A 57671-nucleotide genomic window follows, 5' to 3' on the forward strand; every position below is an offset into this window, starting at 1 on the left:
TTGTCGTTAGACGCGTACGTCATACTTGAGACAGTAAAAATCCCTGCCCCCATTACAAGTGCTAAACCAAGCTTTCCAATCTTTTGCGTTGATTTCTTCATAAAATCCCTCTTTTCTGTTATTTTTTGGTGCTTATTTACCATAACACGGTCAAGAATTGCTATAATCGTACACTAATCGTATGTAATCCACTTAATCTCGTACAAATCTTCAAGATCCTGACCTTTCCTTGCCTAATTATAATTTTAGGAATATTTTGTATTTCTAAAGGGTTAGGGGCTCAGAGGACGCCATAAACCAAAAAATCCCTTACAGGATGTCAGTGAAATGGATGACATCCTGTAAGGGATTTAGAACGATTGATAAATGACAATTAATAGACTTTTATTTCTTTGACTTACGATGGAATAGGATTAGAAAATCTCCATACCCTTCTTCTTCAAGCCTTTCTTTCGGAATAAACCGCAACGAAGCGGAGTTGATACAGTAGCGAAGCCCTTTGGGACCCGGGCCGTCCGTGAATACATGGCCAAGATGAGAATCTGCTTCCCTGCTCCTGACTTCCATCCGGGTCGAACGATGAGAGAGATCGTATCGTTCGTTGACGCTTGCATCCATGACCGGCTTTGTAAAACTCGGCCAGCCACAGCCACTGTCATACTGATCTTTTGAAGTGAATAGCGGTTCCCCTGACACGATATCCACATATAACCCTTCTTCCTTGTTATCCCAGTACTCATTTTCGTAAGGTGGTTCGGTTCCATCTTCCTGTGTCACGAAATATTGCAGGTCCGTCAGCTGTCCTTTTAGATAAGACCGGTCTTTGGGCCAATACTTCTTTAAAAAATCTTCTCTGCTGCGCTTATACAAAGCATACCGAAAAGCGTTTTTCTTGTGGAATTCCTGGTGATATTCTTCCGCTCGATAAAACGCGCTGGCAGGCAGGATTTCTGTCACAATGGGATCACCAAATAATCCACTTCTCTCTAATTCTTCCTTAGATATTTCCGCCAGCCTTTTTTGAGTGTCATTATGATAAAAAATGGCCGTACGATATGAACTTCCCCGATCTTTAAACTGCCCGTCGGGATCGGTGGGATCAATTTGTTTCCAGTAAAGATCAAGGAGTTTCTCATATAAAAATAAAACAGGATCAAACGTAATCTGCACCGCTTCATAATGCCCTGTGGAGCCTGATGTCACCTCTTTATAGGAGGGATCTTCTGAATTCCCTCCCGTATACCCGGAAACGATCGCCTCAATACCTTCTTGATTCTCAAAGGGTTCCACCATACACCAAAAGCAGCCACCGGCAAACGTTGCTTTCTCCATTTCATCATTCCTTTCGTTTCACGTGAAACATACCCTTCTCTCGATTGTCACTGAACAATCTCACCCTTGAAAATACAGGTGATAATGACTTTGACACCCAGGGTTGAAGGAAGAGTTGCAATGAGGGCAGACTGATTGACAATTCATATATTGTAAAATGGTTAACTCATTCTTGCATTCTCCGCAAAGAACCGCTTTCGTATTCCATTCCTCCGGGGACCATAGAACGGGATGATGATCAGCGATTTCTTCATGGCATGTATGACAAGGATAATAGGTATTACAGCATTTAAATTTAATGGCGATAATATCCTTCTGCGTTCTATAATGCTTACATTTTGTTTTAGAATCTACATCTACGCCAGATACCGGAATCAACTTTTCAGTCATGTTCTTCCTCCCTAATGAGTATGTAGTAGTTTTCGATATTCATTGTTCACATTCCTACAAAAATCTAAAATGAATAACTAGTCTAATGATCTAACTGTACTATACAATGAATAATAACAGAAAGGGAGGGGAAGATTCTTGAAGATAATCGTATTCGGAGCAACCGGCGGCACAGGCAAAGAGGTCATCAAGCAAGCATTGACAGAGGGACATGACGTCACAGCTTTTGTAAGAGATCCATCTAAACTACATGCTGACGATCCACTATTAACCATTATTCAGGGGGATGCTTTAAACGCAAAACAAGTAGAAGGAGCATTAGCGGGACAGGAAGCCGTCATATCCTGTCTCGGTTCGGATGGATTGAAGGAAACAGCCGTCCTTACCGAAATGACAAAAAATATCCTGACCGCCATGAATACCCATCACACTGAGCGAATTGCATACGTAGCATCTGCAGGGATTCACAAAGAAATACCCGGTCTCCAGGGAAAGCTTGCCCAGTTTATCCTGCGGAATGTGTTAAAGGATCATAGAAATGCGGTGGAGGAAATAAAGAAGCATCACGTTCGTTATACCATTGCAAGACCTATGCAGCTGACAACCGAACCCCTGTCAAAGAACTACCGTCAAGATGCCGCCTCTGTCCCGGCTAAGGGACGAAAAATCGGCAGGGCCGACGTCGCTCATTTCCTACTGGAAAGCATCGTTCAAGAGAAAAACGTAGACAAATCGGTTGGTCTGGCCTATTAAAAATGAGAGGGATCAGTCCCTTTCAGTTAGCTCTTATGTTCCAGTATTCCGTTTAGGTCCTCATAAACAAAATCAGGCTTTACGCCAAGTTCGTCCATCACCTTATCCTGGCGGTTGATCCAAGCCGTATTGAACCCAAAGTTGGCGGCTCCAGCAATATCCCATGGGTTTGAAGACATAAACAAGACTTCCTCCCTTTTGACGCCAAGCTTCTTAAGGACAAGCTGATAAGCCATCGGGGTCGGCTTAAACTGCTTGACTTCATCCACTGTCAACACCTCATCCAACAGGTGACTGAATGAAGACTGCTCTACCAGTGGTGAAAGCATATCAAGGGAACCATTTGAGAAGATGGCTGTTTGATAAGATTTCAGTTCCCCGAGTACACTCTCTACTTCCTCATAATGAGTTAATTCCAGGTAAGCATCCATCAATTCCTTCTCTTTGGAATCGGAAAGGTCGACTCCCACATGGACACATGCGTAATGCAGGGCATCCCTGGTGATAGAGTAAAATGTCGTATACGTTCCCATCAGCTGACGGAGAAAGCTATATTCCAATTGTTTCTGACGCCACACCTGACTGATTTCCTCCCCTTTATCGGGAAAGAGTTCATTACATTTTTCTATGACGGAATGGACATCGAATAACGTGCCATACGCATCGAACACGAAAGCTTTTATTGTATGATTTGACATACTTATCCCCCTAACAGATTCTCCTTATATAATAGACCATTTCCGTGATCTTAAACCTCTACAAACCCACTCGAACGAAGGCACATTCATTTTCAGTACGTCTTTGTTTATGGTATAGTACTTCGGGCATCAATATCTATCATGGAGGTGGTCAAAAATGACTGGTGAACAACATGCTCAAGCATCTCCTTCACATACAAAGACGATTCTTTATCTGAGTTTGACGATTTGGCTCGTGGTCATGAATACGACCATGTTCAATGTAGCCCTTCCGAATGTACTGAACGATTTTTCGTTAGCTCCTTCTGAAGGGGCGTGGATCGTATCGGGGTATTCCATCGTCCTTGCCATTTGTACCATTACGTACACCCGCTTGGCTGACTACATCCCGATCAAGCGGTTGCTCATCATTGGGATCACCATCTTCGGCACAGCCTCATTAACGGGCTTCTTTGCCAATACGTTCCCATGGTTATTGCTTTCCCGTTTGTTTCAAGCGGCTGGGGCAGCAGCCATTCCAGGTCTATCCATGGTGTTTGCCGGACGTTTTGTCCCGTTAGAAAGGCGTGGCCGTGCTCTTGCGATGATTGCTTCTGCATCTTCTCTTGGATTTGGGTTGGGGCCCGTTGTGGGAGGCGTCATCACGGATTACCTGAGTTGGAATTATTTATTTCTGATTACATTATGCGTACTTGGGATGATCCCCGTATTGTACCGCTTTCTACCAAATGAGACGACGAGAAAGGGATACTTCGATGTATGGGGAGGTTTCCTGACAGGAATCGGAATCACCTTCTTCCTGCTATTCATCTCGACGTTTCATTGGTACTATTTCGCAGGTGCCGCGGTTTTCTTCGGTGGCTTGTGGATTCGGATCCATAAGATTGAGATCCCCTTTATTCAACCGAGCTTGATTCGGGATAAAGGCTACCGTCAGATTCTCTATATGAGCTTCCTTGGCTTTGTCACCCATTTCGCCATCTTGATCGTCATGCCCCTCATGCTTCAGCATGTATTCGGCAAGAATCCGACGGCTGTCGGATTCATCATCTTCCCTGGTGCGATGCTGTCTGCCGTCGCAGCCATATTTGTAGGAAGACTGATCGACCGATACGGGAATATCAGAGTGTTGTTTCTCGCTCATATTCTTCTTATCGTTTCAACTGTCCTTTTTTATCTCTTATCACCGCACAGTGAATATATGATCATGTTAGCCTATATGTTTACAAGCTTCGGATTTTCCAGTCTTTCTTCAAGCTCGACAAACGAAGTGTCCCGCGTCATGAGCAAGGAATTGACTGCCTCGGGGATTGGGATGAAGCAGCTGATCCACTATGTCGGGAGCGCATCCGGTTCTGTCCTTGGCGGAATCATCGTGGAGATGGGAGGAGCGGATTTCCCGGTGAGCTCATTCCAGAACACTTTCCTGGTTCTGATCGGACTCATGACGGTGTCTCTCTTACTCTTACTTTTATATCGCAGACATGTTCGTCAATCGTAGGTTAGGGGTCCAGGCAGATTTTTCTGCCTGGATTTTTTTTTGACTTTCACACCAGATCTCCATCTATGTGGATTCCCCTCATGCCATTAAGGGTATAGTAAGAAAAAACAGTAGAACAGGGGAATTCATTTGAAGACAAAGAAGAAGTGGTATAAGAAGAAAGGCTGGTTGATCGGTGGGGCCATCATTTTAATCCTGACGGCTGTCATGATATACAACCGCATAAAGCCCCTGCCACCAGGGATATCTTATGCCGGCGACACCTATACCATACCTGACAAGGACGTAGAATTCTTATACGACCTGACCTATCAGAAGGATGGGAAAGAACAATATGATCAATCGATCTTTGATGAAGTCTATCAAACCATTGAAGAAGCAGATGACTTCCTTATTTTGGACTTATTCTTAGTAAATGGATATACAAAAGGGGATCGTGATTATCCTAAAATCAGTGAAACCTTATCCAGGAAGATTAAAGAACAAATGAAAAAGAAGCCCGATTTGAAAGTGGTGTTTATAAGTGATGTCGTCAATAGGACATACGGTTCGCACGAAGCGAAGCAAATCGAGCCATTGGAAAAGCTTGGAGCTGAAGTCGTCTTTACCGATTTGAATCGTCTAAGAGATCCAAATCTCTTATATTCCGGCGTATGGAGAACCGCTTTAGGATGGTTTGGACAGGACGGCTATGGCTGGCTGCCCAACCCGATGGCCCCTTCCGCACCAAAGGTCACGATGAGATCCTATTTAAAACTATTAAATGTGAAAGCCAATCATCGAAAAGTCGTCATCACGGAAGACGCAGGGCTCGTCCTGTCGGCCAACCCCCATGATGCGAGCGGATTTCACTCCAATATCGCGTTCAAGGTAAAAGGGGCTATCCTCCGCGATATGGTCAAAGCCGAAAAGGCAGTGGCGGCTTTTTCAGGTGGAAATCCTGATGCATTCCCTACTGAAGAAGAGGTCAATGATTCCATCAAAGACCTTCCGCCAAGTAAATCGTCTGTAAAGGCTCAGCTCCTGACGGAAAGGGAAATACAAAAAGGCGTGGTAAAGGCTCTAGATGATGCCAAAAAAGGCGACGAAGTCTGGATCGGTATGTTCTACCTCGCCGATCGGGACATTATCGATGCGATAGAAGACGCGGCTGAGCGGAAAGTAGACATACGATTGGTGTTGGACCCGAATCAAAATGCCTTCGGACAAGAGAAAATCGGACTTCCGAATCTCCCCATTGCCGCCGAGCTTCATAAACTGGAGAACGAACATATTACCATCCGGTGGTATAACACGAATAAAGAGCAATATCATACGAAATTCATTTATGTAAAAGGGAAAGATCAAAGCACCGTCATCGGGGGATCTGGTAACTATACGTCCCGGAATATGGATGATTATAATCTTGAGGAAAACCTGAAACTGACGGCCCCTTCAGACAGCGAAACCATGAAGGAAATCGACGACTATTTCGACCGGATATGGAATAACAAGAACGGGACATACACCCTTGACTATGAAAAATATCAGGATAAATTGCCGGCTTTTAAATATGCGATGTATATCCTGCAGAAAATTTTTCAAGTGACAACATATTAGGTTTTGACTTTTGAAAAAAGGGGAAATTAACTTATAACATCATAAAAAAACACTAAATGGAGGTAAGAAAAAATGGGTATCATCTTGTACTTAATTGTTGGTGGAATCATCGGTTGGTTAGCAGGTCTTATATTAGGTAAAAACGTTCCTGGTGGAATCATCGGAAACATCATCGCCGGTATCATCGGTGCCTGGATCGGCGGGGAACTTCTTGGAAGCTTCGGTCCGGACCTTGCAGGAATCGCTATCATCCCGGCATTGATTGGAGCGATCATCTTCGTATTCCTATTAAGCTTACTACTAAGAGGGATGAGAAGAACATCTCATTAAGAATACTAAAAACCCCTGGATTCCAGGGGTTTTTCATTTTGTTCTAAGATGACATAAAAAAACAGCCAATGCTGGCTGTCCTCTTAATACGTCATGGATTTCTTCTGTCTCCTCTTATTCCGATACTTCTTATAAAACGGGTAAATGATAGGTCCCCATTTGATCAGTCTTCCGATTAATCGTTTCATAAAGGTAACCTCCTTTGTATAGTAAACTATACCCGTACAGGCAGAAAGAAAACATATGCTAGAATGAAGGCATATCAGGAGATTTGCTTGATGAATAAATAATACATTTCACATAAGGAGCCACTATGAATATTCTGATTGCCCCCGATTCATATAAAGGAAGTTTAAGTTCACTCGAGGTCGGAGCCATCATGAACAAGGCCTTTCTGGATGAATCCTCAAATTTTCAAACAACTGTCATCACCATGGCAGATGGTGGCGAAGGAACGCTTGACACCTTAATTTACGCTACGGGAGGAAAGAAAGTAAAAACGATTGCAACCGGTCCTTTAGGAGAAAAAGTCCCTACAGAGTACGGTGTGTTAGGGGATCAAAAAACAGCTGTTATTGAAATAGCTTCCATTGCCGGGTTACCAATGGTGCCGATAGAAAGACGGAATCCCTTCTACACAACGTCGTATGGAATCGGAGAAGTCATCACCAGCGCCATTCATGACGGATTCAGAAACTTCATTATTGCTCTCGGCGGGAGCTCGACAAATGATGGGGGATTCGGAATGCTTCAAGCTCTCGGCGTAACCTTCTATAACGAAAAAGGACTCTCTCCTGGGTACTTCGGGAAGGATATGGGGCTTGTTTCCAACGTGGACTGGGGTACACTTCATCCCCTTGTAAACGAGTGTACCTTCGACATCGCCTCAGATGTTGAAAATCCTTTATGCGGGGAAACAGGGGCCTCTTCAGTATTTGGTCCCCAAAAAGGAGCCACCAAGGAACAGGTGAAGGTGCTTGATCACCAGCTATTTCACTTTAGCGAATTGCTTCAAGAGGAAAAAGGAATCAATTTTCGGGATATACCGGGGGCCGGAGCAGCAGGAGGACTTGGGTTTGCCTTTCTTCATTTGAATGGAACAATCGAATCGGGAGCAAAGCTTGTTGCTGAGGCTTCCAATCTTCCCTCTGCCATTCGGAAGGCTGATTGGATTCTCACTGGAGAAGGACAGAGCGATGATCAAACATTGTTTGGTAAACTCCCTTCCTATGTAGCAGCCATGGCAAATCAGCATCACACTCCCGTATCACTTATCTCAGGGAGCTTGGGAAAAGGATGTGAACAATTATACAAAGATTTCACAAGCTGTCATTCCATCGCCACCGGACCCATGACTCTCCAAGATAGCCTCAATCGGGTGGAAGAACTTCTTTACCATGAGACAAGAAATCTTGCTCGGATTTTAAAAAGGACTAGAGGTAAGAACCCTCTGACTGGTAAATAGTAGCATTAACATCTTGTAATCTATAATCCACATGGCCTTTACATACAGCTGATACTCTTGAGTCAGAAAAGGAGGCAGGCAAAATGAATTGGCTTAAAAAAGGATTTGTAATGTTGTTGGCATTTTCTCTTCTTCCACTTTCAGCCCAGGCGCTGGACAGCCCTTTTAGCGCTTCTGGCGATCGGGATGGAGGGATCGGGAACAGTACTCATTACTTAGATGAATTCCCAAATATCTCACTCGATGAAAAGGTTAATCAGATCATTTACCCTCTCTTTGCCACACCGGCTATTAAGAAGAAAGGTGAACAACTTACCTTAAAGATTGATACTCAAGGAAAAGAAGCCGGATCTTGGAACGTGAAATTAAAGCAAACGAATCACTCTTCCCTGACGAGTGATTACGAATTACCTGTCCAATCTGTTCAGCAGGGACAATCTCATTGGAAAGACAGCTCTTCCATTGTCGAGGTCACAGTCCTCATTCCTGAAGGGACCCCGCAGAAATTATATGATTTAGAAGTTTCCTATACCGGTAATGGACAAAGGATCACGGATGAACAACCTCTTTCTGTGAAAGTAGTAGACGAATATAAGAAAGACTTTACTTTCCTACATTTAACGGATACTCACATAGGGTCTCCCCGGAATCTTGGTAGTCCAGATGATCCGTCTTCTTTCACCACCGGCCGGGCACGGGAAACCGGAATGTGGAATCCGAACCCTGAGAAAAGATGGTTATATTTGCAGAAAGCCATTAAAGAAGTCAATTTAAAGAATCCTGATTTTGTGGTCGTGACAGGAGATTTAATGTTCGGTCAACTGAATCCACTCGAATATATTTATGAATACGAAGAAACCTATAAAATGCTTCAAAAGCTGAACGTACCTGTCTATATCGTCCCTGGCAACCATGATTATTACGCCCAGGATGCAACCCTTACGGATGGAGCAAAGTATTGGGAAAAATATTTCGGTCCCCAATATTTCTCCTTTGACTACGGTCCATATGCCCATTTCATCGGGTATAACTCATTTGATTGGCACAAGATTGACCGAAGCGGCACCGGTACGATTTCCGTTCCGACCTGGGGCGGCCAAATCCGTGAAACACAGCTTAATTGGGTCAAACAAGATTTACAAAAGAATGCTCAAACGGCAAAACCCGGGCAAATACGAGGTCTCTTCTCCCATCACAATCCTTTATGGCGGGACAGGGAAATCTGGCCACAAGACGATCCTGACGTACAAGAATACTGGAAGGAATATGATGAACAACATGATCCACAGCGATTGAGCACATTGATTCTCGGGGAAAAACTCGGGATTAAATATGACCAGCAATGGCACGGGGAGAACGCCCGTGAACTAATTGATATCATGAAGGCGAATAATGTGACGGTCAGTCTCCACGGACACACTCACATAGATGATGTCACAAAGAAAGATGGCATATTATATGCAACCACCACGGCCATTGAGCTATCCGGTAAGCCTTGGGTAGGATTCAGGAACTTTTCTGTTCAAAATGGTCAGATCGCATCCTACAATTACGAAGAACCCGGTCATTCCATCCCTGTTTATCAAAACGGAGATACGGAAGGTGGCATCATGTCCTTTGACGCTGCGTATCAGACTGAGAACGATGGGAGTGCCGCTTCTCAGCAGGTAGAGATAATTAATCGTTTAAACAAGCCTTTGGATGTCACGATCCCTTTATATATGAAAGAGGGAGACTATACCGTTTCGAAAGGAAGCATGACACAAAACTACTCTTCAGATGGCAAGCAATATATAGAAGTACACATCACCATTCCGGCGAACCATACTGAGATCACGAATGTTCAAAAGAAATAAGAATGCAAAGATCCCCTTGTCAATAGAGGTTGTAAAGGGGGATCTTTGAATCAAAAAACTGATTCCTGCCCGGGAAATATTGCTTTTCCGGGTTCTTTTCAACATTTAAAAGCGACTGAAAGAATTCAGTCGCTTATTTTTTGCTTATTTACTACTCTTCGATTCCGCAATCTTTCCCAAGAAGAACCCATCGACCTCGCTTATCTTCCCACGCCACATGATCTTCCCTTTTGAAGGGGTAGGTTTGCTGTCCCCACAATACACCTTTGCGTTTTTCAAATGAATAAAATGGGCTTCAGCACTTTGGTTTCCTTCTACAGATTCCCCGGCTTTGGCGAGCTCCTCACTCAGCTTCTGAGCTACATCACTGCCATCCTCAAAGGTTTCACTCAATGAATCGAAGTATTCCTTTGCGGAGACGAGGGTACCTGTTACGACAGCTCCCTTGACGTTTAAGGTGATGTCTAATGAAAAATCATGCTTGTTTGATGCCTGTACAAAAAATTCTAAGATGCTATCCTTCCCTGTACCTGATTCTACACTCATTTTCACATCTCCTTTATCGTTAAGCTACAGTATCATCCTCGGTTGAAAGTGTTGTATCTTCGTCTTGATCTTCGGCTTTATCATCATCTTTTTTTGCCGATTTTTTACTTTTAGCTGAAGACTTGCGAGTAGAACGCTTCTTTCCCTTTGAACCAGATTTACCGTTTGATTTCTTCTTGCCTGAAGCTTCTTCCTCGTCTTCGCTATCTTCTTCGTCGTCTGCGTTTTCATCTTCATCAGTATCTTCGTCTTCTTCATCCTCTTCCTCTTCATCAGATGCTTCTTCCTTAGACTTTTTAGAAGATTTCTTACTTGAAGATGTTTCTTCTTTGTCTTCTTCATCTTCGTCTTCCTCATCATCGCTTTCATCTTCACGTGCTGCGGCAATTTGATTCATTTTTTCTTCTAATTGCTGCAAGCGGTTCTGAAGCTCTTCATTTTCCTGTTTAAGAGCTTCATAGTCCTGGTTCGACTCTTCCTCCTGGCTGTTCGTATCTGTTGAATTTACGGCCGTTTCCGAGTCTTCAGAAGCCTCTCCCTCTTTATCACGCTTAAACAGGTTGGCTGTTGACGATTTCAACGTGACAGCGGCTTTTCTTGATCTTTCTTTTGCCGCTTTCCCGAAGTCCAGGCTTTTGCTCTTGATCTTCTCCTGATCTATACGATCCAGAAGTTTCTTTCCATTTTCAGGTGTTGCCAAATATCCTACAGTTGCTCCCAACAGACTTCCAGCTACAGTTCTCTTAATAGGTCCACTTCTTCTTGTCTTGTTCTCATTCGTTGCATTCTTTTCCTGTCCTTGATTCTCAATTGTTGTGTTTTGCGTATTATTTTTTTCTGCCATCGGTAAAACCTCCAATTAGTTTGTTGTTTCCGCCGAATTAAGACGGTTTGTATCCAGTTTCTTTTCCAGTGATTCCAGTCGTCCCTGTAATTTCTTATTTTCCTCTTCCAGTACCCTCGTGTTGTTATCTGCGGCTTTGGAACTTAAGTAAGGGTCATTTTCCCACCAGTCCATGCCTATTTCTTTTGCTTTATCTACAGAAGCAACAATTAAGCGGATCTTTATCGTAAGCAACTCGACATCGGCGATTCCCACCGTAATATCTCCTGCCACGACAACTCCTTTATCTAAAATCTTTTCTAATACATCCACGATTGTGTTGGATTGTACCGGATGCTCCATACCCATCATGTAACCTCCCTAATCGCCATTACATTAAACTCCCTAAAGGACCAAGATCTATATTCAAGTCTTCTGCATCAAGACCAAATACGTCTTTCAACTCTTCCATTTTTTCTTCTAAGTTCATTAGGGCAATGCCCAGATTCTCCACTTGTTCATCCGTTAACGTACCGCCTTCTACACGCCGCATGGCATGTCTCTCGACGATTTGCCTTAATAGTTCTACAACGGTCAATACAAGCTGCGCCAATCCTTGTTCTGCTTTTTCCGGGTCGAAATTAATTCGCCCATTTGTCCCGCTGGCCTGTTGCATGAATCAATCCCTCCCTTTCTTGATCAAATTGATCGGACGTTATCGTTTTGCGCGTTCCCTGTTTATGTTGAACCAATGTTTCCACTGAGGAAATCAGCACTCGCAAATCCAGATACACGAGGTCAACCCCGGCAATGGATATAATCAAATCTCCCTTAATTGCCACACCTTTATCGAGAATGACATCTAAAATATCAATTAGGGCTATATCTTTGTTCTCGATCGATTCTCTGACTGTCATATTTCTCATTCCTTATTTTGTGATTAAGAAAAACTAGAAAAATGATAAGGTGGCCAAGGGCCGGATGCTTCAATTTTCCAACCTGCGTGTCCCAGTTCTTCTTCGTATTGCTTTATTTCTTCGACAAATTCATCTACTTTGGATGCAGGAAGGAGAAATACACTATTCCAAGTCATATGTTCCTGTCGGCCTGTTACATCCTTACTCCAATTTTTTTTGATATTCCCATGCAGGGAATGTTCTTTCAGCTTTTCATGAACTTCTTCACAAAGTCGGTTCTTCTCGTTTTCTAGTTCTCGATCAATCAGCTGATCGATTTTTTTCTTTTCGAAGAACTGCCTGCCCTTTGGTAATTCGCTGATTTCTTTCCTTTTGGCTTCGATGGATGGATGGTTTTCACTAACCTGCTCTTTCAGCAGCTTATCGTCACAGTAGATTTTGACGTTCCACTCTTCGTTGCCATCCAGCTGTTCAAAGGTCGTTTCCAGCTTGTTTCGATTACCTTCTATTGTGGATTTAAGGCTATCCTCGTTTTTGTATAATGTACAAAACTTCAAGGGGACGATGGTGTACAACTTTGAAACCATCAATACCGTTTCGTGATGATGAAACGCCTTTTCCTGAAGCCAGTCCATGTCGTTATCAACTTTGTCCTTAATCATCTCTTCAGAGTATTCATTTGATGGTAAATCACAAACAATGGCTGTCACTTCTCCAATTTCAACCGTGTACAGTTCACTTTCTCCATCGAATCCTTTCATGGAGGGCAGGTTTTCGTTCGTCGCTTCTTTTGTCGGAATCAATCCGTATAAATAAAGTAAATCGTTCATTTGATCACCCTTGTTTCTTTTTCGTTAGTTCTTCCCACTGCTCCATTTCTAACTGCTTCGCTATTTCATACCTTGTGAGCAGTTCATCTTCTTTTTCCTGGTAAGCTTCCTCAGGAATTTCTCCTAATTCATACATCATTTGAAGCTGAATCAATTTTTGTTGAATGGTAGGAAGGTCGTACAATTCTTTGTCTGCTTCTTCTTTGATCTTTTCTGCGACTTTTTTGACTAAATTAATTGGTGCACTCACCAATTTATGAATCATCAGCCTTCCTCAACCTTCAAGCGAATGTTGACAAAATTGTAAGCCGGCCAAGGACCGCTGTAATTAAATTCGACCTTATCCTTCCATTTTTCATGTGCTTCATTGACCTTTTGATCGAACAACTCTTCCTGATCCCGCTCAATTAAGAAAGAAGCGTTAAGAAGCATTTTCTCACTTGAAGGTTCGTTGGCCTTTGCGGATACTGCCGCTTCCTCAAGGGGTGCGTATACTTCTTCCTTCATCTCACTTTGCAGGGAAGCAAATAACTTCTGAGCCATTCCGCCAAGCTGAATGCGGTCATAATACGCAGCCGATTCTGATTTCCCTTTAACGGCTGTGGCCATTTTTTCTACCTGAGGATTATCTTTTACCATGGCTTCAAGCCATTCCTTCTTACCGATAACCTTTAAACCCAGCTCGATTTTCCCTTTAATTGCCGGGAAAAGAGTTTCAAATTGCGGATAAAGATTTTCAAGTAAGGCTTCTACATCGTCCCTTGTTTTAAAAACATTTCCGAAGCTGATCGGGATCACTGTATCTTTTTGTTCCATCACCCGGGATACAGCATCCTGGTGCATCAGTAAATTCTGCTTCTTAGGATGATAAATTTTCATCGGTACTTCTGCCGCTACCATAGCTGCGTCCTTATGTTTGATCGTGAACGTCTCTCGTTCTTCGCCTTCTATTTCAATCGAACCGAATTGATCGTCTTCATTGGTTTGTATGGCACAAAATAGATAGATTCCCATTTCTTCCTGACTCATTATAAAACTCTCCTTTAATCCTCAGATACTTTCATTCTCTTACATGCCTCTATAATGAATTGTTCTGCTTTTTCTTGTGAGTTTTCTCCGTCGATACATCGACTTATACTATGTGCTGCTATATCAATACATAGACGTTGAAAATCTGTATCCTTACCGTCTATGGGAATGTCTGATTCAATGGCGAGTCTTGCAATCATTAAGGAAGCGCGCAAGCTCGGTCCGTTCATTTCATTTGTACATTGATCGCGTAATGTTGAGATGAGTGTAGTAATGGCTCTTGCTTCACTCATAACCAGGTTCGCTTTTTCTGATACTATCTTCGCCTCTTGTTCTGCTCCCTTGTAATCTACGTTGATCGTGATTAACCTGTCGAGTAGAGCATCCTGTGTTTGATAGACCCCTGCATACTCTGCAGGATTACTAGTAAATATGATGGCAAATTCCGGATGTACTCTAATAAAAGGCTCTGTCAATTTTGAACCGTACAAAGGAATGATTCCTTCTTCCAAAATGGATAGGAAGATATTATTCGTCGTCGGCTGTGATCGTGTAAATTCATCGTATACAAGGGTATAACCATTCTTGACGGCTTCCAGTAAACGTCCGTCTCTCCATGTCTCTGTGACGCTTTCGTCCTTTTTATAAACGGATCGTACATATTGATCAACAACCTTTTTACTTGTATAACCCGTAAAATCACCGATTAGGTCTTTATTATTCAGTTCATGATTACCGTGCGTGAGCATCACCGGTCTTTTTCTCTTTTTCGCAAGGGCGAGTGCAAGAGATGTTTTCCCGGCCCCGGAAGGACCCGTGAAATGCACAGGATATCCAGCTTTAAGGTATTGCAATGAACGCGAAAGCAATTCCTTCGTTTCATCATCTTGTATTAATGCCCTGCTATCCTTTTTGATCCGTTTAGTTAAGACCGTCACGTACCATTCCCTCCTACTCGCTCATCCACTACATTTCCTGTCCAATAGCACTTCTGTAACGGATATCCCGTCTTTTAAATGACGTGACTTCTTTTTCTTTATTCAGAAGTACATCATATGTTCCAAGCATTTCGTCTTTCGCATATTTCTTCATATATTCTTTTTCTTCAATGACTTCCACCTGCAGTTTCCAGCCTTCATCCTCTGTCAGTTCAACTGACGTAATTTTATGGACGGGAGCTACATGTTCATTGAAGAAATTCGTCACACTATTCATGATTTCTTTGATTACCATAGTTGCCTCCTACTGTAGATGAAGGGGAGGGTGCCGATAACGGCCCCCTTCAACTCCTGATTCCTTTGCTGTCATTCCTATTAAATGCTGAACTGTGAACTTCTTTCATTCTGCTGCGTGGCAAGACCGTTTTCTTCGACGTCATCCCGTAAGAGACCTACTGCTTCTGCGTAACGCAACCATGTATCTACGCTGGCAATGACGACCCTTGCTTCAACGGTCAATATTTCAATTCCAACGACAGATACTCTTGCAAATGCGTCAATGACGATTCCCTTGTCCAGAATACGGTCGATGACTTCTGCTAAACTTGAACTGTTATTACTTTTTTGTATAGCCAATTGGTATTCTCCTTCCGGTGTTTAAGAACAGATTGTCTTAATGTCTTTTGAAGATTTAATATTTTCTGAACTCTTTATTTCGGTGGAGCTCTTAATGTTAAAGGAACTCTTGATGTCACTTGATCCCTTAATATTTCCCACGCCTTTGATTTTTGTTTGTTTATCATTTGAGGAAGAAATTTTCTCTTGAAATTCTTCTCCTGCTTCTTTTGCATTTCCTAGCTTTTCCCGTACGGAAAGCAGGACATCCTGTACTTTTTCCTTTGCTTCTTCTGCTTTTGTGTGAACTTTGTCGGCATTTTTCTCTTTTGCGTTCTCTAACTCCTCTGATGCTTCGTTAGCTTTGGATTGAAGGCCGTCTTCCACACTGTTCACAAATGTTTCTTTCGCTTTCTCTTTCAACTTGTCTTTCACAGGCTCTGGAGCATGGTCGTATGCTTTTTTAGCCATCTTGCCAACTGCTTTTTTCACAGGTTTACTCATGTAATGCCCCCTTCAGGGATGCGATTATTTCTTAGACTCCACCAGGCTGTTCAGCATTTCTTCGATACGTTCTAAACGGTCATTCAAATTCTTGTTTTCTTCTTTGATTTCTTCTAATTCTTCTGATTGCCTGGAAGAATTTTCACTGCTTTCAGCCTTGGCATCCGACGCCTCATCTTTTATCTTCTTAGGTGACAGCAAGCCACCTTCAAGCCTGCTCATATAACCGGTGGCGGATTGTCTAAGGGTGATGATCGCTTGCTCAGTCAGGAATTCCTGGGCTGACCTCCGCAATTCTTTACTTGCCGCTTTCATCACATCTGATTTTCCTAAGCTGTCCACTACTTTTTTTCCTGTACCCGGATTTGAAAGTAATCCGAGACCGGCTCCGACTACTCCACCGATGATTGCGTAATTCATGGATTGTCTGTTTTCAGCTGATTGTTCTTCGTTTCCTTCTGTATTCTTCGTTTCCTCGACTTGTTGACTGCTTTTCACTTCCGCCATATTCATCCTCTTTTCTATTAAAATAGTAAAACTATATTTCATTTACTTGTTTAAATGCTGAATGCTGTTCCTCTTTCATTTTCCTGCTTGGCAAGACCTTCTTCCTGAACTTCGTCTCTTAGAAGCCCAACTGCTTCTGCATATCGTAACCATGTATCCACACTCGCAATGACAACCCGTGCTTCTATTGTCAGAATCTCGATACCTACTAAGGAAACTCTTGCAAAGGCATCAATGACGATCCCTTTATCCAGGATTCTATCGATTACTTCCGCGAGACTTGAGCTATCATTACTTTTTTGAATACTCATCGAATCTCTCCTCTTTAGTGGTTTAACCAATGACGTGCTTCTATTCTGTTTAATCGGTGTTTACCTCGATTGGGGTTATGCATAAACCAGGTCATGGGAATCATTTGAAATAAACTGCCATTTTTTATACATGTTTTAATTAACGGAAGGTACCCTGTAACATTTTTTTCTTAGAGACATATAAGATTGTGAGGTTGGAGTAGAAAATATAATTCAAATAAGACAAATTGGTTACAGTTCTAACTTTAATAGCTGGTTGAATTCAGAAGGGAAGTGTGCTTTGAAATAGAGGGGACACTGTGGACTTTTTTCTGTATCCTGAGGTCGCTTAAACTCAAAAGAACCCGAAGCTGCATACGCTTCGGGTTCTTCTTTATTTATTCATCTGAGCAAGGAAATCACCCAATAGATCGTCCATTGATTCTTCTTTGGGCTCTTCGTGGGCGGATTGCTGGGGTTTCATGGCATTGTCCCAGTCAAAGTTGTCCAATTCTTCATCTGTAGAGTGTGAGCGCTCGTCCTCTACTTCTTCAGGTGAATCATCTATCACTTGATCAAGGGACCATTCCCGTGAGGTATCGTGACTTGCTGCCGATTCTTCCTGAAGATAGAGAGCTTCATTGATATCCAATGAGTTACTGCTTATGGAAGCAAGCAGGGAGGCCGTACGCACCGGATTGGAAAGAAGCTGGTACACGATGCTCCCTAAGAGCGCTTCTGAATGTTCATGCTTTAACCAATCACGTTGGGACTTGTCCAGGCCCTTCGGAAGGGGGATCGTAATCGCTTCCCGCTGTTTGGAAATTGTATCATTCACACCGTTCAATACAAGCTCTGCAATTTTACTGGAGAAATTTCGTTTCTCCGTCTCCTTCAGCTTTTGCAGATGCTTTAATACATGGTCAGGTGTATCAGAAGGAAGCCGAAACGTAATCGGCTGACCCCTCGACATCCCTTTTTCTTTCATACCATCACCCTATTTGGTTTTCGCTAATTTTTGTTCGTCTTTCTGGACTTGTTGCTGTTTTTCATTCTTCCTTGAAAAGTCAGCAATCAGCTTGTAGTAGGCATTGGCCATCATCCAAATGCTTTCCTTCTCATCTTCAAAGAAGTCGATATTATACCCATCAAGATTATTATTAAGCGTTTTGATATATTCTTTCAGGACGCTTGATCCACCACCGATGAAGTAGCAGATTTCCGTTTGGGAATTCTTTTGCCACATATTGCGAAGGTGACGGTATTGCTTTTTAGCCAATTCAAGCATAATGCGGTCCACAATGTCATGGACGCTTGTACGACTTCCTTTGACCATGATATGATTACGATCATTCTTCTTCGTGATGATTTCCACCACATCACGACGGCTGTCAAGCTCAATGCCGTGTCTTGAACGGATTTCCTCACGGATCAATTCAAGGGATTCAGATACTCCCAGGTTAAAACCTTGAGCTTTATCATCATCTACTTTGCGATCTTTGATGACCGCGATATCCGTTGATAATCCACCAATATCCTGAATCAGGATGCGCTTATCAATCAAATCTTTATTGATGATATTTGCATTGTTATCCATTACAAGGTTGATAAATGCAGCAAACCCTTCAGGATACACCTTCACTTCATCAAATTTGATATTCACTTTGATGCCTTGATAGCGGGGAGTGACAAGAAACTCGACCTGGTGTACGGATCCTAACAATCTTGAACGGTACCCAACATCTTTACCTTCCTTCACTTCGCGGAGGGGAAGACCTGTTCCAAGCGTATAGTTTGCTTCTATTACATTATTATTCTTTTTAAAAAGATCGTTGCGCGCTGCATCTAAAGCGATCGAAGCAAATAGCATGACCAGTGTTTGATCTTCTTCTGATTTGCTGCTGCCCGGATCAAGTTCCGTTGAGTTATTGCTCTTCGTCGCAAGATTACCGACACGATAAATCGCATTATTGTCTTTCAAAGCAGGGGAGTGGACACGGATATGTATGCCATCTAGTGGGTCTTGTGTATCCAGCTCCTCGATTCCGATGATCGGACGATCTTCAATATCCCGAGCGATGACATTCGGAATATTCACCTCAGCGTCCATTTTTCCAAAAATACCTTTTAAAGAATCATTACCAACATCAATGGCTGCAATTCGAGAATTCATCATTAAAATCATCCTTTCATTCATGAGTAAGAATTTATCAAAAAATTTCAACTCTTACTTTCAGATTATACAATTTCTCGTCTCCGGTCAATCCTACTTTTCTATCGAAAATCAAAGAGTGAGTTCAGGAAGTTGTATACATTTTTGTATCGTTGTACACGTATTTTGTACACATCCCTTTAAATCAACATGTGTACTATTTTGTTTACATGTATACATTTTTGTCTACAATTGTGTACGTTATTGTTTACATGTATACATTTTTGTAAACTTTACGATTTTTACATAATCTTACTTCAATTGGTGCTCATTCTACTACTATATAAAACCAGCGAACTACCATATTTTTGAAAATTAAAAGGGAAAAATGGTGATGACAAAAAACCGAAATGATAAATAATGAAGAGTAGACCGACGGGTTGAAAAGAGGGAGAAGATTGTCGATTAAAGAAGAAATGTGAAAGAAAGGCACAGCTCTTTAGGGGGAGAAGCTAGTAAAAGATATAAAAAGGCTTCGACACTCCACAGTGCCGAATCCTTCCCCATTCATTTCATTATTGAGCTGTATATCCTCCGTCTATGACAACGGCCTGCCCTGTGACACTACCAGCTTTATCACTGGACAGGAACATGGCATAATCCGCAATCTCACTGACATCCAGCAAACGTTTTTGAGGGACTAAAGGATAGATGACTTCTTCCAGAACTTTCTCTAACGGTACATTGCGTGTAGTGGCGATGTCCTTTAGCTGTCCTCTGACGAGTGGCGTATCCACATAACCAGGGCAAATGGAATTCACTGTAATACCAAATGGAGCCGACTCCAGGGCTGCCACTTTCGTTAAGCCGATTACACCGTGTTTTGCACTGTTGTAAGCAGCTTTTCCAGCAAAACCAACTAAACCGTTAATGGAAGATACATTGATAATCCGTCCAAATGCTTGATCCTTCATGATAGGAAGGACGTGCTTGATGGCGACGAAAGGTGCTGTAAGCATGATCTTAATCATAAGTTCGAATTTTGCCGTCGGGAACTCCTCGATTGGTGACACATGCTGTAATCCTGCATTATTCACCAGGACATCAATGCGTCCATACTGTTTGTAAGCTGTGTCAATCATGTTCTTGATATCTTCTTCCCTCGTTACATCTGCTTTAAGCCCAATCGCTTCATACCCCATATCTCTAAGGTTGTTTGCCGCTGCCTGAACGCCTTCTTCATTGAGATCCGTCAGTACTACTTTACTTCCGTTTTCTGCATAGGATTTTCCTAATTCAAAGCCAATTCCGCTTGCTGAACCTGTAATTAACACTACTTTATTTTCTACCATTTCCAAACACTCCTTTAAAATTATATTAGACCGATGCTTGCCATAATGATTCCTGCGATCACTGCAATCGTAGGGATGACCAGCCCGACCATGAATACATCCTTATAACAGTCTTTATGGGTTACATTCGTCACTGCCAAAAGCGTCAGTAATGCTCCATTATGAGGCAGGATCGATGCACCTGAAGCAATCGATGCCATACGGTGAAATGCTTCGGGACTGATGCCCGTCGTCTGTGACAATTGGTAATAGGTATCGCCCAGTGCCTGCATGGCAATTCCCATTCCACCTGAAGCAGAACCGGTGATCATGGCAAGGATCTGTACGATCAATGACTCAGAAATCAAGGGATTTGACGAGATTCCCAAGACTAGATCCGTGATGCGGTCAAAGTCAGGTACACTCGTCACGACTGCACCGAATCCTACTGCTGCACTGGTATTGATGATGGCCATGACAGAGCCTTTTGCTCCTTCATTAATGGAAGGGATGAATATCTTGTATCGACTCACATTTATAATGAGAATCAGCATGATCCCTGCCAGCAAAGATGGGATGGCATCTACTTTCATTCCGTTTAATAACACAACAACCAGCAGCAGTGGCAGAAGAGAAATGATCCAATTGGGTAATTCTTGTTTTTCACTTTTCTCCTGAGATCCTGAACGATTGTTTTCTTTGAACGTTTGGCCTTTGGCTGCCATCTTCTTCTGCCGGCCTACAAGCCAGAAGTATCCACCTACAGCCATGATGAGGGATGCGACTACCCCCATCCACGAACCTGCCATGGGTGAAGTGTGAAACGTTTTCATGGGGATCAAGTTTTGGATTTGCGGTGTTCCGGGAACAGCCGTCATAGTGAACGTGAATGCACCAAGTACAATGGTCGGTGCAATAAGATTTCTGGATATATCCGCGTTCCTGAATAAAGCCAAAGCGATGGGATAAATCGCAAACACAACGACAAAGAGACTCACGCCACCATAGGTCAGAACAGCCGAAGCGACGAGTACACCAAGAATCGCACGCTTCTCCCCAATCATTTTAGTGATTTGGTAAGCAACCGATTTGGCAGCACCCGTATCTTCCATCAGCTTTCCAAATACGGCTCCCAATAAGAAAATCGGAAACCATTGCTTGGCAAAATCCACGAATCCCGACATATACGTGTTGGTATACGCATCCATCAGATCCATACCGCTCATCAGCGCGACTATGCCTGCGACGATCGGTGCAATCCATATGATGGACCACCCCAGATAGGCAAAGACCATCAACAGGGTCAAACCTATTAAAATACTAAACAACTTCTTTCCACCCTTCTAAAGAAAACAGAAAGAGAGTACACGATTCCGCTCCCCTCTTCCAACGTTTAAACAATTAAAATTTTTGACGTAAGAAAGTTTACTCCTCTCCTATTAATAAGTAAAATGAATTAAAACTATATTTGTCATACAAAAAAGTTATAGATTGAAAAGGAGAGATACCACTTGGATATACGCCAGCTTACCTACTTTAATGAAGTGGCCAAATATAAAAGTTTCACGAAGGCTTCAAATGTACTTCATCTATCACAGCCTACCCTCAGCAAAATGGTCCGGAGCCTTGAAGATGAATTGGATATGGAACTGATTGACCGGTCAGCACGGCAAATCGAATTGACGGAGGCAGGGGAAATCGTTTATGAGCAGGGGCAGGTGATCCTTGAATCTCTGGATCACCTGTCCACACATCTTTATGATTTGATGAATTTAAAAAAGGGGAAAATCAAAATCGGGATTCCTCCGTTGATCGGATTTTTGTTTTTTCCAAGCATCATAAAAAAATTCAAGACGTTGTATCCAGATGTTCAGATACAGCTAAACGAGTTTGGGGCAAATAAAGTTGAAGAAGAGGTGGGAGACGGAAAGCTCGACCTTGGGGTAGTCGTGTTGCCGATGGATGAGGATGAATTCGATGTCGTCCCATTCGTTTCCGAAAAGCATATGTTATTTGTCCATCACTCTCATCCATTGGCAGGAAAAGAGTCGGTGGAGATGCAGGAATTACATGATGAAGACTTCATCCTCTTCAGTGAAGATTTCGCGCTTCACGACAAGATCATTGATGAATGCAGAAAAGCGGGCTTCCATCCTAAGATCGCTTATGAGAGCTCACAGTGGGACTTCATAGGGGAAATGATCGGACAGAACCTAGGGATTTCGATCTTTCCTCAATCGATTTCCAAGAAGGTGGATCAAAATGTAGTGAAATCTATTCCCATCGTCAATCCAACCGTTCCGTGGAATTTAGGAATCATCACAAAAAAGGGAAGATACGAATCCTATGCTGTACGGGAATTTAAAAAAATGCTGGATCTCCGATAAAATATAACTTTATTGCATACATTTAATAAATAATATGAATTTTACGCATAGATTATCCAGCGATATAGTATACCTGTAGAACATAATCAGGAGGTATACAAAATGAATGAAAGCAGATATCAACACGGATTAGACAAACTGATGGAATACACACTGAAAGATAATGAGGATATTTCAACTCATCTGAAAATTTCAGAAGCGCTGGAGGATATCGCTCCCGATGTAGGAAAATACATCATTGAATTTGCGTACGGTGATATCTATTCCCGTTCTGGATTGACGAACAAGCAACGAGCCATCGTAACGATTTCATCCCTCGTGACACAAGGGACGGAGCCTCAGCTTGAACTTCATATCAATACGGGACTGACTGCGGGGCTAACAGAGGAAGAAATCGTCGAGAGCATTACACATTTGATTCCTTACACAGGCTTTCCACGCGTTCTTAATGCCCTTACGGTTGCAAAGAAGGTTTTCGCTATGCGTCGTGAGGAAAAACACTGATGAAGAAAGGCCTGACGATATCGTCAGGCCTTTCTTCATTATAAGGGTTACAAGGGCTTTTTCACCTCTAACACTACCTTACCCTTAGCTCTGCCTGTTTCGACGTAATGAATGGCTTCCTGAGCCTCCTCAAGGCGGTAAACCCTATCCACCACAGGTCGTATTCTCCCTTGTTCCACAAGATCTTTGATTTTACTAAGCTGTTTTCCGCTCGGTTTCATAAACAGGAAGTGATAGTCTACGTTATATTTTTGCTCGAGAGCCGTTATTTGCCTGCTCACGATAGAGAATACAATGCGCTTTAGTAAACCCAACTTGTTTTCTACAGCGAATCTACCGTTTGGCACTGCTGATACCGACACGATTCTTCCATGCGGTTTTACTACCCGGAACGAACGGTTCAGGGATTCCCCTCCGAGCGTATCGAATACCGCATCGAATTCTTCTAGAACTTCCTCAAATGGTTGTTCCCTATAATTGATCACCCGATCCGCTCCAAGGGACGAAACCATATCGTGCCCTTTTTCACTTGCCGTAGTCGCTACATACGCTCCCATTTCCTTCGCAAGCTGAATGGCAAAAGTCCCGACTCCCCCTGCTCCTGCATGAATAAGGATTTTCTGATTCGGTTTAAGTTCGAGGACATCATGGAATGCCTGCCACGTAGTCAGGCCAACAAGCGGAAGGGAAGCTGCCTCTACGAACGTCAGGTTGTCAGGTTTCAACGACACGTCGTCTTCATGAACAGAAAGATATTCGGCGAACGTGCCGATCCTGTTCTTCCTAGGCCTGCCGTATACTTCATCCCCCACCTGAAACTTACGAACCTTTTCACCGGTTTGAATCACTGTTCCGGAGAAATCATTCCCCAGTACGAGTGGCATGTTATAATTCAACAGCATTTTCACCTTGCCGTCCCTGATCTTGAAGTCGATCGGATTCAGGCTCGCAGCGTAAACCTCGACTAAAACATCATGTTCTCCCACTTCAGGAACAGAAAGCTCCGTCACCTCTAAAGGAGTGTCCTTACCATACTTCTTTATGGCCATAGCTTTCATATACTTCCTCCTCATACTTAAAGTTTAAATGTTTAATCATATAAACATATTATGTAGAAATGGACTTCATCCGTCAATAAAATTGCATAGATAACGGTTTATACTATTTTGTATATTGGTAGAAACGCCCTCACTGATAATCTATATTTCTCTAAATTAAACAGCTTCTTTATACGTCATATGGCAAAACTATTGGATTTCCTATACAATTTATGTAAACAGCAAGATTGTGTGGTGACTTTATTGAAACTATTACTCATTGAAGATGATACTTCCCTATTTAACGAAATCAAGGAACGGCTTTCCCAATGGTCCTACGAAGTGTATGGAATCACGGACTTCCATCATGTGATGCAGGAGTTTGCAGATGTAAAGCCTGATCTTGTGATTATTGATATTCAATTGCCTAAGTTTGACGGCTTCCATTGGTGCAGGATGATCCGATCCCATTCAAACGTACCGATCCTGTTCCTGTCCTCCCGGGATCATCCGACGGATATGGTCATGTCCATGCAGCTTGGAGCGGATGACTTCATCCAGAAGCCTTTCCATTTCGATGTGATGATCGCCAAGATCCAGGCGACTCTCAGGAGGGTGTATAACTATAACACTGAACAGGTCAGCATCAAGACATGGTGTGGGGCGACTGTTGACTTTGAACGAAATACGGTAACGAATGAACAGGGATCCGTTGAATTGACGAAGAATGAAATGTATATTTTGAAGCTACTCATTGACCAGAAGAATAAAATTGTGATGAGGGACGACCTCATCAACAGACTGTGGGACGACAAGCGATTTATCAGTGACAACACGTTGACCGTCAATGTGAACCGCCTCAGGAAGACTCTTGAAGAGATCGGACTTGGCCGCTTTATTGAAACGAAGGTCGGCCAGGGGTATATGGCCATTGAAGAGGATTCTCCATGATCCGGACGTATATATGGGAACGAATAAGCTGGATATCGTTCGTAATTGTTCTTCATCTGTTCTGGCTTTTTATCGCTTATATTGATTCGGCCATCCCTTTGCAGCCGATCTTGTATATGGTGTTCCTTTCCCTGTTCTTTTTCATGGTATTTGTTTTCATCCGATACCAGAAGGAAACCCGTTTCTTCAAACGACTGAAAGAATGGGATCATAACCTCCATATGACTGGGGTGGATGCCCCGGATTCCCCATTTGAAGAAATCATCTCAGATAGTTTGTCTGAGCAGGCAGCCCTCCTAAGACAGGCTGCTTCCGAGAATCGAGTGATGCTCGAACAGGAAAAGGATGACCTGCTGTCCTGGATTCATGAAGTGAAAACCCCTCTGACGGCATTGCACTTAATGATAGAACGTGTGCAGGAAGAGTCTTTGAGGGCACCGTTAAAATACGAATGGCTACGGATCCACCTATTATTGGATCAGCAGCTTCACCAGAAGCGGATGACGTTCATGGAGAATGATTTGTACATAGAAGATACGGATCTGGAACCCGTTATTTTTCAGGAAATAAAAACGCTGCAATCCTGGTGTATCCAGAAAGGAATTGGGTTTGATCTTCAACTGGGAGTCACGAACGTACTAAGCGATGCGAAATGGCTTGCATTTATGATCAGGCAGCTTTTAACCAATGCCGTTAAATACAGCAAGGAGTCGGACATTGTCATAGCAAGTGAACGGAGGGAAGGAAAAGTGACACTCACCCTTCAGGACTCCGGCAGGGGGATCGACCCCAGAGACATGCCGAGGATCTTTGACAAGGGCTTCACCTCCACTCTCGACCACCATGATCACGCTTCTACCGGAATGGGGTTATATTTAACCAAAAGAGTGGCGGAACCCTTACTTATTTCTGTCGGAATCGAGTCCAAAAGAGGGGAAGGGACCACGGTCACCCTCACCTTCCCTGAGAAAAATGATTTCGTTCAACTTACTGGCGTGTGACAAAAATGTCACATGCTTTTCTATTTTGTTCGAACAATAAAAGGAAAAGAATCTTCCTGCTTTTTATAATGAAGGTATCAAATCAAAGGAGTTTTTCGGTATGACCATATTAGAAGCAAACAAACTTCATAAAAGCTATGGAAATAAATTTAATAAGCAGGAAGTATTGAAAGGGATCGACCTCTCGATCCAAAAAGGGGAATTCGTCAGTATCATGGGTGCATCGGGATCAGGTAAGACCACCCTCCTGAATGTCCTTTCCTCCATCGATAAAGTAAGTGAAGGGTCTATTAAAATTGAGAGTAATGAAATGACGGCGATGAAAGAAAAACAGCTCGCACAGTTCAGAAAGAATCACTTGGGCTTTATTTTCCAAGACTATAATCTATTGGACACCTTAACGGTGAAAGAAAATATCCTTCTGCCTTTATCCATTACTAAGACTCCGAAGAAGGAAGCCGACCAGAAGTTCAATGACCTTGCTTCAGAACTCGGGATCCTTGAACTGAAAGATAAATACCCGAATGAAATATCAGGCGGACAGAAACAGCGGACATCCGCTGCACGTGCCTTCATCCATGAACCAAGCATCATTTTCGCAGATGAACCGACGGGTGCCCTGGACTCGAAATCAGCTTCTGATCTCCTGAACAAACTGAGCGACCTCAACCAAAAGCTGAAGGCGACAATCGTCATGGTGACGCATGATCCCGTTGCGGCCAGCTACTGCAGCCGGGTCGTCTTCATCAAAGACGGGCAGATCTATACTCAATTAACAAAAGGCGACCAGGAAAGACAGCATTTCTTCCGTGACATCATGAAAACCCAAGGCGTACTCGGTGGTGTTCAGAATGAATCTTAATACCCTGATCATCAGGAATCTGAAGAAGAACCTGAAGAACTATTACCTGTATGTATTTGCCTTGATTTTCAGCGTCGCCCTTTATTTCGCCTTTGTCACCCTTCAGTATGATCCATCCATGGATGCAACAAAGGGAACCATTAAGGGAGGGGCTGCGGTAAAGGCCGCATCTGTCCTGCTGGTCGCCATTGTCTCGATCTTTCTTTTATACGCCAATACCCTTTTCATCAAAAGACGAAGTAAAGAAATCGGTTTATTTCAGTTAATCGGTATGACAAAGAATAAAATCTTCCGCATATTAAGTGTGGAGAATTTCATCCTTTATTTCGGTTCTTTGATACTTGGTATTCTGATCGGGTTTTCTTTCTCTAAGCTCATCATCATGATTTTATTTAATATAACCGGAGTTGATGCGATTGCCACGCTGCATTTCTCGACCAAGGCACTTCTCCAGACCATCATCGTTTTCTGTGCGATTTACTTGCTGATCATGCTGATGAACTTTGTATTCATCAAAAGACAAAGCATCTTATCACTCTTCAGGGTCCGTTCTTCAACGGAGACCAAGGTGAAAAAGATGTCCACGTTCGAGATCGTCATTGGGATTTTCGGCATCCTATTGATTGCTTCCGGGTATTATGTCTCTTCCAAATTGTTTGGCGGCGACTTCTCGACCATGCCAGAACTTTATGGAGCGATGCTCTTTATCCTCGGCTCGGTGATTCTTGGTACCTATTTATTTTATAAAGGGTCCGTCAGCTTTATTTTCAATGTGATCCGTAAGAAGAAGGACGGTTATCTGAACATTAACCAGGTTCTGTCCCTTTCATCCATTATGTTCCGGATGAAGTCGAATGCATTGCTTTTGACGATTATCACTACCGTATCGGCCCTGGCTATAGCACTATTGTCTTTGAGTTATATTGGGTATTATTCTGCTGAGAAAACGGCTGAGAACAGTGTGCCGGCGGATTTTTCGTTTACCAGTACTCAAGATTTTGACACTTTTAAGGATGCCCTCCTTGATAAGGGTATTGAATACAACAGAGAAGAGATTGAGGTCATTGAGGTGCTTGTCAACCTGAAAGGCATTACGGACTCTGATTTCGGAGAACTGAACGGTTCACTCGACGCCATGCAGAATTCAGTTATCAGCGAGAAAAGCGTTGAAGGGGTAAATGTAAAAGAAGATGAGACTGTCTTTACAGGTTACAGCGACCTACTTCAAAAGGTCATTCCGCTGAACAATTCTGGGATGACGGAGCTAAAGGGCAAAACAGAGATCACGAAGCTCAAATACTTAGGAATGAGGGAAGAGTATCCGATTTCGTGGTATTTTACAGCAGGAGGATCCCCTGTTGTAATCGTGGATGATCACGTATTTCAGGAGTTGAAAAAGGACTTGGATCCTGAAATCCAAAAAGAAAATTCACTGTATATCGGTGTATCGATACAAGAAGAAGACCTGGCAGAAGCCAACGATCTCTTTCATACGTTAAAACTTGATGAAGGATGGGCAAACGATTCCCAACTCGATGTGAAGGCCGAACAAAAACAAAACATCGGTCTCATCATGTTCATCGTCGGATTCCTCGGCCTCACCTTCCTGGTCACATCGGGATGCATCCTGTACTTCAAGCAGATGGACGAAAGTGAAGATGAGAAGCCGAACTATACGATTCTACGAAAGTTAGGCTTTACTCAAGGCGATTTATTGAGAGGCATTCAAGCCAAGCAGCTCTTCAGCTTCGGGATCCCTCTCCTCATCGGACTTCTCCACAGTTACTTCGCGGTCCAATCCGGATGGTTCCTGTTCGGAGCCGAAGTATGGACGCCGATGATCATTGTCATGGTTTTATATACGGTACTGTATCCCATCTTCGGTGTATTATCGATTCTGTATTATAAAAAGGTGATCAAATCGTCGTTATAATGGAAAGTGCCATCCCTGGATCGGGGATGGCTTTTTTGCAGATACAACACCCTTTTAGCACCTCTCCTAATCGGTTCCCGTTCTTTTTTCCTATTCACCAAAATATATATATGAAAGGAAACAACCTGAATGAGGAGGGGAAATATGGAACGGTTTGACAGCCATCTAAAAAAGAATTTGTTGCATATTCACAAGAATGTCTACCTATCTAAAAGCGATGAACAATATCATGAAAAGATCCTTCGCTATCATGATGCGTCCTCTCCGGAAGCCCATTATCTTCTTGGACAAAAAATGGAACAAAAAGGGCTCTTGGTCAAGGCATATAAACATTATCAGGCCGCATCCGGGGTGTATTCCCCTTATTACTTTAAAGCCAAACAGGCATGCAGGCTCCTTGAGGATCAAATGAGCGGGGATATGGGACAAGTTCAGAAACCGGAAAAGGCCGTTCTTCCCTTTTATGTAAAGGTCATCTTATGCATGCTTGTTTTCATCAACGTGTGTTTATTGATTCTGCTATTTTTATTTCCTTCATTGAGTAGTACCATCTCATCCAGCCTGAAGGTGTGGAGCACCGGAACAAATGTCGTATATGAAACGGAAGAATTTCCTTACGTCATGTACTTCCCGACAGACACTCCAAAGGATGAAATCGAACAAACCCTCCATGACGAATCGATCCGTCTCGGCAAGGATGTTAAGAACAAGACCATCCTCATTTATGGTGTGACAACGACTGATCCGAAGCTTTCCTTAACAGTCCTTCCGTTAAAAAGCGAATCGGTCAGGGAAAGTTCCTTCGTAAAGGCAGAATACAATTCAACGTTGAACGAACCCGTGAAGATCCGTTTTTTTGATCAAAGCAAGGCAGCATCAGCAATCGATCCTTATCCCCTTCAATTGATCGGTGCCAATTTAGTCCGAACTGCCTTGCAGTCTTATATGGAGGACAAGGGGTCTCCTCCAGAAAGCCTCGATCAACTGGTCTCAGATTACCCGGACAATTATCTGAGCTTCATCCCAAACGAGTTCATGACTGGTTCAAACGTTATTTCCAATCGTTTTTCAGGTGAGGGTGGATGGGTGTACAATCAGGAAGCAGAAACCCTTGCCGATATGTTCTATCCAAATATCACTGACCCTTCACCGATTCCCTTCAGCCCCGTGAAAGTAGACATCAACAAACGAACATTTTCCCTCGTTGTCAAAGTCCCGCCGTACGTTGTCTCGTCATACTCAATCGGGATTGGAAAGCACGACTCCACTCCCACAGGTCATTTCCCAATACGAAATCGTGTCCTGAAGCCATCAGGAGAACATCCCGGAATGTTCGGTTCCGCTGCTCTTGGTATGGGGGACATCGCCATCCACGGGACCCTTGACGAAACGTCCATCGGAAATTCCTTGTCACACGGATGTATCCGCCTGGTGAATCCAGACATGGAAGGAATCTTTGACTTTGTTCCTAAAGGAACGGTTGTGACAATAGATAACAAAGCGCAGGCTGGTGATTTGAAACCTATGACGAACAGCCTGGATCCGCTATACCCTGTTGAACGTCCGGAAAATAAACAATCTACGACGACCATATTTGATTGGGCGGGGTAAGGGGAAACAGTCGAGAGACAGAAGCCAAAGACCAAACTCTATTGATTTGGTCTTTTTCGCATTGAAGGCAGACTCTATTCACTCTCCTGGATCAGGAGATAAAATTACCAGGAAAGAGGTTTTACGTTTTAAAGTATGAGAATTCATGTAGAAATTCTCGTATTGAGATTACTAGACTGATAGAAATTTTTTCATCCGGACTAAGATATAGGTTACATTGAAAAACTTTGCACCTTGGTAACCAAACCTTGTGGTCACGAAAAAGGACATACAGTCAGTACATTAATTGGGATATAACATCAATTTTCCTTAATCCCATCTTTGAAGCTTTTTAAAGAAGATCAACAGGGAGCGGTTCCAGCGTGTCCTGTTTGTTTTTACCTTTTTTAAGGAGGACATACTGTTTGAAAATATTTTATGGTATGATGATTAAATTGTTTGCCCATTCATTCCAATTGGTATTCATCTAAGAAAAGAGGTAAGTATGAAAGAAACGGCATTATCCAAACAACATTGGTTTCTCATCTTTACACTTACATTATTAACATTTGTTCTCGGGACAAGCGAATTTGTCATCGTCGGGATTTTAACGGAGATTTCTTCCAGTCTCCATATAACGAATGCAAAAGCAGGAACCCTCGTTTCCGCCTTTGCCATTACATTTGCCATCGCCACCCCCATCGTGATGTCTGCAACAAGTCATTTTCCTAAACGGAAATGGATGTTATTCCTGATCGGGTCATTCATCGTTTTGAATGCTCTATGTGTGATTTCCACAAGCTACGTCATGCTCATGGCTCTACGAATGCTTACAGCCATTGTGACAGGAGTATTGATCTCCCTTGCCATGACCATTGCCAGTGAAGCCATTCCCGTCACGAAACGGGGAGTCGCCATCTCATTCGTTTTCGGCGGATTCACCATGGCCAACGTGGTTGGAGTACCGATCGGCACGGTCATTGCCGAATGGTACAGCTGGCACGGCACATTTCTATTAACAACGTTACTTGGTGTAGTGGCCTTTGTGGCATCTTTCTTGAATTTACCGAGTAAGCTGAGTCAATACCGCAGCTCCATGCGCGATCAATTCTCGTTATTGACCCACCCGCGCATACTGATGGCCTTCTTCATTCCATCCCTTGGGTTCGGTGCAACCTATGCGGTATTTACGTATCTTGTTCCCATCCTGAATATGATGGAAGCCCCGGGCAGCTCCATCAGCTTAATCTTATTCGCCTACGGTTTCATCTCGATCTTCAGTAACATCCTTGCAGGGAAGATCGCGAGTCACAATCCCATAGGAAGGCTTCGATTCGTATTCCTGATCCAGGCGTTGGTCCTGTTCGCCCTGTACTTTACGACGGATCATTTCATTATCGGTTTAGTCAATATCGGTTTGATGTCCCTGATGGCCATCCTCCTGACGACATCAACCCAGCTCTACTTGATTGATCTTGCCGGGGTGTATCAGCCAAAAGCGACGGGACTTGCCGCTTCCCTGATGCCCGTTGCAAGCAATGTCGGGATTGCCATGGGATCCGCACTCGGCGGTATCGTCTATCATCAAGGACCCTTGATGAATGTGACGCTGGTGGGTGGAGTTGTGGCCATATGTGCGAGTCTGCTGACGTTCTTGAGTTATAGGCTGGATCAGAAGCAGGGAACTGTGGCACAATGAGCATAAAAAAGGTTCTGATCCGTTGATCAGAACCTTTTTGTCATTTATACGCTTTTTTAAATCCTTCGTAGCTGTTGATGACCGCAGATACCAACAGGGCAACCGAGATGGTGAGGTATAGCCACTGGAAGTTGAGGGATTCGTTTAAGCTTGCCTGTATCCTATCCATAAATTCAGGATTCAACAGATCCATATTCCTGAACATAAACATAAAAGCAGCAACTGGAATGAGCTGAAATACTGCATTGACGACAGCAAGCTTTCTTGTCCAGACACCCGCTTTCCATTTCCTAAGAAGCAGGAAGATTTCCAGGACAACCAAGAACGCCACCAACGGCCAGTATCCATTAAGGACATCCTGATCAAGGATGGGGGTGAACGCTCTACCATTGTCACCCTTTTCATATATTCCCAGTATAGTCGAAGCTTTCACATAACAGGTTGACCAAATAACCGTCCAAATCAACCCTCCGAAAATCTCCTTTTTGGAAATACGTTTTTCTTTAGGGATATATGGGATGTCTTTTAAATCATCAGGACCCCACTCCTTGCCTTTGATGGTGAGCGGTGCTTGGCTGTCAGTGATAACGGTCCGTTCGATGACTGCAAACGTAACGGTGAGCCAAAAGAAGACCTGTATTCCCGTACTGATGACCTCCACAACCCCATTTCCTGCTATGGATAGGAAGATCTCAATGGGACTGGACTTCCCTGAGTAGTCCAAAACGGATGAAGCGGCTAATACGATAAACGTAATGGCTGCAGAAATCGGAAGGATGATTTTCAACAGCGTGATATAAAGGTCATAATATCTCGGTCCGATCAGATGCATCGGCTTTTCTTGATAATTCGAAGCCAAAACAGCAGGGTCCCCAAGTGAAACCAGCACCTCTCTCACATCATCTTCTGTATAATCCTCCGGCAGCATATCTTCAATCGAGGATTTCAATTCCAGGGCTATATCCTCCCGATTCTTCTCGGGCAGCCTTCGCATCACTTCTTGAATATAAAGATCAACAAGCTTCATCATTCCTCTTCCTCCCTAAATAATATCGCCAATTCCCCGTACATCTTTTCCCACTCCGCTTTTAACTGTGCCAGGATCTCGGCTCCATATGCACTCAATACGTAATACCTTCTCGGCCGGCTTTCGGTCCTGTCCCAGCTGCTTGTGACCAATTCTTGTTTCTCCAAACGCCTCAGAAGCGGATAAAGTGTACTCTGCTCCATTGATATCCCGCTTTTCTCCAGTAATTGCACAAGGGAGTACCCATACTGCGGAGTCCGCAATTGACTCAACACGGCCAGGGTCAATGTTCCCCTCCGCAGTTCCGTCGTCAAAGATGACAATAGTGACTTATTCATTTGTTCACCTCTTAGAATGTTTATACTGTGTGTCGTACACTATATGCTTTATACTATGTATCATACACTATGGACGTGTATGTAAGAAAGATAAATTTTGTTAAAATCTAGGAATGTTTAGTGCTTAGGTATTCGAATTGCTCGCATTATGTTAACTGAATGAGGAAAAGGTGGCCTGCCTGGTTCTATTTTACCTTTTTATTCCATTTCAGCTGAAAACAGGCTTGGATTGCGTCATTTTCCGGGTATATTGCGTCATTTCTAAAATATTTGCGTCATTTCGCCCCGTGATTGCGTCATTATTTCGCTTATTGCTTATTTTTACATATATTGGATATTTATCCCTATCTATGCAATGTCAAATGTAAATAGGACTCCATAAGAGTCCCTTTTCAACTATTATCTCAGGCCCTGAGGAAACCGGAACACGTGAAACGGATCGTATTTCCGATTCACACGCTCCAGCCTCTTCACATTGTCCCCAAAATTCTCCGTTTCATAGTTTCTCAGCTTACTGATTGGAAAGTTCACCCCTGAACCTTCCGTTATGCTTTTGATATAGCCAAAGCGCTTCCGCAACAGAATCTTCTGTCCGTACTGACTGAATACCCATGATGTACCTGGCATCCCTGTAATAGAAAGATCATTGAGTGAAGAGAGGTTTGGGTTCCGAAAAGAAACTAAAACGACTAAGGGCAGTACTGCAAGCAGTACCGACCCTCATGATCAATCTTTATCCCTGGCCACCTGTGTATCACGGATATTTTTCTGAATCGTGATGGCAGCAAATAGACTAAGAACAAATGACATGGCATAAAACCCTTTTTCACTCAAAATGATGCTTCCTGCATTATAAAGACCTATGGCCATCAAGGAAATTGAGACAATGACGGCGAACCAGCTGAGTCCGTAATAGATACCGGAAACAGGAACATCCTCTTCCTTATCTCTCACCGCTTTTTGCAAAGATACAGCTGCGTAAAGACCGAATACCAATACGGCAAAGTAATACCCTTTTTCATTCAGCTCCATTCCCGCATTGAACAAACCGATCAGATAAGCAGAAGCACCTACTACCAAGGCCGCCCAGCTTGCCCCTTTAAAAGCCCCCGTCGGTTCCCCTTCTTTTCTCTCTACCTTAATCTTCGGTTTCTTATCCTCGTTCTTCATTAACGGATTTTCATTGTAATCAGACATTGACCGCTCCCCTTTACTGTCGTAAATTGCATTCCTCTACAAAAAATATTATAACAATTTTTTACAGAATATACTTACATTTATTTTAAAGACTCTGGTTTATCCATATTCTTCAAGATTATAGGAATGATATACTTCAAATATTTCCCTTACATCAAAACGTCCCGTTCCCTTGCACTTTTTTCTTATTACCATTAAAGTATATACTGGTTGGAATCCATCTTGAATGGATAAAACTGAAGTAGATTACTTTTTAATTTTGGGAACGGGTTTCCCTGAAGGAAAGGGTTTAAATAGAGTATGAAAGATAATTTTTGGCATGAGTTACCTCGGCCGTTCTTTATTCTGGCACCGATGGAAGCCGTGACCGATGTGGTTTTCCGTCATGTTGTCAGTGAAGCGGCGAGACCTGACGTGTTTTTCACAGAGTTTACAAATACAGAAAGCTACTGTCATCCGAAAGGAAAGGACAGCGTACGCGGGCGTCTGACGTTCACGGATGACGAACAGCCGCTTGTCGCCCATATATGGGGGGATAAGCCAGAGTACTTCCGACAAATGAGTATCGGGATGGCCGAAATGGGCTTCCGGGGTATCGATATCAATATGGGCTGCCCTGTGCATAATGTCGCAGCCAACGGGAAAGGCTCCGGCCTGATCCGCCGTCCGGATACGGCAGCGGAACTCATCCAGGCAGCGAAAGCGGGTGGCCTTCCCGTCAGTGTAAAGACTCGCCTCGGCTATACCAAGGTGGAGGAATGGCACGACTGGCTGAAACACCTGTTGGAACAGGACATCGTCAATCTCTCCATTCATCTCCGGACGAAAAAGGAAATGAGCGACGTTGATGCTCACTGGGAGCTGATACCTGAAATCAAGAAGCTTCGTGACGAAATTGCTCCACATACCCTTCTGACCATTAACGGGGACATCCCTGACCGTCAGAAAGGACTGGAACTCACAGAAAAATACGGAGTGGACGGCATCATGATCGGACGTGGAATCTTCCACAATCCGTTCGCTTTCGAAAAAGAGAAGAAAGAGCACACAAGCGGAGAGCTTCTCGATCTTCTGCGTCTGCAGCTGGATCTTCATGATCAGTACTCCGAAGAACTTGAGCCGCGTCAGTTCAAACCGCTTCGACGCTTCTTTAAGATCTACGTACGTGGATTCCGTGGAGCCAGTGAACTGAGAAACCGTCTGATGGAATCAGAAACAACGGATGAAGTCCGGTCCCTGCTTGATGAGTATGCAGATCGAGTGAAAGAAGATGAAGGTTTTTCAGTAACGAAGTAAAGACTATACAAGGTAGAGAGGGGAGCCTCAATGCTTTTCTCTCTATCTTTCATTAGCATCATATTCAACGTTTCACAAACCCCATTAAAAAAAGAGCATGTCCTGTACCACATAAAACAGCAAGAAACATGCACTCTTAACGTTCTCTACTTCCCTACAATCCTATCCATCACCCAGTTCGTCCGCGCCCCGGAATCTCCCCTACCCGAACATTCCCCGCCATCGCCGGTTAACTCTTTCACGATCGTTTCTACTAAAGGCTGATGTACATGCATGGGACGTTCAAAACTCCACTCTTCTTTTCCTTCCGATGTCGTCAGCGTGACCGGATCATCCCCAAAAGTAGAAAAGCTGATCTTCCCTTTGCTTCCGACAATTTCATTCCGATCCACATCTTCAAAAGCCGTGAAACACCACTTTCCGACTCCTTGAACGCCGGAGGTAAATCGATACGTTCCCGTCACAATATCTTCAGCCTCATAATAGCCCGCCTGATTCGAAGCAAAACCCTTCGCTTCCTGAATGGGACCGAGGAGAAAATCCAGGATGTCAAGGGTATGACTGGCCAAATCAAAAAATAACCCGCCTCCGGCAACATGGGGCTGAACCCGCCAAGGTAGTTGTTCAGAATCTTTAACATCGTCTCCCGCTTTTTGATATTGGGTTGAGGAGACAAATCGAACGTCACCAATTCTGTTTTGATCCAGGATTTCTTTTATTTTCAAAAAGCGCTCCTGGCCTCGTCGGTAGTAAGCTACATATAAAGGAACTCCGGCACTCTTACAAGCTGCCACCATGTTTATACATTCCTGATAATTTCGGGCCATCGGTTTCTCTACATAAACCGGCTTACCGGCAGCCGCTACCTTGAGGGTATACTCCATATGGAAGCCTGGAGGCGTGGCGATATAAACCGCATCCACCTCCGGATCGTTAATCAGAGCATCGGCATCATCGTACCACTTCGGAACCCCATGCCTTTTTGCATAATCCTTTGCAAGTTCCCCTGTCCTGCGCATGACCGCCACCAGTTCAGAGTGTTCAACCTTTTGAAAAGCCGGTCCACTTTTTCTTTCGGTCACATCTCCGCAGCCGATGATTCCCCAACGGACTATTTTGTGTGTCATGACCTGGTTCCCCCTATTGGTTTCATTCTCTTTCCATTGTAACAATGATTTCTAACTCTTTCTCCTCACTCCATACAAAATAAATAAGAGAAGAAACCACATAGGAGTCAACAGTAAGGCTGGCCGAGTAGCCTCAGAAATCAGCATAATCACCAGAATCCCTGCAAACAACGTTAGCACAACGTAATTTATCAAAGGCGTGAACGGTGCTTTAAACGACGATTTTACGTGTAAGTACGGACGGGTTTTCTTATACTTTATATGACAGATCAGTATGATGCTCCATACCCAAATAAAACAAATGGCACTTATGGTCGTCACGATGCCAAAGGCCTGTTCCGGTATCAGCTTACTTAATAGAGCCCCTGAAGATATGACCAGCGTGGATAGGAACAATCCGTTACTTGGTACATGGTTTTGATTCAGTTTAGAGAAAGAAGACGATGCCTGGTGATCTTTACTTAAATGATACAGGATCCTGCTCGTGGAAAACATTCCGCTGTTACAAGCGGAGGCAGCTGATGTCAACACGACAAAATTAACGACCCCTGCCGCCAGCGGAATCCCCACCAGGCTAAATGTTTTCACAAACGGACTTTCTGCAGCATTCAATTCCATCCATGGATTGATAAACAAGAGGACGGTCAGAGCTCCCACGTAGAAAAATAAGATCCTCAAGGGAATTTTATTGATGGCAGACGGAATATTTTTCTCCGGATTGGACGTTTCCGCTGCCGACACAGCGACTAATTCCACACCGACATAGGCAAAAATGACCATTTGGAACGAGAGTAAGAATCCCGATATTCCATTCGGAAACAATCCTCCATGATCCCATAAGTTTTGAACCGTAACCGCTCCCGCATCTGTCTTAAACCCGATTACCAGCAAAATGATACCAAGGGCAATTAACCCAAGAATGGTGATGACTTTGATTAAAGCAAACCAAAATTCCAATTCCCCAAACAGCTTGACCGTTAATAGATTGAGTCCCAACAAAATGATGACACAGATAAGGGCAGGGACCCACTGCGGAATGTCAAACCAATAGTTCACATAGACCCCAACAGCGATCACATCGGCCATCGCCGTCATGATCCAGCAAAACCAGTACGTCCACCCAGTAACAAAGGAGAACCGGTGTCCAAGATACTCCTCCGCAATGTCCGGCAGAGATTGAAACCCGGCTTTCGATAACAATAGCTCCCCAAGTGCTCTCATCACGAAAAAAAGAGCAATACCCACGATTAAATATGCAAAGATGATAGAGGGACCTGCAAGCTGTATCGCCTTACCCGAACCTAAGAACAGCCCCGTACCGATCGTACCCCCAATCGCGATCAGCTGAACGTGCCGGTTTGATAGATCCCTCTTTAATTTTCGTTGTTCCAACCTTAACTCCTCCTTATAACCATTAAAAATAAGCATAAAAAAAGAGATTGGAAGGACTCCAATCTCGTGGTCATAAGAATACCAAATATCATTTGGTATGAGCACACACCAAAGAAATATCCGATACTCTTCTGTCCTTTTGCCTGAGATAATGAACCCTTCGGCGCCGCGGATTTCCGCGGTCTCTCCAGAAGCTGCTCCTGCTATGGGATGATCCATAGCAATCATAGCTTTCTATTAATTATATTTTTCGCTTACCGTTTCACTGTCGAATAGTTGATAATTTTAAGGGGTGATGGGGATTTTGTCAACAGGGAAAGATTTTGATAATGAATTATCCTATTGTTTATCCACCTTCCCCACTTGAAATCTAGTGACTATTCGTCAACCACTTTACATTTTATTATCGCAAACAAAATTTGGGACAAGTCTTAACAATCTTTATTTTTTCTTATTAGTCATGAAATTTTATATTAATAACGTTTCCCTATAATAATAGAAGAATTGATCATGTGAAAAAAATCCAACCACTTTAGAAGGGAGCATCAGTATAGATGAAAGTATTGAATAATAACTTGGTTCTGAATGGTATGTTTATTCTATTAAGCAGTGGAGGCGGTTATTTGCTTTCCTTAACAGGCATGCCTATTGCATGGATGGTTGGAACGCTTGCAGTGGCAGGAGTCCTGTCCTACAGGAAGCACTCAAAATGGAACAGAATTTTACTCCCCAAAAATCCGATTCAATCCTATTGGAGATATATCGGACAAGGGATTATAGGAATTCAATTAGGCCACCAAATAAACTTATCCGTAATCAATATGTTTAAACATCATTATGTATTGATCACTGTGGTGCTGCTTTTCTCCATCCTCGTTGCTCTGCTCTGCGGGGTACTCCTTTGGAGGTTTAGCCAAACAGATTTGCTTACGGGTTTATTTAGTACAACCCCAGGGGGGATAACCGCCATGCCAAGTATTGCAGAAGAGGTAGGGGCGAACACATTAACGGTGAGTCTGGTCCAGTTGATTCGTATATTTCTTGTAGTTGGAACGGTCCCGATCTTTGCGAGTTTTTCATCAAACACAGATGCACAGTCATCAAGTATTGATAGTACAGGTCTATCTCCTGTAACTTCAGTCCTTCATCCTAGTGCTTTCATTTGGACGGGGATTCTTATTTTGGGTTGTATTTGTGGATATATATTAGGTAAAAGAATGAAGCTTCCTGCTCCATGGCTGGTTGGTGGAATGATTGGAGTTGCATGTTTTCAAATGGTTGGAACATCTATACAAAGGGTACCCTTTACGATGTGGTGGCCACATTGGGTGACCATAATAGCACAAATTCTCATCGGAGCAAGCATTGGTTCACGTTTGAGCAGACAAATGTTTGCAGGAACCAAAAATATATTGGTACTAGCCATTTTCACATCTTCTTTAATGATTGCTGCAATGGGTCTATGTGCATACGGAGTGACAGAAATCACTCATATTCCATTCGCCACTACATTACTTGCCTTCGCTCCCGGTGGTGTAGCTGAGATGGCGACAACTTCTGTTGCTCTTCATGCAGATTCAGCCTTTGTTGTAAGCGTTCAAGTGTTACGATTAATAAGCATTTTTATCATTATACCCCCGTTTTTAAAATTGTTAAGTAAGCAGACAAGCTCGAAGCCATATGTAAACGAAATGTAAGTCTTAATCCCTTCTTTTGACCGAACAAACAGAGATTGAACCATTTGGGATGCAGAAAAAAACAGCTCTTGTCCATTAACCTGGACAGTGCTGTTTTTTTCAGAAGTGTTATTTATTTATGATACGGTTCATCCAAATTCATTGGTAATATATATGAACATACTAAAATTCCATTATTATGTATAATAATACTATGGAAAAATAAGTTATCTATTATGGAGATTGTATTATGATAAAAAATGATTCTACAAATTTCGTGTTGCATGCAAAAAGTGAACAGTTTTACTGGGAAGGAAATGGTCAACTGTCCATTAAAACATTCTTTAATGGTAAAGCCCATTATAAGACTAACAAAGGTTTTTTTGCTGTTGAAGAGAGTAGATACCTACTACTCAATGAAGGTGCATACACAATATCAATTGATGAACCTAAAGTTGTCGAATCCTTTTGTCTTTTCTTTAAAGATGGATTTGCTGAAGAAGTCTTTCATTCCTTAAAAGGAACAAATGATTGTCTTCTAAGCGATCCGTTTAAGGATACAAGTTCTATTGGTTTTTTTGAAAAAACCTATCATAAAAATAATATTCTATCTTCTCAACTGGAAAATTTCATGCGGATTTTACCTAGTCTTGATATTGATTCCGTTGGTTATGAGGAACAATTCCATAAGATAATGTATTCTATTTTAAATGAACACATAAATACATATACAGAAATCGAATCATTACATGCAATTCGTAATTCTACACGTGAAGAATTATATAGAAGGGTAAGTATTGCACACGATTATATTAGATCGTATTTTAATCAACCAATAAAACTAGAAGAAGTTGCTAAGGTTGCTTGTTTATCACCTAACCATTTATTAAGAACTTACTCTCAAATTTACGGTAGAACGCCCCATCAGCATATTTCGGTATTTAGAATACAAAAGGCTAAACAATTACTAGCAGACTTAGACCATAATATGACCGATATAACCTTTGAACTTGGATTTCAAAACCCTGTATCCTTTAGTAAAATGTTTAAGCAACATGTTGGTTTATCTCCTAAAGATTATCGAAAAAAAGTGATATTGGATAAGAAAAATTAGAGGGAGTTATTTATGCTTATCTTGAATAGATATTTGAAAGGAGAAATGTATTATGGAAACAACAATGGTTCAAAAGGTTGGACAGATTGGTGTACCTGTCAAAGACTTGAATAGAGCATTAGATTTTTACAAAGAGAAATTAGGTCTCTCCCTTTTATTTAACACTGATAGTATGGCTTTCTTTGAATGTGATGGGTTGCGACTAATGTTATCACTACCAGAAAAAGATGAATTCGCTCATTCAAGTTCAGTTATTTATTTTCAAGTAACTAATATTAAAGATACTTATAAGCACTTAGTAGGTAAAGAAGTTATCTTTATTGATGAACCACATGTTGTAGCGAAAATGGGACAAACAGAAACATGGATGGTATTTTTTAAAGATACAGAAGATAATACTCATGCATTTATGAGTGAAGTACAAGTATAAGAAAACCAAAAGGAGACCGTTTAAATAACCAACGGTCTCCTTCAATTTAAATTAGCCTTTTTAAGAAATCTTTATCCAGAGTTACTTCCACTCTCTGCTTTACCACTATTTGTGATACGGTTCCCCCCGATTAATCCGAAACGCCCGGTAAATCTGCTCCACCAATATCAATCTCATCAGCTGATGGGGAAAAGTCATTTTTGAAAAAGAAAGGGTTTCATTGGATCTTTTGATGACGTCATCACTGAGTCCCAACGACCCGCCAATCACAAATGCCACTTTGCTTTTCCCGTAGGTAGCAAGCTTGTCCAGGTTATCGGCTAACTCTTCTGAAGATTGCATTTTCCCCTGGATGGCCAGGGCAATGACGTGGTGATCGGGGGAAATTTTGGACAAAATCCGCTCTCCTTCTTTATTCTTCACCTGCTCCATTTCAGAATCGCTTAACACTTCAGGGGCCTTTTCGTCCGCTAGCTCGACAATATCGATCTTTGCATATGCACCAAGACGCTTCACATATTCGCTGATGCCCTGCTTTAAATATTTTTCTTTCAACTTCCCAACCGTTACTATTGTGATATTCACACATCCACACTCGCTTTACAAACAATTTACAAACACGTTATCCACAGAAACTATCCACATATCCACAATCCACTTCTTTATATGGTATGGGAATATTAGTTCGCCACTATATATACGGCGTTATTCCCACAATATTCACAGGTTGTGGATAACTTCTTTTCTTCAGAAATCTCTGTTAGTTGAGGCGCTACCTCATGCTCATCGACGATAATATCCATGGCTAATTCCACGTGTTCTAAGCAGCAATAAATCATCTCGTTTCCTCCTCCTCATACTAATAATCATCTATATATACTTATCCACAATCATCATATCATGTAAAGAAAAAGCAGGAAAGGGCGTGTCCCCTTCCTGCTTTTCGTTTTATCCACATGTTATAATCTGGATTCATCCGTTAATTTCATCGTGACTTCTTTCTTCTTACCATTACGATAGATGGTGACTTTCATTTGATCATTCACTTCTTTTTTATTATATAGATGCTTTCTGAGATCAATGACATTCTGAATCTTCTCACCGTCAAGTTCCGTGATGACATCAAGCTCTTGCAAGCCGGCTTGTGCAGCAGGTGAATTCGGAACGGTTTGTCTGACCATGACACCGTAATTGATATCCTTCGGCAGCTTTAATGTTTCCTGCTGATGGTAAGCAGAGATCTGGTTGACGTCTTCAAGGGTGACACCCATTGCGGGACGCTTCACTTCACCGTATTGCTCTAGATCTTCAATGATGGGTTTGGCTGAATTGATTGGAATGGCAAGTCCAATACCTTCTACCGCTTCCTGGGCAATTTTCATGGAGTTGATTCCGACCAGCTGACCGGAAATATTGATAAGGGCGCCTCCACTGTTACCCGGGTTGATGGCTGCATCGGTCTGCAGAACCTCTGCATTCCAATCTTCCATGCCATCCTGGTTGATATCGACGGGTATCGTTCTCTCCACACCTGAGACGACTCCCTGTGTCACAGAACCTGAGAATTGCAGACCAAGGGGATTACCGATGGCGATGACGGGCTCTCCTGCTTTCAACTCGTCGGAATTCCCAAACTCGGCAATATCGTCCTTCTTAATCTTGCTTCCATCGATTTCAATGACGGCAAGGTCTGTCCAAACATCAGTACCGCGAAGCTTTGCCGGAACCTTCGTCCCGTCAGCTAAGGTGACCTCTAACTGATCTGCCCCTTCGACAACATGATTATTGGTGACGATATAAACGGTCTTTCCTTCTTTTTTATACATGACTCCGGATCCTGTCCCTGCCTGTTGATCCTGGGTCTGTCCACCACCCTGCCCCCAGAAGCTTTGGGATTGGATATTACTGATTCCTACTACAGAATCTCCTGTCTTTTCTACTGCTTTCGTCACATCCGTTGTCACATCGACTGAAACACTCTGAGTGGTCCCATTATGGTAATTCTGATCGGTTTCTTTCAAATTCTGATCCGGTTGGACCGAATAAGGTAATATATCCAAGTTCGTCAGCTGCGGAATGGCTACGACTACGAGAATTGCACCGAGGATAACTCCCAATAATCCGGCAAGAAACATCCCACCCCGGTTTCCCTTTTGTCTGCCTGTCCTGCCTTCAGAATGATTACCGTCATAATATCCCATGTATCTTCATCCTTTCTACCAGCTATTCCTTTTGTTATTTTATCTTTCCAAGCCCGATTATAGTCAGGTTAAATTAAAAAATGATGAAAAAAAGGTAAGAATTTCATAATCAAACCCAAGAGTGGGGGAGAGGTTGATTGCGGGAGATAGGGATGACCCACAAATAAGGACGCCCAGTCAGACCTATGTGACTCTATGTAAAGATAAAAAGGTGAAGACAATAGTCCTCACCTTTTTCATACCTTCATAAGAGACATCATAAACATTTGAACCGGCTTAAATGGCAACTAAAGGTGTTGGAACTTTAGGGTCCGTATCAAATAGATCAATTTGTTCTCCTACCATTATTCCCTGGGACTCAAGTGTCTGAGTGACACTCATTCTTGCCAGGTCTTTCATATTGTTATCTAGGCTCAAATGGGCCAGGTAGATTCCTTTTGTGTTGTCTCCCATCACTTCACTCATGGCAATGGCCGCATCTTCATTGGATACATGGCCATAGTCACTGAGGATCCGCCGTTTGATATTCCAGGGATAACGGCACATGCGAAGCATCCCGACATCATGGTTACTTTCGAACACATAGGCATCGGCATTCGAGATGATCCCTTTCATCCGGTCGCTTACATACCCTGTATCCGTGACGAGAACCAGCTTCTTATCCCCATGATGGAAAATATAGAACATCGGTTCAGCTGCATCATGTGATACACCGAACGACTCGATGCTCAGTCCCCCAAAGTGCTTGGCCGTTTCCATATCAAAGGAGAACTTCTGCTCCGTATCGATTTTCCCTACTAATCCGTCCATGGCATTCCATGTCTTATCGTTCGCATAAATCGGAAGCTTGTACTTTCTTGCCAGGACACCGATTCCCTTAATATGATCACTATGCTCATGAGTGACCAGGATCCCCGACAGGTCTTCTATCTTCCGGTCAATCTGACTGAACAAACCTTCCATTTGCTTGCCGCTTAAGCCGGCATCGACAAGGAAAGAATGCTCCTCTGACTCGACAAATATTGCATTTCCTGTACTGCCGCTTGCAAGTACACTAAAATGCATCGTCATAACGCTCACTCCTATGTTTCTTTTTCTGGATTGGTGATTTCTACGATCTGTGCCTCAACGGCGTTAATAAATACATCTTCTTTCTTGTCATTTTTTTCGACGACGAAATGCCAGGTAGGGGCCAATACCTGATAATCATCGATGGGTCCGAAGGTTGAATAACCAAGGCTCGGAACACCGATGATTTCACTGCCATTGTCAATCTCATTGTTTTCCACGAGGAACCTGAGGGCATCAAAAGGGGTAACCAGCTGTTTTTCCCCCGTGGATTTTTTCAGATTATCCAACAATGTTTGTTTATAAGAAACGATTTCCCGGTCTGTATTCAAATAGAGAATCAATTTCCCATTTGCATTATTGAAGATTTTCCGGTCTTTGAACATTTGAAAGTAGACAATGGTCTGTTCTTCTTTACTATATTTCCAGAAGCTATATTGCTCTCCATTTAGGATGTGCTTCTTTAGAAAATCCTTTAATTCATCCGGAGAAAAATTTTCACTTATGGTTACTGGCTCTTTCAAAGTGGAATTGATGGTATTATCATTGACGGCATTCACTTCTTGATCCTTTAATTTTTCCAGATCTTTTTCACTGATCTTTTTCGTACTGGCACTGATGATGGCATCTTTCACCGGTTCTTTGGACAGCTTTGGAGGGTACTTAATATTGGCCGCTTTTAATGTTTCTTCAATCGTGGCCTGCCCTAACGTATCGGGATTGCTTTCACTGATTTTATTCATGAATATGGTCAGGAGAAATATATCCAGAACCAAAAAGACGATAATGAAAATGCTCTTCGTTTTACTCCAATCCATCTGTTAGAACGCCTCCAATTCTTCCAGCGGGACCCTTATCCAGTTTCCACTAAGCTTATAGTACCAGGAAGGTTCAAATAGTAAGAACTTCTTGTTGGATTCATTGGTATCCCTGGTCATCTTGTATCCGACGACAATATCCTCAACGTCTTCCAGTTCTTTCGAGCTGTTCTTCAACGCATACAGGACAGAGGCACCAGAAGGAAGCTGCACGTCTCTGATCGCATTTTTCGACACCTTGTCCAGTGTAAAGTACGGTCTTTCATACTTGCTGATGGAATTCGTTCCCCACTCTTGGATGACCTCAGCCATATGATTTTCGTTAAAGACCGGATGGTTCTCCATAAACAATCTGTAGACGATCTTGTTTTCAACGGTGCTGCTGGAAAAGTAATGATAATCATCCGTCCACCCGCCATGATCATTCACAAATTCCATGCTTTTTTGCAAGAGGGAGGCAGGTGCGATGGCGGAATCGCTATCGACAGATAAATTGATATACGAAAGAGTGCTGTATTCTTCATCCGTCTTCATGAAGCTTGGAATATTAATAAAGGTATTCTTTTTAACTTCCACGTTGTTGGGATCACTGAACAGTGCTTTCTTAAAGTCTTCCAACGATAGAGTATCCGCGTAGAACCGATAGCTCTTATAGTCTTTCGGATACTTTGGAAGAAAGATATTTTTTTTGGAATTCAGGGGCTGCTCTATATATTCATCATAAGAAGCAACCTGTTTCAAGAACGATTTCTCGAATTTTTGTAAGCTTTCCACATTCACTCGGCATTCATAAAAATATTTCTTACCGGAATCAAGGGAAGCAAAATAGATGATTCCTGCATCCGAGTTCACCGTGTTCAGATCAATGACGATACGGTCGAATGAGGCTGTCGGGATATTTTCATCTTCGAAATGGATGACGCGGCTATAGACGGAAAATGGAACATTATCAGGAAATACGATCTCGACTTTCTTCTCACCCTGAGTGATGGCTTTGATCTCGTCTTTCGTGTATTGATTTGAATAATCTTTCAAATCAAACAGTGTCCAGCTGCTTAAACCTTTGATCACATTGTCCATAGCTTCTCCATCCAGCGTCCCTACCGTCTTGTTACCTGCATGATAAAAAAGCTCATATGGCTTGATCAATACCTTTGAAAGATCAGGCTCCTTCATCTTATCCCCCACTGATACGTCAAAGGTTTCATTGCTGTCGATCGTGTCATATCCAGGTTGATAGGTCCAAAGGTTAAAGGTTAGGAAGATACTGATACAAACAAGTAAGGTTAATATAATCGATTTTATTTTTTCGTATTTCATGACCAATCATCCTCTTGTCCGGCATCATATGGGAGAGTAAAGATGATCGTCGTACCTTTCCCTTCCTTACTTGTCGCCCATACGTCACCGCCGTGTGCTGAAATCATTTCTTTTGCAATCGCAAGACCGAGACCCGTACCACCCATTTGTCTTGTTCTGGCTTTATCGACACGGTAGAAACGTTCAAAGATTTTCTCCAGATTTTCCTTAGGGATCCCTAACCCCTGATCCGATACGCTGATTTCAATATAACCATCTTTTTCTTTCACTTTGAATGTGATCGTTCCACCCTCAGGTGAATATTTCAATGCATTGGAGATGATATTGTCCAACACCTGGGTGATTTTATCCTGATCCACTTCTACGAATAACGCCTTGTCCGGTAAGTAGCGTTTGAAGGTCACATTGATATTTTTCGTCATTTCAAAACGATCGATGATTTTATGGAAAAAAAGAATAAAGTCGACCCAGTCTTTATTGAATCGATAGTCTTTGCTATCCATTTTAGAAAGCTGTAGAAGATCATTGACCAGCCTGATCATTCTTTCCGTTTCATTTTGTGTGACATCCAGGAATTGAGGGGCAATTGTTTCATCCTGCCAGGCGCCTTCTGCCAAGGCCTCGAGATAACTTCTCATAGTCGTTAACGGTGTTCTGAGCTCATGAGATACATTAGCTACGAATTCCCTTCGCTCTAGATCGATCTTCTCCTGTTCGGTGATGTCATGTAAAACGGCAATCAGACCGTTCACAAACCCTGTCTCTTTTTGAATGATAGAGAAATTAGCCCTCAGGATATATGGTTTATCCTTTGTGCTGTAATCTAAAATGATGGACTCCTGCTCATTGGACAAGTCATCGAACGTGTACTCCTCATCCAATCCCAACAGTGAAATGATCGGTTGGGAAACGACTGTTTCACGTGAAACATTCAACATGCTTGCTGCGGGATCATTGATAAGGATGACCCTTCCCTTTCGATCAGTTGCAATGACTCCATCGGTCATATAGGAAAGAACGGACGATAGCTTCCTTCGTTCTCCTTCTGTGGTAGCCTGGGCTTCCTGGAGCCGTTTTGTCAGATTATTGAACGTGATGGCCAATTGACCGATCTCATCATATCCATATACTTTAACCTTTCGGGAGAAATTCCCTTTCGCCATGGCCAGTGCCTGTTTTCGCATATCGGATATCGGCCGGGTGACGGTTTGAGCGAGTAAAACCCCCAGGATAGCCGTGATGACGAGTGCAATGATGGTCCCGTTAGTGAAGATTTTATTAATATCGTTCATTTGGTCATAGACCCGCTCGATTTCGCCAACGATATAGATGGCTCCGATCACTTCATTATTGGCTTCGATCGGTTTCGCATGGACCCAGATGCGGTCGTGTGTCCGATCATCCAGATACGTATTTTCAGAAGTAACACCCAGTGCAAGGACCCTTTTCACATCTTTATCGGATGTCACTCTGTTGACAAGCTTTTGATTATTCGGATCAGAAGTACCGATGATCCGCTTTCGATTATCGATGACCCTGATTTCGGCGATATCTGAATTCTTGCTGCTGTCCTCTAATATTCTTCTAATGTCTTCTTCCTGCGTGGGATCATCATCCTCACGCTCTTTGACCATTTCTTCCTTGATTGTGTACTCTAATAATTCCACTCGATTCGTAATGGAAGATTGGAAGTTTTCCACCAGCTTCTGCTCAAGTTCCCTCACGAAATAAACCCCGATGATTTGCATGGCGAGAAGGATGAGCAGAACGTATATCAGAACAAATTTCAAATGAATCGAACGGGTTAAACCAACTTTCTTCATTCCATACTACTCCTGTTCGGGATTTCGTAAGTAATAACCGACTCCTCTACGTGTTACGATCCAGGTAGGGTGACTTGGGTTATCTTCTATTTTCTCGCGAAGACGTCTGACCGTAACATCGACTGTACGTACATCGCCATAGTAATCATATCCCCAAACCGTTTGAAGCAAATGCTCACGGGTCATGACTTGTCCAATGTGCTTCGCTAAGTAATGAAGGAGTTCGAACTCACGGTGCGTCAATTCAATGGTGTCTCCCCGTTTTGACACAACGTAGGCATCCGGATGAATTGTTAAGGAGCCAACGGTTATTTCATTGTTCTCATCTTCAACATTTTGCTGAGCTCCATGTTGATGGCGTCGCAGATTGGCTTTCACCCTTGCAATCAGTTCCCGGGTACTGAAAGGCTTGGTCACATAATCATCCGCTCCAAGCTCAAGACCTAATACTTTATCGATTTCAGAGTCTTTCGCCGTCAGCATGATGATCGGCATTTCATACTTCTTCCTGATTTCACGGCATACTTCCATCCCATCGCGGTTCGGGAGCATAATATCAAGAAGGACAAGATCCGGCTTGATTTCTTCCGCCATCTTTACCGCTTCATCGCCATCATATGCACAATGAACCTCATAGCCTTCCTTTTTCAAATTGAACTGTAATATATCTGCAATTGGTTTCTCATCATCAACGACTAATATTTTCTTTTCCATATCAATTGATCTCCTTTAGAAAAAAGTAATGGATCATATAAAGTTGTGATTAGTATAGGATTCTTCCTTTAAATTTATCACTTTCTTCATATTAATTCATCTTTAACTCTATCATACCCTTTATTTCCATGCTTGTTGACTACAATCTAAATATAACAAAGGGGACTGACAAATAAAATGATTGTGTCAGTCCCTTGCTTAATTACCTCTATATCATTACAGTACATCCAATGGATTAATCAATGACCCATTTTTGTATACTTCGATGTGAAGATGGACGCCAGTTGCTTCACCTGTTTCTCCCATGATGCCAAGTTTTTGTCCTCTTTCGACCGTTTGACCGGCAGAAACAGAAATGGAACTTAGATGGGCATAGATGGTCTTATACCCATTTCCGTGATCGATGACCACTTTATTTCCATAACCGCCATCATCCCATCCGGCTGAAACGACTCTTCCGTTATCAACGGATTTGATGGTGCGGTCGCTTGGACGTGCGATGTCTATCCCTTTATGCATTTTCCCCCAGCGTGGTCCCTGCTTGGAAGAAATGTAACCGCCATTCGTCGGCCATGCAAAGCTTCCTGACCCCCTGGACGGAGTGGCTTTCGTTCCTTTGATTACGATATATTTCACTGGATCTTTCAGCCTTTTCTCTTCTTTAACATTTTTATCGGTTTGAGAACCGTTTACTTCTGTTGTTTCAAACGTAACGGATTTCTCCCCATCTTGACCTTCCTGCTTCACTTTTGTATCGCCTTTATTCATCGAAGAGTCTTCCTTTACTTCTTTTTCATAGGCGATCTTTTCGATTTTATTGGCTTCCTTCTTAACGAGAACATGAACAAGAGGCTCATACACTGTTACATTTAACTCTGAACCTACTTTCAAAGCACCGTCCTCTTTCAAATCCTCATTTAACTCCAGCAATTTACCTGTCGTTATAGAATGATCTGCAGCAATCGTACTCAACGCATCGCCTTCCTGGACTTTATACTTTTTCTCTTCCGCTGTTCCTTTTTTAAGAAGCTCAGCAGCTTCCTTCGGAGACTTTAATTCTTCCGGCTTCACTTGTGCCTTCTTCGTTTCCACACTCTCTTTAAATGAAACATCCAATAAACGGGTTTCGTTTTCTTTCAAAGGGGGTAAAGAAGTGGAAGTAGAATCCTTTGTACGCCCTTCATATTCGTTAAGCTCTTCTTCAGAAACATAGGTAAGCTTAAACGATTTTAGTGCTTCTTCAGCCGCCATTTCATCCTTTACATAGGCAACTGGTTTATCGTTGACAACCAAAGCAAAGGCATTCGCTTCAATTGATACAGATGAATTTAAACGTTCGATGACTTGCTGGTTATTGGTTTTGACCGTTTCGAATACATTCTCAGGTATGTATGTTATATCTTGATTAAAATCAACCTGATAATCACTGTACTCCTTCTGCGCCTTCTCAAGCTTCTCTTCTAAAACGTCCTTCACTTGATCCTCATTCGTAACCGCCCCTACATACTCATCACCCATGTATACATGATAGACGGTTTGTAAATCTTTTTCGGATCCGGTAGACGCCGTGGCTGAAGAGAACGTTAAAGTGGTAAGTGCGAGGGTCGTTATTCCCACTCGTTTCACAAATTGATTTGATCTATGTCGAATATTAAGTTTTTCTAAAAAGGATGGTAACTTCTTTCCAAAACTCATTGACTTGCCTCCTATAAACTAAAGCAATAATCCCGGTTAACGGTAGTTCATTATGCCTAATTTAGTAAAATTCTATAAAATTCGTACTTTACTAATTTACCATAATTCGACGAAAACCGGGACACAGAATCACGATTGTAATATAACTGTATAATTTGTCAGTTAATATCCTTTTTTCTAATGGTGGATGATCCCTGTCACAATAGGGATTCTATGGGTCTAAAGGTGGATTGATCATTGAAATAGTGATGGTAATAATTAGAGGAAAACCGGCGGTGTATGTTACATGAGTGTTACAGAGCATAATAAAAAAGCACTACGAGAGTCAAAGTCGTCGCAGTACTTTTTGTAAGATGGCTCAGGACGGAATCGAACCGCCGACACATGGATTTTCAGTCCATTGCTCTACCAACTGAGCTACTGAGCCAAATAGTTTTCGGCTTCCGCTAAGCTTCGAATCTCTTCGTCAGCTCACTCAGTCACATCCTCACGTATGTAAAATACGCTCCAGTGTTCCTTCGATCGCTTTCTCGACCTTCTCGCTTATCGAAACCCTTTTCCATTTCATGAATATCAGATATGAAAATGGCGGTCCGGACGGGACTCGAACCCGCGACCTCCTGCGTGACAGGCAGGCATTCTAACCAACTGAACTACCGGACCAAAGCTTTTTGCGTTAGCAAAATAGGTTTCATTAATTTGACGATAGTCAAAATAACTATCCTTACTTTGCGTTAGCAAAATAGGTTTCATTAATTTGACGATAGTCAAAATAACTATCCTTACTTTGCGTTAGCAAAATAGGTCATTACCTTGCGCTAGCAAAATATTTCACCTTGCTTTGGGTTTGCATAAAATATGTATTCTATTTCCGAATAGTGTTGCCTAGTATGCCAGCAATCTATCAATCAGGAAATAAAAAATGACCCATACGGGATTCGAACCCGTGTTACCGCCGTGAAAGGGCGGTGTCTTAACCGCTTGACCAATGGGCCATGACAAGAAAAAAATGGTGAGCCATGAAGGATTCGAACCTTCGACCCTCTGATTAAAAGTCAGATGCTCTACCAACTGAGCTAATGGCTCTCTAAGTATATATAAACACGAATTGAAGGCTTGATCAAAGCCTCTTTCGTGACAACGAAATTAATATTATCACAGTATGATTGTCGAGGGCAACAGTTTTTTTGGATTTTTTGTCGAAAGTTATTTCTCGGGGAATAATTTGGTCAATAACAGATTGATGTTGAAAATGGATTTAGTCAAAAAGAGTGTATTAATCCTTTCGACTGTCAGCATCCCACATAAAAAAGACCCGCCAGCAAAGCAGCAGATCTTCATCTCAATCAAAATCAGTAAGTCAAACTAGCCGCCACAACCAATCCCACGACAATCGACGCTGAAAACAGGCTGAATCCGATGGCGATGTTCCCTTCTTCCACTTTCTTAGCCAGGCTTGTGCGTGGAGTCAGAACAAACTCAATGATCCAGTAGGCGATGACCTGGGTGGCAATTCCGATTAACCCCCAAATAAACGCATCAAGCAGATTAAGGCTGTTCGCCCATACGGTGTAGATGACGATCGCGAGCCCGATGGCTTTTCCCCACAGCTTAAGAGCTACTGCAATGTTTCCTTCTTTGATTAACTTTGCTTCTGAGAACTTGGTGGTGAAGGCGAAGACGGTGATGCCGAGGATCATGAGTCCAAGGCCGGTTCCGACGTGGGCCAGAAAGCTGAGTAAGGCTTCACTTGTTAGGATTTGCATGTGTTTCTCTCCTTTTTATCTGCCTGTATTCCTACAGGCAGAAAGTATGATTCGTTATCAGTAATGGCATTTCCGGCTCTAATGCCAATCGCGCCGGGGTTGCCGTTGATGATGAAGCTGCCGACCATCAGGCTTGCTTCCTTTTCCCCTTCATCCGTTGAGATCACCGAGACAGGAAGGGGGCAGAATTGTTGATAGACAGGCAGCGTCTGTTTATACGTTTCATTTTTGTCTTCCAGTAGTACCTTACCTGTCGCTTCAAGGATTTTGACCGTATCACCTTCACGACCGAATGCTGGTTTTTTCACGTACGTCATTCCGCTCTCCTCAAACGTTTCAGGGTCAAGGTACGTTGGAAGGAAGTAACGTTCGATCCACTGGTGTTCCTCCTCCGAGAAAAAGGTGCTTCCTTCTTCATGAAGTCCCCAGATGAGTGCCTGCACCCCTTTTGATTGCAGTAAGAAGGCAGAGGGAGGATTCAGGATCGAAAGTTTTTTCTCCAATGCCAATTGCATCAGAGCCTGGCCGACTTTATCGTCCGTCAGGGGATCTTTGTCATCGACTAAGTGCTCGATGGGATAGGTTTGGCGATATAATACATCGATCCTCACACCGCTGGGAGTATAAAGACCGTCTTCCCGTATTTGCAGCTGATCCAGGCTCACATACTCTGAAGGGACTTCCGCAAGCTCCTGGATATACTTTGTTGTCAGGTAGTCCTCCTCGTTGTCAGCATGGGAGGTGAAGACGATCTTCGCTTCTCCTTCTCTTTGAACGGACTTCCAGGAAGATAAGAGACCACGTTTCAATTCTTTAGCTAATTCCTCTTCCATCCCCTCATTCGGATTCGGATAATCGTAATACTCACATACCTTTTCATTTACACGATAGAGTTCTTTAATGAATGTTGGGGTATCACTATTAAATTCTAATAATTTCATACTTCCATCAGATACGACAAAGTCGAATCTCCCGATGATACATTCTTGAGGGACGGACTTATACCGGATATATGATAAAGTTTCCTCAGGGTATCCAAGTTCAAGGAGTGTCACATCATCCAGCTCCCGAAGAAGATCTGCCGTTTTGTCAAAAATGGCGTAGACACGTTTCGATGCTTCATGTATCGCCATTATCGTGTTTTGAGGGATCAGATGGATATCCAATAAGGCATATTCCATATCGTATAAATCGTACCAGAACTCAGGGATACCATTGTAAAATTCTCTTCTTTTCACTTGGTGAGAGCTTGTCATATTACCCTCCAAATCCACCTTTAGAGCCACTTCCAATCCCTGATTTGTAACTCTTGGAATATGATTTATAGCTTGAGAAATTTTTCAGAGCCGATTTGTTTCTAAACATTCTTCCCGCAAAGTAATAATAGCCGAAGTTGGATGAGCGGTCGTCATCGCAATAATACGTCCCACTGTCATCATCCCAATCCCAGTCATCACAGTCTACATCCGTCGGTTCCGGCGGGAGGTCCTGGTTTCCACAGCCGCTGACCGATATCGCCATGACCGAGGCGGCCACACCCGCCATCATTTTTTTTGTTTTGTTCATCTTCTTTCCTCCTCCAGCTTATATCCCGTTGCCTTTACATATAGTAGATACACATAGCGATCCTCATCTATCTCAGCAGAGTCCCGTTCCCATTCGACCCCGTCTATATCATAATAAACGGAACCGATGACGCTCAGAATATCAAGATGATAATCATGATGTTCTATTTTCAGGATGGGATTATTTTTCCGGTGATTGAGCTCACGAATTTCAAGTACCAATCGTTCCGGTGGAAACAAGGGATCATTTAAAGGTTCTTCCTCATAGGTTTCCACATAAATGACGAATACGTTGCCTTCTATGGAAGAGGAAAGCTGTCGATAGGTGACCCCTTCCTTCACGAAGAACTCACATTCCCTTCTTGCGAGAATCTGTTCGAGCTCAATATCGGGGTAGTGATAAATGGGCTCAAAGATGTCGTTTCCTTTTCTCAATCGATACTCTAATATCGGTTCTTTCATTCGTGGCATCCTCCTACAATGATTTCTTTAAACTATACGAACCAGTGAGGAAAAGGTTTCATTTCCCAGAAGTTCATTGGTATGATTGAACTATGATTTTTGAAAAAGGAGGGTATGTATGATTATTTTCCAAAGGATTTGGAAGCAAATCACGAAGATGGACTTCGGGTTCATTTTTCTATTATCACTGATTATCGTCCTGATTGGAACCGTTGGCAGTCATTTTTTGGAACCTGAAACCTTTCCATCTTTATTTGACGGGTTCTGGTGGACGATGACGACCTTGACGACAGTCGGTTATGGGGATTATTTTCCCGTTTCGGTTGGGGGACGGATGCTTGGAATCTTCCTCTTTATCTTCGGGATCGGGATCATCGGTGTTTTAATCAGTAAAACCGTCGATTCGATCACCACGTTTCAGAAATTCAAAAGGGAGGGAAAGCTAGTGTATACATATGAAGATCATTATATTTACATCAACTGGTCAAAGAAGACGGAGAGGGCCATTGAAGAGATTCTTGCCCACGTGCCCGATGCTGAAATTGTCCTCATCGACATGCTTCCCATCACACCGATCGAGCATGAACAGGTCCACTTCATCCAAGGAGATCCATCCGATGAAAATGTGTTATTGAAGGCCAATATCTTTGAAGCGAAACGAGTCGCCATCTTCTCCGATTCTAAAATCGAGGACCCTTCTCTTATTGATGGGAAGACGTTGTTAATTGCATCTGCCGTAGAGGGTTTATCAAAAACTCACAAGCGTGAGGTACATACGATTGTGGAAGTATCGGAAGACCGCCATATTCCGAAGTTCCAGCATATTGCCGTCGAAGATTTTATTCTATCGAATGATTCCGTCTCTCTTTTGATGGCGAAGGCCACTCTTCATCCTGGAACGACTACCCTGTTCAGACAGTTGCTCAGTAAACGATACGGCAATAACATCCACGAATTCAGCGTGAAGGAAGATTGGAAGACCGTCAAGCAGGCATCTGAGGAGCTTCTTGAAAAAGGGGCCATCCTTCTTGCCGTGAATGACAACATGGATTTTAGTAATGCCATGAAACAGGAACTCCACCCAGACGATACGTTGTATGTTGTCTGTCATGACCGGGTGTATGAACAATTACACCAATAAAAAAACTCTCAGCCTGATTGGGCTGAGAGTTTTTTTTGTATGATTAATTCGGGCTCCATACGCTTCGAACGACATTCGTTTGAGAGCGGTCAGGACCGACTGAGAAGATGGAAAGAGGGATACCTGTTAATTGGGAAACGCGCTCTAAGTAGTGACGTGCGTTTTCAGGAAGATCCGACAGCGTCTTGCATCCTGTGATGTCTTCCGTCCAGCCTGGAAGCTCTTCATAAACGGGTTCACATTCAGCCAGGATGTTCAGGTTAGCCGGGAATTCCTCCATGACTTCACCTTTGTATGTGTAAGCGACACAGATTTTCAATGTTTCGATCCCTGTCAGGACGTCGATTGAATTCAATGAAAGATCCGTTAACCCACTGACACGGCGTGCGTGACGCACAACCACGCTGTCGAACCAGCCGACACGGCGAGGGCGTCCAGTCGTTGTACCGTATTCACGGCCGACTTCACGGATTTGATCTCCGATTTCGTTGTTTAATTCCGTAGGGAAAGGACCGTCTCCCACACGTGTAGTATACGCTTTAGATACGCCGACTACGTGATTGATTTTTGTAGGTCCCACTCCGGAACCGATCGTTACTCCACCAGCTACCGGATTTGAAGATGTAACAAACGGGTATGTACCTTGATCGATATCAAGCATAACCCCTTGAGCTCCTTCGAACAGAACGCGGCGGCCGTTATCGATGGCATCGTTCAACACAACGGACGTATCGACCACATAGTGCTTGATCTGCTGACCGTACTCATAGTATTCATCCAGAATGTCTTCAATGTTGAATCCTTCTGTTTCATAGAATTTTTCGAAAAGGCGGTTCTTTTCTTCCAGGTTACGGGCAAGCTTTTCTTCGAACGATTGGCGATCCAGAAGATCAGCGATACGGATTCCGACACGAGCCGCTTTATCCATATAAGCAGGACCGATTCCTTTTTTCGTTGTACCGATCTTATTGGCACCTTTGCGTTCTTCATCTATTTCATCCAGTTTCAAGTGGTATGGAAGAATCACGTGTGCACGGTTGCTGATTCTAAGATTATCTGTTTTCACATCGCGATCGTGAAGATACTTCAACTCTTTCACAAGAGCTTTCGGATCGACGACCATCCCATTTC

Annotated in this window: 62 protein-coding genes, 4 tRNA genes and 1 riboswitch (2 of these 67 cut by a window edge); of the genes, 19 read left to right on the forward strand and 47 right to left on the reverse strand. The window is 42.8% G+C overall.

Going from position 1 to position 57671, the window contains the following annotated elements:
- The 3 genes from JI667_RS18025 to JI667_RS18035 all read right to left on the reverse strand — a co-directional run.
- Nucleotides 1–101, reverse strand: partial view of a DUF2712 domain-containing protein gene (locus JI667_RS18025; protein WP_206857630.1) — the beginning only. The gene continues 325 nt to the left of window position 1, outside the view; the window shows 101 of its 426 coding nt (coding positions 1–101); the start codon lies at nt 99–101; the stop codon falls past the left edge of the window.
- A gap of 283 nt (nt 102–384) precedes the next feature.
- Nucleotides 385–1332 carry a peptide-methionine (R)-S-oxide reductase MsrB gene (gene msrB, locus JI667_RS18030; RefSeq protein ID WP_206857631.1) on the reverse strand — a complete coding sequence of 316 codons (948 nt, stop codon included), beginning with the start codon at nt 1330–1332 and terminating at the stop codon, nt 385–387.
- Nucleotides 1333–1392: 60 nt separating this feature from the next.
- On the reverse strand, nt 1393–1722 hold the full coding sequence (locus JI667_RS18035; protein ID WP_206857633.1) for a CHY zinc finger protein: 330 nt from the start codon (nt 1720–1722) through the stop codon (nt 1393–1395).
- A 138-nt stretch (nt 1723–1860) separates the two neighbouring features.
- Here JI667_RS18035 and JI667_RS18040 point away from each other — a divergent pair, with 138 nt between their 5' ends.
- Nucleotides 1861–2475, forward strand: a complete 615-nt coding sequence (locus JI667_RS18040; RefSeq protein ID WP_206857635.1) for an NAD(P)-binding oxidoreductase — start codon at nt 1861–1863, stop codon at nt 2473–2475.
- A 26-nt stretch (nt 2476–2501) separates the two neighbouring features.
- Here JI667_RS18040 and JI667_RS18045 read toward each other — a convergent pair whose 3' ends face one another.
- Entirely contained in the window at nt 2502–3173 is a 672-nt protein-coding gene (locus JI667_RS18045) for a haloacid dehalogenase type II (protein ID WP_206857637.1), read from the reverse strand.
- A 157-nt stretch (nt 3174–3330) separates the two neighbouring features.
- Here JI667_RS18045 and JI667_RS18050 point away from each other — a divergent pair, with 157 nt between their 5' ends.
- The 5 genes from JI667_RS18050 (at nt 3331) to JI667_RS18070 (ending at nt 9924) form a co-directional block, all read left to right on the forward strand.
- Nucleotides 3331–4674 carry an MFS transporter gene (locus JI667_RS18050; protein ID WP_206857638.1) on the forward strand — a complete coding sequence of 448 codons (1344 nt, stop codon included), beginning with the start codon at nt 3331–3333 and terminating at the stop codon, nt 4672–4674.
- Between the two features lie 129 nt (nt 4675–4803).
- On the forward strand, nt 4804–6273 hold the full coding sequence (locus JI667_RS18055; RefSeq protein WP_244668384.1) for a phospholipase D family protein: 1470 nt from the start codon (nt 4804–4806) through the stop codon (nt 6271–6273).
- Nucleotides 6274–6345: 72 nt separating this feature from the next.
- Nucleotides 6346–6603, forward strand: coding sequence for a GlsB/YeaQ/YmgE family stress response membrane protein (locus tag JI667_RS18060; RefSeq protein ID WP_206857640.1), 258 nt, complete (start codon nt 6346–6348; stop codon nt 6601–6603).
- Nucleotides 6604–6916: 313 nt separating this feature from the next.
- Complete coding sequence (locus tag JI667_RS18065; RefSeq protein WP_206857641.1) at nt 6917–8068, forward strand: glycerate kinase; 1152 nt, start codon at nt 6917–6919, stop codon at nt 8066–8068.
- 83 nt (nt 8069–8151) lie between these two features.
- Nucleotides 8152–9924 (forward strand): metallophosphoesterase family protein, encoded by a 1773-nt coding sequence (locus JI667_RS18070; protein ID WP_206857643.1) that lies wholly within the window; start codon nt 8152–8154, stop codon nt 9922–9924.
- Between the two features lie 144 nt (nt 9925–10068).
- On the opposite strand, the gene gvpU is transcribed toward JI667_RS18070, so the two are convergent.
- From gvpU to JI667_RS18160, 18 genes are all read right to left on the reverse strand, one after another.
- Nucleotides 10069–10470, reverse strand: a complete 402-nt coding sequence (gene gvpU, locus JI667_RS18075) for a gas vesicle accessory protein GvpU (protein WP_098351412.1) — start codon at nt 10468–10470, stop codon at nt 10069–10071.
- A gap of 19 nt (nt 10471–10489) precedes the next feature.
- Complete coding sequence (gene gvpT, locus JI667_RS18080) at nt 10490–11314, reverse strand: GvpT/GvpP family gas vesicle accessory protein (RefSeq protein WP_206857644.1); 825 nt, start codon at nt 11312–11314, stop codon at nt 10490–10492.
- A gap of 15 nt (nt 11315–11329) precedes the next feature.
- Entirely contained in the window at nt 11330–11662 is a 333-nt protein-coding gene (locus JI667_RS18085; RefSeq protein ID WP_206857713.1) for a gas vesicle protein, read from the reverse strand.
- 22 nt (nt 11663–11684) lie between these two features.
- Nucleotides 11685–11969, reverse strand: a complete 285-nt coding sequence (locus JI667_RS18090) for a gas vesicle protein K (protein WP_206857645.1) — start codon at nt 11967–11969, stop codon at nt 11685–11687.
- A complete protein-coding gene (locus tag JI667_RS18095; RefSeq protein WP_098351411.1) occupies nt 11935–12210 on the reverse strand; it encodes a gas vesicle protein in 276 nt (91 codons plus the stop codon). The genes JI667_RS18090 and JI667_RS18095 overlap by 35 nt, the downstream gene beginning before the upstream one ends.
- Before the next feature lie 23 nt (nt 12211–12233).
- The gene (locus tag JI667_RS18100; RefSeq protein ID WP_206857646.1) at nt 12234–13040 is read right to left on the reverse strand and encodes a GvpL/GvpF family gas vesicle protein; all 807 of its coding nucleotides are present in this window, start codon (nt 13038–13040) and stop codon (nt 12234–12236) included.
- A gap of 4 nt (nt 13041–13044) precedes the next feature.
- Entirely contained in the window at nt 13045–13305 is a 261-nt protein-coding gene (locus JI667_RS18105; RefSeq protein WP_206857647.1) for a gas vesicle protein GvpG, read from the reverse strand.
- Complete coding sequence (locus JI667_RS18110) at nt 13305–14069, reverse strand: GvpL/GvpF family gas vesicle protein (protein ID WP_206857648.1); 765 nt, start codon at nt 14067–14069, stop codon at nt 13305–13307. Before JI667_RS18110 ends, JI667_RS18105 begins: the two co-directional genes overlap by 1 nt.
- Before the next feature lie 14 nt (nt 14070–14083).
- On the reverse strand, nt 14084–15007 hold the full coding sequence (gene gvpN, locus JI667_RS18115) for a gas vesicle protein GvpN (protein ID WP_206857649.1): 924 nt from the start codon (nt 15005–15007) through the stop codon (nt 14084–14086).
- A gap of 28 nt (nt 15008–15035) precedes the next feature.
- Nucleotides 15036–15302 carry a gas vesicle protein GvpO gene (gene gvpO, locus JI667_RS18120; protein WP_206857651.1) on the reverse strand — a complete coding sequence of 89 codons (267 nt, stop codon included), beginning with the start codon at nt 15300–15302 and terminating at the stop codon, nt 15036–15038.
- Between the two features lie 80 nt (nt 15303–15382).
- Complete coding sequence (gvpJ, locus tag JI667_RS18125; protein ID WP_034764908.1) at nt 15383–15643, reverse strand: gas vesicle protein GvpJ; 261 nt, start codon at nt 15641–15643, stop codon at nt 15383–15385.
- 21 nt (nt 15644–15664) lie between these two features.
- The gene (gene gvpQ, locus JI667_RS18130; RefSeq protein ID WP_206857652.1) at nt 15665–16126 is read right to left on the reverse strand and encodes a gas vesicle protein GvpQ; all 462 of its coding nucleotides are present in this window, start codon (nt 16124–16126) and stop codon (nt 15665–15667) included.
- A 24-nt stretch (nt 16127–16150) separates the two neighbouring features.
- Entirely contained in the window at nt 16151–16633 is a 483-nt protein-coding gene (gene gvpT / locus JI667_RS18135) for a GvpT/GvpP family gas vesicle accessory protein (RefSeq protein WP_206857653.1), read from the reverse strand.
- A gap of 50 nt (nt 16634–16683) precedes the next feature.
- Nucleotides 16684–16944, reverse strand: coding sequence for a gas vesicle structural protein GvpA (gvpA, locus tag JI667_RS18140; protein ID WP_060674023.1), 261 nt, complete (start codon nt 16942–16944; stop codon nt 16684–16686).
- Nucleotides 16945–17317: 373 nt separating this feature from the next.
- Complete coding sequence (locus JI667_RS18145; protein WP_206857654.1) at nt 17318–17911, reverse strand: hypothetical protein; 594 nt, start codon at nt 17909–17911, stop codon at nt 17318–17320.
- Between the two features lie 9 nt (nt 17912–17920).
- Complete coding sequence (locus JI667_RS18150; protein ID WP_206857655.1) at nt 17921–19099, reverse strand: ParM/StbA family protein; 1179 nt, start codon at nt 19097–19099, stop codon at nt 17921–17923.
- A 551-nt stretch (nt 19100–19650) separates the two neighbouring features.
- On the reverse strand, nt 19651–20427 hold the full coding sequence (locus JI667_RS18155) for a 3-hydroxybutyrate dehydrogenase (protein ID WP_206857656.1): 777 nt from the start codon (nt 20425–20427) through the stop codon (nt 19651–19653).
- 20 nt (nt 20428–20447) lie between these two features.
- The gene (locus JI667_RS18160) at nt 20448–21734 is read right to left on the reverse strand and encodes a GntP family permease (RefSeq protein ID WP_206857657.1); all 1287 of its coding nucleotides are present in this window, start codon (nt 21732–21734) and stop codon (nt 20448–20450) included.
- 183 nt (nt 21735–21917) lie between these two features.
- Between JI667_RS18160 and JI667_RS18165 the strand changes: the two genes are divergently transcribed.
- Nucleotides 21918–22793 carry a LysR family transcriptional regulator gene (locus tag JI667_RS18165; protein WP_206857658.1) on the forward strand — a complete coding sequence of 292 codons (876 nt, stop codon included), beginning with the start codon at nt 21918–21920 and terminating at the stop codon, nt 22791–22793.
- A gap of 102 nt (nt 22794–22895) precedes the next feature.
- Nucleotides 22896–23297: a carboxymuconolactone decarboxylase family protein gene (locus tag JI667_RS18170; protein ID WP_206857660.1), complete on the forward strand. Its 402-nt coding sequence runs from the start codon at nt 22896–22898 to the stop codon at nt 23295–23297.
- A gap of 47 nt (nt 23298–23344) precedes the next feature.
- Here the strand turns inward: JI667_RS18170 and JI667_RS18175 are convergent, their stop codons facing one another.
- A complete protein-coding gene (locus JI667_RS18175; RefSeq protein WP_206857662.1) occupies nt 23345–24355 on the reverse strand; it encodes an NADP-dependent oxidoreductase in 1011 nt (336 codons plus the stop codon).
- Nucleotides 24356–24535: 180 nt separating this feature from the next.
- Between JI667_RS18175 and JI667_RS18180 the strand changes: the two genes are divergently transcribed.
- From JI667_RS18180 to JI667_RS18205, 6 genes are all read left to right on the forward strand, one after another.
- Nucleotides 24536–25285 carry a response regulator transcription factor gene (locus tag JI667_RS18180; protein ID WP_206857714.1) on the forward strand — a complete coding sequence of 250 codons (750 nt, stop codon included), beginning with the start codon at nt 24536–24538 and terminating at the stop codon, nt 25283–25285.
- Nucleotides 25282–26286 (forward strand): sensor histidine kinase, encoded by a 1005-nt coding sequence (locus JI667_RS18185; protein ID WP_206857663.1) that lies wholly within the window; start codon nt 25282–25284, stop codon nt 26284–26286. Before JI667_RS18180 ends, JI667_RS18185 begins: the two co-directional genes overlap by 4 nt.
- Before the next feature lie 100 nt (nt 26287–26386).
- Nucleotides 26387–27148: an ABC transporter ATP-binding protein gene (locus tag JI667_RS18190; RefSeq protein WP_206857664.1), complete on the forward strand. Its 762-nt coding sequence runs from the start codon at nt 26387–26389 to the stop codon at nt 27146–27148.
- Nucleotides 27138–29081, forward strand: a complete 1944-nt coding sequence (locus tag JI667_RS18195) for an FtsX-like permease family protein (RefSeq protein ID WP_206857665.1) — start codon at nt 27138–27140, stop codon at nt 29079–29081. The genes JI667_RS18190 and JI667_RS18195 overlap by 11 nt, the downstream gene beginning before the upstream one ends.
- 144 nt (nt 29082–29225) lie before the next feature.
- Nucleotides 29226–30692, forward strand: a complete 1467-nt coding sequence (locus JI667_RS18200; RefSeq protein WP_206857666.1) for a L,D-transpeptidase — start codon at nt 29226–29228, stop codon at nt 30690–30692.
- Between the two features lie 484 nt (nt 30693–31176).
- On the forward strand, nt 31177–32370 hold the full coding sequence (locus JI667_RS18205) for an MFS transporter (protein ID WP_206857667.1): 1194 nt from the start codon (nt 31177–31179) through the stop codon (nt 32368–32370).
- 40 nt (nt 32371–32410) lie between these two features.
- On the opposite strand, the gene JI667_RS18210 is transcribed toward JI667_RS18205, so the two are convergent.
- From JI667_RS18210 to yiaA, 4 genes are all read right to left on the reverse strand, one after another.
- A complete protein-coding gene (locus tag JI667_RS18210) occupies nt 32411–33400 on the reverse strand; it encodes an HAAS signaling domain-containing protein (protein ID WP_244668385.1) in 990 nt (329 codons plus the stop codon).
- Entirely contained in the window at nt 33397–33735 is a 339-nt protein-coding gene (locus JI667_RS18215; protein WP_206857668.1) for a PadR family transcriptional regulator, read from the reverse strand. Before JI667_RS18215 ends, JI667_RS18210 begins: the two co-directional genes overlap by 4 nt.
- 399 nt (nt 33736–34134) lie before the next feature.
- On the reverse strand, nt 34135–34362 hold the full coding sequence (locus tag JI667_RS18220) for a BBE domain-containing protein (protein WP_244668386.1): 228 nt from the start codon (nt 34360–34362) through the stop codon (nt 34135–34137).
- Nucleotides 34363–34461: 99 nt separating this feature from the next.
- On the reverse strand, nt 34462–34932 hold the full coding sequence (gene yiaA / locus JI667_RS18225) for an inner membrane protein YiaA (RefSeq protein WP_206857669.1): 471 nt from the start codon (nt 34930–34932) through the stop codon (nt 34462–34464).
- Nucleotides 34933–35232: 300 nt separating this feature from the next.
- Here yiaA and JI667_RS18230 point away from each other — a divergent pair, with 300 nt between their 5' ends.
- A complete protein-coding gene (locus JI667_RS18230; RefSeq protein WP_206857670.1) occupies nt 35233–36228 on the forward strand; it encodes a tRNA dihydrouridine synthase in 996 nt (331 codons plus the stop codon).
- Nucleotides 36229–36374: 146 nt separating this feature from the next.
- On the opposite strand, the gene JI667_RS18235 is transcribed toward JI667_RS18230, so the two are convergent.
- Both JI667_RS18235 and JI667_RS18240 read right to left on the reverse strand, forming a co-directional pair.
- On the reverse strand, nt 36375–37355 hold the full coding sequence (locus JI667_RS18235; protein WP_206857671.1) for a Gfo/Idh/MocA family protein: 981 nt from the start codon (nt 37353–37355) through the stop codon (nt 36375–36377).
- Between the two features lie 51 nt (nt 37356–37406).
- Nucleotides 37407–38747, reverse strand: a complete 1341-nt coding sequence (locus JI667_RS18240; protein ID WP_206857673.1) for an amino acid permease — start codon at nt 38745–38747, stop codon at nt 37407–37409.
- Between the two features lie 121 nt (nt 38748–38868).
- A riboswitch (glycine riboswitch) is annotated at nt 38869–38948 on the reverse strand.
- Nucleotides 38949–39301: 353 nt separating this feature from the next.
- Between JI667_RS18240 and JI667_RS18245 the strand changes: the two genes are divergently transcribed.
- The 3 genes from JI667_RS18245 (at nt 39302) to JI667_RS18255 (ending at nt 41967) form a co-directional block, all read left to right on the forward strand.
- Nucleotides 39302–40444 carry an AbrB family transcriptional regulator gene (locus tag JI667_RS18245; RefSeq protein ID WP_244668387.1) on the forward strand — a complete coding sequence of 381 codons (1143 nt, stop codon included), beginning with the start codon at nt 39302–39304 and terminating at the stop codon, nt 40442–40444.
- A 229-nt stretch (nt 40445–40673) separates the two neighbouring features.
- Nucleotides 40674–41537, forward strand: coding sequence for a helix-turn-helix transcriptional regulator (locus JI667_RS18250; RefSeq protein ID WP_206857674.1), 864 nt, complete (start codon nt 40674–40676; stop codon nt 41535–41537).
- 52 nt (nt 41538–41589) lie between these two features.
- A complete protein-coding gene (locus JI667_RS18255) occupies nt 41590–41967 on the forward strand; it encodes a VOC family protein (RefSeq protein WP_206857675.1) in 378 nt (125 codons plus the stop codon).
- A 105-nt stretch (nt 41968–42072) separates the two neighbouring features.
- Here the strand turns inward: JI667_RS18255 and rlmH are convergent, their stop codons facing one another.
- The 17 genes from rlmH to JI667_RS18340 form a co-directional block, all read right to left on the reverse strand.
- The gene (rlmH, locus tag JI667_RS18260; RefSeq protein WP_206857676.1) at nt 42073–42552 is read right to left on the reverse strand and encodes a 23S rRNA (pseudouridine(1915)-N(3))-methyltransferase RlmH; all 480 of its coding nucleotides are present in this window, start codon (nt 42550–42552) and stop codon (nt 42073–42075) included.
- Between the two features lie 95 nt (nt 42553–42647).
- A complete protein-coding gene (locus JI667_RS18265) occupies nt 42648–42806 on the reverse strand; it encodes a CxxH/CxxC protein (RefSeq protein WP_206857677.1) in 159 nt (52 codons plus the stop codon).
- 120 nt (nt 42807–42926) lie between these two features.
- Nucleotides 42927–44168, reverse strand: a complete 1242-nt coding sequence (locus tag JI667_RS18270) for a S1C family serine protease (protein ID WP_206857678.1) — start codon at nt 44166–44168, stop codon at nt 42927–42929.
- Between the two features lie 276 nt (nt 44169–44444).
- On the reverse strand, nt 44445–45239 hold the full coding sequence (locus JI667_RS18275; protein WP_206857680.1) for an MBL fold metallo-hydrolase: 795 nt from the start codon (nt 45237–45239) through the stop codon (nt 44445–44447).
- 11 nt (nt 45240–45250) lie between these two features.
- The gene (locus JI667_RS18280) at nt 45251–46054 is read right to left on the reverse strand and encodes a two-component system regulatory protein YycI (protein WP_206857681.1); all 804 of its coding nucleotides are present in this window, start codon (nt 46052–46054) and stop codon (nt 45251–45253) included.
- A gap of 3 nt (nt 46055–46057) precedes the next feature.
- Nucleotides 46058–47374: a YycH family regulatory protein gene (locus tag JI667_RS18285; protein WP_206857682.1), complete on the reverse strand. Its 1317-nt coding sequence runs from the start codon at nt 47372–47374 to the stop codon at nt 46058–46060.
- Nucleotides 47371–49197 carry a cell wall metabolism sensor histidine kinase WalK gene (gene walK, locus JI667_RS18290; protein WP_206857683.1) on the reverse strand — a complete coding sequence of 609 codons (1827 nt, stop codon included), beginning with the start codon at nt 49195–49197 and terminating at the stop codon, nt 47371–47373. Before walK ends, JI667_RS18285 begins: the two co-directional genes overlap by 4 nt.
- A gap of 6 nt (nt 49198–49203) precedes the next feature.
- Nucleotides 49204–49911 carry a response regulator YycF gene (yycF, locus tag JI667_RS18295; protein WP_206857684.1) on the reverse strand — a complete coding sequence of 236 codons (708 nt, stop codon included), beginning with the start codon at nt 49909–49911 and terminating at the stop codon, nt 49204–49206.
- Nucleotides 49912–50127: 216 nt separating this feature from the next.
- The gene (locus JI667_RS18300) at nt 50128–51606 is read right to left on the reverse strand and encodes a peptidoglycan DD-metalloendopeptidase family protein (protein ID WP_206857685.1); all 1479 of its coding nucleotides are present in this window, start codon (nt 51604–51606) and stop codon (nt 50128–50130) included.
- A 354-nt stretch (nt 51607–51960) separates the two neighbouring features.
- Nucleotides 51961–52033: transfer RNA gene (locus JI667_RS18305), tRNA-Phe, on the reverse strand.
- A gap of 159 nt (nt 52034–52192) precedes the next feature.
- Nucleotides 52193–52269, reverse strand: a tRNA-Asp gene (locus JI667_RS18310).
- A 260-nt stretch (nt 52270–52529) separates the two neighbouring features.
- Nucleotides 52530–52601, reverse strand: a tRNA-Glu gene (locus tag JI667_RS18315).
- 15 nt (nt 52602–52616) lie between these two features.
- Nucleotides 52617–52692: transfer RNA gene (locus JI667_RS18320), tRNA-Lys, on the reverse strand.
- A gap of 266 nt (nt 52693–52958) precedes the next feature.
- Nucleotides 52959–53372, reverse strand: coding sequence for a DUF350 domain-containing protein (locus tag JI667_RS18325; protein WP_206857686.1), 414 nt, complete (start codon nt 53370–53372; stop codon nt 52959–52961).
- Entirely contained in the window at nt 53360–54628 is a 1269-nt protein-coding gene (locus tag JI667_RS18330; RefSeq protein ID WP_206857687.1) for a glutathionylspermidine synthase family protein, read from the reverse strand. Before JI667_RS18330 ends, JI667_RS18325 begins: the two co-directional genes overlap by 13 nt.
- A 1-nt stretch (nt 54629) precedes the next feature.
- A complete protein-coding gene (locus JI667_RS18335; protein ID WP_206857689.1) occupies nt 54630–54938 on the reverse strand; it encodes a hypothetical protein in 309 nt (102 codons plus the stop codon).
- Complete coding sequence (locus JI667_RS18340; protein ID WP_206857690.1) at nt 54935–55399, reverse strand: hypothetical protein; 465 nt, start codon at nt 55397–55399, stop codon at nt 54935–54937. The genes JI667_RS18335 and JI667_RS18340 overlap by 4 nt, the downstream gene beginning before the upstream one ends.
- Before the next feature lie 118 nt (nt 55400–55517).
- Here JI667_RS18340 and JI667_RS18345 point away from each other — a divergent pair, with 118 nt between their 5' ends.
- Entirely contained in the window at nt 55518–56540 is a 1023-nt protein-coding gene (locus JI667_RS18345; RefSeq protein WP_244668388.1) for a potassium channel family protein, read from the forward strand.
- 43 nt (nt 56541–56583) lie between these two features.
- On the opposite strand, the gene JI667_RS18350 is transcribed toward JI667_RS18345, so the two are convergent.
- Nucleotides 56584–57671, reverse strand: partial view of an adenylosuccinate synthase gene (locus tag JI667_RS18350; protein WP_206857692.1) — the 3' portion only. The gene runs 205 nt beyond the window's last position; the window shows 1088 of its 1293 coding nt (coding positions 206–1293); the start codon falls outside the window, past its right edge — the gene reads right to left on this strand; its stop codon occupies nt 56584–56586.

Origin of the sequence: Bacillus sp. NTK074B (assembly GCF_017303375.1) — a bacterium.
GTDB lineage: Bacteria > Bacillota > Bacilli > Bacillales > Bacillaceae_B > Rossellomorea.

Coding starts and splice junctions, on each gene's coding strand:
- msrB (WP_206857631.1), bottom strand. CDS start 1,332: ATGGAGAAAGCAACGTTTGCCGGTGGCTGCTTTTGGTGTATGGTGGAA.
- JI667_RS18035 (WP_206857633.1), bottom strand. CDS start 1,722: ATGACTGAAAAGTTGATTCCGGTATCTGGCGTAGATGTAGATTCTAAA.
- JI667_RS18045 (WP_206857637.1), bottom strand. CDS start 3,173: ATGTCAAATCATACAATAAAAGCTTTCGTGTTCGATGCGTATGGCACG.
- JI667_RS18050 (WP_206857638.1), top strand. CDS start 3,331: ATGACTGGTGAACAACATGCTCAAGCATCTCCTTCACATACAAAGACG.
- JI667_RS18060 (WP_206857640.1), top strand. CDS start 6,346: ATGGGTATCATCTTGTACTTAATTGTTGGTGGAATCATCGGTTGGTTA.
- JI667_RS18065 (WP_206857641.1), top strand. CDS start 6,917: ATGAATATTCTGATTGCCCCCGATTCATATAAAGGAAGTTTAAGTTCA.
- JI667_RS18070 (WP_206857643.1), top strand. CDS start 8,152: ATGAATTGGCTTAAAAAAGGATTTGTAATGTTGTTGGCATTTTCTCTT.
- gvpU (WP_098351412.1), bottom strand. CDS start 10,470: ATGAGTGTAGAATCAGGTACAGGGAAGGATAGCATCTTAGAATTTTTT.
- gvpT (WP_206857644.1), bottom strand. CDS start 11,314: ATGGCAGAAAAAAATAATACGCAAAACACAACAATTGAGAATCAAGGA.
- JI667_RS18085 (WP_206857713.1), bottom strand. CDS start 11,662: ATGGGTATGGAGCATCCGGTACAATCCAACACAATCGTGGATGTATTA.
- JI667_RS18090 (WP_206857645.1), bottom strand. CDS start 11,969: ATGCAACAGGCCAGCGGGACAAATGGGCGAATTAATTTCGACCCGGAA.
- JI667_RS18095 (WP_098351411.1), bottom strand. CDS start 12,210: ATGACAGTCAGAGAATCGATCGAGAACAAAGATATAGCCCTAATTGAT.
- JI667_RS18100 (WP_206857646.1), bottom strand. CDS start 13,040: ATGAACGATTTACTTTATTTATACGGATTGATTCCGACAAAAGAAGCG.
- JI667_RS18105 (WP_206857647.1), bottom strand. CDS start 13,305: ATGATTCATAAATTGGTGAGTGCACCAATTAATTTAGTCAAAAAAGTC.
- JI667_RS18110 (WP_206857648.1), bottom strand. CDS start 14,069: ATGAGTCAGGAAGAAATGGGAATCTATCTATTTTGTGCCATACAAACC.
- gvpO (WP_206857651.1), bottom strand. CDS start 15,302: ATGGTAATCAAAGAAATCATGAATAGTGTGACGAATTTCTTCAATGAA.
- gvpQ (WP_206857652.1), bottom strand. CDS start 16,126: ATGAGTAAACCTGTGAAAAAAGCAGTTGGCAAGATGGCTAAAAAAGCA.
- gvpT (WP_206857653.1), bottom strand. CDS start 16,633: ATGGCGGAAGTGAAAAGCAGTCAACAAGTCGAGGAAACGAAGAATACA.
- gvpA (WP_060674023.1), bottom strand. CDS start 16,944: ATGAGTATTCAAAAAAGTAATGATAGCTCAAGTCTCGCGGAAGTAATC.
- JI667_RS18145 (WP_206857654.1), bottom strand. CDS start 17,911: ATGAAAGAAAAAGGGATGTCGAGGGGTCAGCCGATTACGTTTCGGCTT.
- JI667_RS18150 (WP_206857655.1), bottom strand. CDS start 19,099: ATGATGAATTCTCGAATTGCAGCCATTGATGTTGGTAATGATTCTTTA.
- JI667_RS18155 (WP_206857656.1), bottom strand. CDS start 20,427: ATGGTAGAAAATAAAGTAGTGTTAATTACAGGTTCAGCAAGCGGAATT.
- JI667_RS18170 (WP_206857660.1), top strand. CDS start 22,896: ATGAATGAAAGCAGATATCAACACGGATTAGACAAACTGATGGAATAC.
- JI667_RS18175 (WP_206857662.1), bottom strand. CDS start 24,355: ATGAAAGCTATGGCCATAAAGAAGTATGGTAAGGACACTCCTTTAGAG.
- JI667_RS18180 (WP_206857714.1), top strand. CDS start 24,536: ATGGCAAAACTATTGGATTTCCTATACAATTTATGTAAACAGCAAGAT.
- JI667_RS18185 (WP_206857663.1), top strand. CDS start 25,282: ATGATCCGGACGTATATATGGGAACGAATAAGCTGGATATCGTTCGTA.
- JI667_RS18190 (WP_206857664.1), top strand. CDS start 26,387: ATGACCATATTAGAAGCAAACAAACTTCATAAAAGCTATGGAAATAAA.
- JI667_RS18195 (WP_206857665.1), top strand. CDS start 27,138: ATGAATCTTAATACCCTGATCATCAGGAATCTGAAGAAGAACCTGAAG.
- JI667_RS18200 (WP_206857666.1), top strand. CDS start 29,226: ATGGAACGGTTTGACAGCCATCTAAAAAAGAATTTGTTGCATATTCAC.
- JI667_RS18205 (WP_206857667.1), top strand. CDS start 31,177: ATGAAAGAAACGGCATTATCCAAACAACATTGGTTTCTCATCTTTACA.
- JI667_RS18210 (WP_244668385.1), bottom strand. CDS start 33,400: ATGATGAAGCTTGTTGATCTTTATATTCAAGAAGTGATGCGAAGGCTG.
- JI667_RS18215 (WP_206857668.1), bottom strand. CDS start 33,735: ATGAATAAGTCACTATTGTCATCTTTGACGACGGAACTGCGGAGGGGA.
- JI667_RS18220 (WP_244668386.1), bottom strand. CDS start 34,362: ATGCCAGGTACATCATGGGTATTCAGTCAGTACGGACAGAAGATTCTG.
- yiaA (WP_206857669.1), bottom strand. CDS start 34,932: ATGTCTGATTACAATGAAAATCCGTTAATGAAGAACGAGGATAAGAAA.
- JI667_RS18230 (WP_206857670.1), top strand. CDS start 35,233: ATGAAAGATAATTTTTGGCATGAGTTACCTCGGCCGTTCTTTATTCTG.
- JI667_RS18235 (WP_206857671.1), bottom strand. CDS start 37,355: ATGACACACAAAATAGTCCGTTGGGGAATCATCGGCTGCGGAGATGTG.
- JI667_RS18245 (WP_244668387.1), top strand. CDS start 39,302: ATGAAAGTATTGAATAATAACTTGGTTCTGAATGGTATGTTTATTCTA.
- JI667_RS18250 (WP_206857674.1), top strand. CDS start 40,674: ATGATAAAAAATGATTCTACAAATTTCGTGTTGCATGCAAAAAGTGAA.
- JI667_RS18255 (WP_206857675.1), top strand. CDS start 41,590: ATGGAAACAACAATGGTTCAAAAGGTTGGACAGATTGGTGTACCTGTC.
- JI667_RS18265 (WP_206857677.1), bottom strand. CDS start 42,806: ATGATTTATTGCTGCTTAGAACACGTGGAATTAGCCATGGATATTATC.
- JI667_RS18270 (WP_206857678.1), bottom strand. CDS start 44,168: ATGGGATATTATGACGGTAATCATTCTGAAGGCAGGACAGGCAGACAA.
- JI667_RS18275 (WP_206857680.1), bottom strand. CDS start 45,239: ATGACGATGCATTTTAGTGTACTTGCAAGCGGCAGTACAGGAAATGCA.
- JI667_RS18280 (WP_206857681.1), bottom strand. CDS start 46,054: ATGGATTGGAGTAAAACGAAGAGCATTTTCATTATCGTCTTTTTGGTT.
- JI667_RS18285 (WP_206857682.1), bottom strand. CDS start 47,374: ATGAAATACGAAAAAATAAAATCGATTATATTAACCTTACTTGTTTGT.
- walK (WP_206857683.1), bottom strand. CDS start 49,197: ATGAAGAAAGTTGGTTTAACCCGTTCGATTCATTTGAAATTTGTTCTG.
- yycF (WP_206857684.1), bottom strand. CDS start 49,911: ATGGAAAAGAAAATATTAGTCGTTGATGATGAGAAACCAATTGCAGAT.
- JI667_RS18300 (WP_206857685.1), bottom strand. CDS start 51,606: ATGAGTTTTGGAAAGAAGTTACCATCCTTTTTAGAAAAACTTAATATT.
- JI667_RS18325 (WP_206857686.1), bottom strand. CDS start 53,372: ATGCAAATCCTAACAAGTGAAGCCTTACTCAGCTTTCTGGCCCACGTC.
- JI667_RS18330 (WP_206857687.1), bottom strand. CDS start 54,628: ATGACAAGCTCTCACCAAGTGAAAAGAAGAGAATTTTACAATGGTATC.
- JI667_RS18335 (WP_206857689.1), bottom strand. CDS start 54,938: ATGAACAAAACAAAAAAAATGATGGCGGGTGTGGCCGCCTCGGTCATG.
- JI667_RS18340 (WP_206857690.1), bottom strand. CDS start 55,399: ATGAAAGAACCGATATTAGAGTATCGATTGAGAAAAGGAAACGACATC.
- JI667_RS18345 (WP_244668388.1), top strand. CDS start 55,518: ATGATTATTTTCCAAAGGATTTGGAAGCAAATCACGAAGATGGACTTC.